At 69.9% G+C, this 56,586-nt stretch carries 52 protein-coding genes (2 of these 52 only partly in view); 31 read left to right on the top strand and 21 right to left on the bottom strand.

Annotation, left to right across the window (positions count from 1 at the left end; genetic code table 11):
• On the top strand, positions 1-745 hold the 3' portion of the coding sequence (locus IPI43_34170; protein ID MBK7779111.1) for an AarF/ABC1/UbiB kinase family protein. 614 nt of this gene lie to the left of the window's left edge; the window shows 745 of its 1,359 coding nt (coding positions 615-1,359); its start codon lies beyond the left edge, outside the window; the stop codon is at positions 743-745.
• 2 nt (positions 746-747) lie between these two features.
• On the opposite strand, the gene IPI43_34165 is transcribed toward IPI43_34170, so the two are convergent.
• On the bottom strand, positions 748-4,443 hold the full coding sequence (locus IPI43_34165) for a ricin-type beta-trefoil lectin domain protein (GenBank protein MBK7779110.1): 3,696 nt from the start codon (positions 4,441-4,443) through the stop codon (positions 748-750).
• A 202-nt stretch (positions 4,444-4,645) separates the two neighbouring features.
• Here IPI43_34165 and IPI43_34160 point away from each other — a divergent pair, with 202 nt between their 5' ends.
• The 7 genes from IPI43_34160 to IPI43_34130 all read left to right on the top strand — a co-directional run bounded on the left by IPI43_34160 (position 4,646) and on the right by IPI43_34130 (position 9,768).
• Positions 4,646-5,428, top strand: coding sequence for a type IV toxin-antitoxin system AbiEi family antitoxin (locus IPI43_34160; protein MBK7779109.1), 783 nt, complete (start codon positions 4,646-4,648; stop codon positions 5,426-5,428).
• Positions 5,425-6,243 (top strand): nucleotidyl transferase AbiEii/AbiGii toxin family protein, encoded by an 819-nt coding sequence (locus IPI43_34155; GenBank protein MBK7779108.1) that lies wholly within the window; start codon positions 5,425-5,427, stop codon positions 6,241-6,243. Before IPI43_34160 ends, IPI43_34155 begins: the two co-directional genes overlap by 4 nt.
• Positions 6,244-6,291: 48 nt before the next feature.
• Complete coding sequence (locus IPI43_34150; GenBank protein MBK7779107.1) at positions 6,292-6,495, top strand: hypothetical protein; 204 nt, start codon at positions 6,292-6,294, stop codon at positions 6,493-6,495.
• A 76-nt stretch (positions 6,496-6,571) separates the two neighbouring features.
• Entirely contained in the window at positions 6,572-7,357 is a 786-nt protein-coding gene (locus IPI43_34145; protein MBK7779106.1) for a sterol desaturase family protein, read from the top strand.
• An 83-nt stretch (positions 7,358-7,440) separates the two neighbouring features.
• Entirely contained in the window at positions 7,441-8,325 is an 885-nt protein-coding gene (locus tag IPI43_34140) for an alpha/beta hydrolase (protein ID MBK7779105.1), read from the top strand.
• A gap of 37 nt (positions 8,326-8,362) precedes the next feature.
• Complete coding sequence (locus IPI43_34135) at positions 8,363-8,779, top strand: acyl-CoA thioesterase (protein ID MBK7779104.1); 417 nt, start codon at positions 8,363-8,365, stop codon at positions 8,777-8,779.
• Between the two features lie 29 nt (positions 8,780-8,808).
• Positions 8,809-9,768 (top strand): hypothetical protein, encoded by a 960-nt coding sequence (locus tag IPI43_34130; protein MBK7779103.1) that lies wholly within the window; start codon positions 8,809-8,811, stop codon positions 9,766-9,768.
• A 42-nt stretch (positions 9,769-9,810) separates the two neighbouring features.
• Here IPI43_34130 and IPI43_34125 read toward each other — a convergent pair whose 3' ends face one another.
• Positions 9,811-10,170, bottom strand: a complete 360-nt coding sequence (locus IPI43_34125) for a DUF1428 domain-containing protein (GenBank protein ID MBK7779102.1) — start codon at positions 10,168-10,170, stop codon at positions 9,811-9,813.
• Between the two features lie 350 nt (positions 10,171-10,520).
• Between IPI43_34125 and IPI43_34120 the strand changes: the two genes are divergently transcribed.
• Entirely contained in the window at positions 10,521-12,746 is a 2,226-nt protein-coding gene (locus tag IPI43_34120; protein ID MBK7779101.1) for a hypothetical protein, read from the top strand.
• Between the two features lie 14 nt (positions 12,747-12,760).
• On the opposite strand, the gene IPI43_34115 is transcribed toward IPI43_34120, so the two are convergent.
• The 4 genes from IPI43_34115 to IPI43_34100 all read right to left on the bottom strand — a co-directional run bounded on the left by IPI43_34115 (position 12,761) and on the right by IPI43_34100 (position 17,230).
• Positions 12,761-13,396 (bottom strand): glutathione S-transferase family protein, encoded by a 636-nt coding sequence (locus tag IPI43_34115; GenBank protein ID MBK7779100.1) that lies wholly within the window; start codon positions 13,394-13,396, stop codon positions 12,761-12,763.
• A 119-nt stretch (positions 13,397-13,515) separates the two neighbouring features.
• Positions 13,516-14,883 carry an aryl-sulfate sulfotransferase gene (locus IPI43_34110; GenBank protein ID MBK7779099.1) on the bottom strand — a complete coding sequence of 456 codons (1,368 nt, stop codon included), beginning with the start codon at positions 14,881-14,883 and terminating at the stop codon, positions 13,516-13,518.
• Positions 14,880-15,683: a hypothetical protein gene (locus tag IPI43_34105; GenBank protein ID MBK7779098.1), complete on the bottom strand. Its 804-nt coding sequence runs from the start codon at positions 15,681-15,683 to the stop codon at positions 14,880-14,882. The genes IPI43_34110 and IPI43_34105 overlap by 4 nt, the downstream gene beginning before the upstream one ends.
• Positions 15,680-17,230: a YHYH protein gene (locus tag IPI43_34100; GenBank protein ID MBK7779097.1), complete on the bottom strand. Its 1,551-nt coding sequence runs from the start codon at positions 17,228-17,230 to the stop codon at positions 15,680-15,682. Before IPI43_34100 ends, IPI43_34105 begins: the two co-directional genes overlap by 4 nt.
• A gap of 278 nt (positions 17,231-17,508) precedes the next feature.
• On the opposite strand from IPI43_34100, the gene IPI43_34095 reads away from it, so the two are divergent.
• Both IPI43_34095 and IPI43_34090 read left to right on the top strand, forming a co-directional pair.
• Positions 17,509-18,183, top strand: coding sequence for a response regulator transcription factor (locus tag IPI43_34095; protein ID MBK7779096.1), 675 nt, complete (start codon positions 17,509-17,511; stop codon positions 18,181-18,183).
• Positions 18,180-19,571, top strand: a complete 1,392-nt coding sequence (locus IPI43_34090) for a HAMP domain-containing protein (protein MBK7779095.1) — start codon at positions 18,180-18,182, stop codon at positions 19,569-19,571. The genes IPI43_34095 and IPI43_34090 overlap by 4 nt, the downstream gene beginning before the upstream one ends.
• Here the strand turns inward: IPI43_34090 and IPI43_34085 are convergent.
• Positions 19,568-19,852, bottom strand: coding sequence for a DUF1294 domain-containing protein (locus IPI43_34085; protein ID MBK7779094.1), 285 nt, complete (start codon positions 19,850-19,852; stop codon positions 19,568-19,570). The two genes, IPI43_34090 and IPI43_34085, sit on opposite strands and share 4 nt — an antisense overlap.
• 58 nt (positions 19,853-19,910) lie before the next feature.
• Here IPI43_34085 and IPI43_34080 point away from each other — a divergent pair, with 58 nt between their 5' ends.
• From IPI43_34080 to IPI43_34065, 4 genes are read left to right on the top strand one after another with little or no spacing between them, the layout of a single operon-like run.
• On the top strand, positions 19,911-20,444 hold the full coding sequence (locus IPI43_34080; GenBank protein MBK7779093.1) for a hemerythrin domain-containing protein: 534 nt from the start codon (positions 19,911-19,913) through the stop codon (positions 20,442-20,444).
• A 40-nt stretch (positions 20,445-20,484) separates the two neighbouring features.
• On the top strand, positions 20,485-20,877 hold the full coding sequence (locus IPI43_34075) for a hypothetical protein (protein ID MBK7779092.1): 393 nt from the start codon (positions 20,485-20,487) through the stop codon (positions 20,875-20,877).
• A gap of 32 nt (positions 20,878-20,909) precedes the next feature.
• Positions 20,910-21,803, top strand: a complete 894-nt coding sequence (locus tag IPI43_34070) for an LLM class flavin-dependent oxidoreductase (protein ID MBK7779091.1) — start codon at positions 20,910-20,912, stop codon at positions 21,801-21,803.
• A gap of 15 nt (positions 21,804-21,818) precedes the next feature.
• On the top strand, positions 21,819-23,027 hold the full coding sequence (locus tag IPI43_34065; protein ID MBK7779090.1) for a GGDEF domain-containing protein: 1,209 nt from the start codon (positions 21,819-21,821) through the stop codon (positions 23,025-23,027).
• Here the strand turns inward: IPI43_34065 and IPI43_34060 are convergent.
• A complete protein-coding gene (locus IPI43_34060; protein ID MBK7779089.1) occupies positions 23,007-25,874 on the bottom strand; it encodes a DUF2029 domain-containing protein in 2,868 nt (955 codons plus the stop codon). The genes IPI43_34065 and IPI43_34060 overlap by 21 nt on opposite strands.
• A complete protein-coding gene (locus IPI43_34055; protein MBK7779088.1) occupies positions 25,871-27,439 on the bottom strand; it encodes a hypothetical protein in 1,569 nt (522 codons plus the stop codon). Before IPI43_34055 ends, IPI43_34060 begins: the two co-directional genes overlap by 4 nt.
• Positions 27,440-27,525: 86 nt before the next feature.
• Between IPI43_34055 and IPI43_34050 the strand changes: the two genes are divergently transcribed.
• A complete protein-coding gene (locus IPI43_34050; GenBank protein ID MBK7779087.1) occupies positions 27,526-28,485 on the top strand; it encodes an ornithine cyclodeaminase family protein in 960 nt (319 codons plus the stop codon).
• 10 nt (positions 28,486-28,495) lie between these two features.
• Here the strand turns inward: IPI43_34050 and IPI43_34045 are convergent, their stop codons facing one another.
• Positions 28,496-29,752 (bottom strand): FAD-dependent monooxygenase, encoded by a 1,257-nt coding sequence (locus IPI43_34045; GenBank protein MBK7779086.1) that lies wholly within the window; start codon positions 29,750-29,752, stop codon positions 28,496-28,498.
• Between the two features lie 208 nt (positions 29,753-29,960).
• Here IPI43_34045 and IPI43_34040 point away from each other — a divergent pair, with 208 nt between their 5' ends.
• The 3 genes from IPI43_34040 (at position 29,961) to IPI43_34030 (ending at position 31,813) form a co-directional block, all read left to right on the top strand.
• Positions 29,961-30,605 (top strand): 2OG-Fe(II) oxygenase, encoded by a 645-nt coding sequence (locus IPI43_34040; GenBank protein MBK7779085.1) that lies wholly within the window; start codon positions 29,961-29,963, stop codon positions 30,603-30,605.
• A gap of 69 nt (positions 30,606-30,674) precedes the next feature.
• Positions 30,675-31,253: a hypothetical protein gene (locus IPI43_34035; GenBank protein MBK7779084.1), complete on the top strand. Its 579-nt coding sequence runs from the start codon at positions 30,675-30,677 to the stop codon at positions 31,251-31,253.
• Positions 31,250-31,813, top strand: a complete 564-nt coding sequence (locus IPI43_34030) for a hypothetical protein (GenBank protein MBK7779083.1) — start codon at positions 31,250-31,252, stop codon at positions 31,811-31,813. The genes IPI43_34035 and IPI43_34030 overlap by 4 nt, the downstream gene beginning before the upstream one ends.
• Before the next feature lie 13 nt (positions 31,814-31,826).
• Here IPI43_34030 and IPI43_34025 read toward each other — a convergent pair whose 3' ends face one another.
• Positions 31,827-32,303, bottom strand: a complete 477-nt coding sequence (locus IPI43_34025; GenBank protein MBK7779082.1) for a hypothetical protein — start codon at positions 32,301-32,303, stop codon at positions 31,827-31,829.
• A gap of 107 nt (positions 32,304-32,410) precedes the next feature.
• Between IPI43_34025 and IPI43_34020 the strand changes: the two genes are divergently transcribed.
• Both IPI43_34020 and IPI43_34015 read left to right on the top strand, forming a co-directional pair.
• Positions 32,411-34,171 carry an SDR family oxidoreductase gene (locus tag IPI43_34020; GenBank protein ID MBK7779081.1) on the top strand — a complete coding sequence of 587 codons (1,761 nt, stop codon included), beginning with the start codon at positions 32,411-32,413 and terminating at the stop codon, positions 34,169-34,171.
• A gap of 25 nt (positions 34,172-34,196) precedes the next feature.
• Positions 34,197-35,183 carry a metal-dependent hydrolase gene (locus IPI43_34015; GenBank protein ID MBK7779080.1) on the top strand — a complete coding sequence of 329 codons (987 nt, stop codon included), beginning with the start codon at positions 34,197-34,199 and terminating at the stop codon, positions 35,181-35,183.
• Positions 35,184-35,224: 41 nt separating this feature from the next.
• Here IPI43_34015 and IPI43_34010 read toward each other — a convergent pair whose 3' ends face one another.
• Both IPI43_34010 and IPI43_34005 read right to left on the bottom strand, forming a co-directional pair.
• Positions 35,225-36,325, bottom strand: coding sequence for an NAD-dependent epimerase/dehydratase family protein (locus IPI43_34010; protein ID MBK7779079.1), 1,101 nt, complete (start codon positions 36,323-36,325; stop codon positions 35,225-35,227).
• Positions 36,326-36,555: 230 nt separating this feature from the next.
• Positions 36,556-36,996 carry a transcriptional repressor gene (locus IPI43_34005; protein MBK7779078.1) on the bottom strand — a complete coding sequence of 147 codons (441 nt, stop codon included), beginning with the start codon at positions 36,994-36,996 and terminating at the stop codon, positions 36,556-36,558.
• 84 nt (positions 36,997-37,080) lie between these two features.
• On the opposite strand from IPI43_34005, the gene IPI43_34000 reads away from it, so the two are divergent.
• The 4 genes from IPI43_34000 (at position 37,081) to IPI43_33985 (ending at position 43,786) form a co-directional block, all read left to right on the top strand.
• Positions 37,081-38,172, top strand: a complete 1,092-nt coding sequence (locus tag IPI43_34000) for a DNA adenine methylase (GenBank protein ID MBK7779077.1) — start codon at positions 37,081-37,083, stop codon at positions 38,170-38,172.
• 9 nt (positions 38,173-38,181) lie between these two features.
• Positions 38,182-39,633 (top strand): hypothetical protein, encoded by a 1,452-nt coding sequence (locus IPI43_33995; GenBank protein ID MBK7779076.1) that lies wholly within the window; start codon positions 38,182-38,184, stop codon positions 39,631-39,633.
• A gap of 103 nt (positions 39,634-39,736) precedes the next feature.
• Positions 39,737-40,762, top strand: coding sequence for a TerC family protein (locus IPI43_33990; GenBank protein ID MBK7779075.1), 1,026 nt, complete (start codon positions 39,737-39,739; stop codon positions 40,760-40,762).
• A gap of 96 nt (positions 40,763-40,858) precedes the next feature.
• Positions 40,859-43,786 carry a 2-oxoglutarate dehydrogenase E1 component gene (locus tag IPI43_33985; GenBank protein MBK7779074.1) on the top strand — a complete coding sequence of 976 codons (2,928 nt, stop codon included), beginning with the start codon at positions 40,859-40,861 and terminating at the stop codon, positions 43,784-43,786.
• Between the two features lie 128 nt (positions 43,787-43,914).
• Here IPI43_33985 and IPI43_33980 read toward each other — a convergent pair whose 3' ends face one another.
• From IPI43_33980 to IPI43_33970, 3 genes are read right to left on the bottom strand one after another with little or no spacing between them, the layout of a single operon-like run.
• Entirely contained in the window at positions 43,915-44,085 is a 171-nt protein-coding gene (locus tag IPI43_33980; protein ID MBK7779073.1) for a hypothetical protein, read from the bottom strand.
• The gene (locus IPI43_33975) at positions 44,078-45,148 is read right to left on the bottom strand and encodes a PAS domain-containing protein (protein MBK7779072.1); all 1,071 of its coding nucleotides are present in this window, start codon (positions 45,146-45,148) and stop codon (positions 44,078-44,080) included. Before IPI43_33975 ends, IPI43_33980 begins: the two co-directional genes overlap by 8 nt.
• Positions 45,145-46,191 (bottom strand): serine/threonine protein kinase, encoded by a 1,047-nt coding sequence (locus IPI43_33970; GenBank protein MBK7779071.1) that lies wholly within the window; start codon positions 46,189-46,191, stop codon positions 45,145-45,147. Before IPI43_33970 ends, IPI43_33975 begins: the two co-directional genes overlap by 4 nt.
• A 173-nt stretch (positions 46,192-46,364) precedes the next feature.
• Here IPI43_33970 and IPI43_33965 point away from each other — a divergent pair, with 173 nt between their 5' ends.
• Positions 46,365-48,644: a hypothetical protein gene (locus tag IPI43_33965; GenBank protein MBK7779070.1), complete on the top strand. Its 2,280-nt coding sequence runs from the start codon at positions 46,365-46,367 to the stop codon at positions 48,642-48,644.
• A gap of 22 nt (positions 48,645-48,666) precedes the next feature.
• On the opposite strand, the gene IPI43_33960 is transcribed toward IPI43_33965, so the two are convergent.
• The 3 genes from IPI43_33960 to IPI43_33950 form a co-directional block, all read right to left on the bottom strand.
• A complete protein-coding gene (locus IPI43_33960; protein ID MBK7779069.1) occupies positions 48,667-49,347 on the bottom strand; it encodes a hypothetical protein in 681 nt (226 codons plus the stop codon).
• A 114-nt stretch (positions 49,348-49,461) separates the two neighbouring features.
• The gene (locus IPI43_33955; GenBank protein MBK7779068.1) at positions 49,462-49,890 is read right to left on the bottom strand and encodes a hypothetical protein; all 429 of its coding nucleotides are present in this window, start codon (positions 49,888-49,890) and stop codon (positions 49,462-49,464) included.
• A 69-nt stretch (positions 49,891-49,959) separates the two neighbouring features.
• On the bottom strand, positions 49,960-51,084 hold the full coding sequence (locus IPI43_33950; GenBank protein ID MBK7779067.1) for a class I SAM-dependent methyltransferase: 1,125 nt from the start codon (positions 51,082-51,084) through the stop codon (positions 49,960-49,962).
• Between the two features lie 79 nt (positions 51,085-51,163).
• Here IPI43_33950 and IPI43_33945 point away from each other — a divergent pair, with 79 nt between their 5' ends.
• The 3 genes from IPI43_33945 (at position 51,164) to IPI43_33935 (ending at position 54,148) form a co-directional block, all read left to right on the top strand.
• Complete coding sequence (locus IPI43_33945) at positions 51,164-52,813, top strand: long-chain fatty acid--CoA ligase (GenBank protein MBK7779066.1); 1,650 nt, start codon at positions 51,164-51,166, stop codon at positions 52,811-52,813.
• 87 nt (positions 52,814-52,900) lie between these two features.
• Entirely contained in the window at positions 52,901-53,488 is a 588-nt protein-coding gene (locus tag IPI43_33940; GenBank protein MBK7779065.1) for a hypothetical protein, read from the top strand.
• Positions 53,489-53,812: 324 nt separating this feature from the next.
• A complete protein-coding gene (locus IPI43_33935; GenBank protein ID MBK7779064.1) occupies positions 53,813-54,148 on the top strand; it encodes a hypothetical protein in 336 nt (111 codons plus the stop codon).
• Here the strand turns inward: IPI43_33935 and IPI43_33930 are convergent.
• The gene (locus IPI43_33930) at positions 54,145-54,546 is read right to left on the bottom strand and encodes a nuclear transport factor 2 family protein (protein MBK7779063.1); all 402 of its coding nucleotides are present in this window, start codon (positions 54,544-54,546) and stop codon (positions 54,145-54,147) included. The two genes, IPI43_33935 and IPI43_33930, sit on opposite strands and share 4 nt — an antisense overlap.
• A gap of 28 nt (positions 54,547-54,574) precedes the next feature.
• Here IPI43_33930 and IPI43_33925 point away from each other — a divergent pair, with 28 nt between their 5' ends.
• Entirely contained in the window at positions 54,575-55,168 is a 594-nt protein-coding gene (locus tag IPI43_33925; protein MBK7779062.1) for a GNAT family N-acetyltransferase, read from the top strand.
• Between the two features lie 6 nt (positions 55,169-55,174).
• Here the strand turns inward: IPI43_33925 and IPI43_33920 are convergent, their stop codons facing one another.
• Complete coding sequence (locus tag IPI43_33920) at positions 55,175-55,576, bottom strand: SDR family oxidoreductase (protein MBK7779061.1); 402 nt, start codon at positions 55,574-55,576, stop codon at positions 55,175-55,177.
• Positions 55,577-55,647: 71 nt separating this feature from the next.
• Here IPI43_33920 and IPI43_33915 point away from each other — a divergent pair, with 71 nt between their 5' ends.
• Positions 55,648-56,586, top strand: the 5' portion of a protein-coding gene (locus IPI43_33915) for a VWA domain-containing protein (protein MBK7779060.1). It continues 450 nt past the right edge of the window; the window shows 939 of its 1,389 coding nt (coding positions 1-939); its start codon is at positions 55,648-55,650; the stop codon falls past the right edge of the window.

The raw sequence follows: 56,586 nt of genomic DNA, 5'->3' as shown, positions 1-56,586 counted from the left end.
CGAAGAGTGCGACTACGTGCTCGAGGCGCGGCATCAGCAGCTGTTCGAGGGGCTGCTCTCCACGCAAGAGGGCTGCTCGGTGCCGGCCATCGTGCCCAGTCGCTCCGCGCGGCGGGTGCTGACCACGCGCCTGGTGGACGGCATGCGCTTTCAGCCCTTCGTGGACACGGCCTCGCAGGCGGCGCGGGATCGCGCGGGCGAGCGCATCTTCCGAGTGGCCTTCGACAGCCTGTTTCGGCACGGCGTCTACAACGGCGACCCGCACCCCGGGAACTACCTCTTCGGCGACGAGGGGCAGGTCACGTTCCTCGACTTCGGCTGCGTGCGCTACTACCAGGTGGACTTCATCGACGCGTGGAAGCGCGTGGCGATGGCCGCGCAGGACGGCGACTTCGACACCTTCAAGAAGCGCTTTCCCGACCTGGGCATGACCCCCAAGCCCAAGAAGATGGACTGGGAGGCGCAGTGGGACGCCATGCTGCAGCTGTACACGCCCATGCGCACACGCGGGCCCTTCTTCACGTTCACACACGCATACGTGGAGGAGAGCTACGGCAAGCTGGTGTTCGACAACCCCAACAAGCTCAAGATGGCCATGCCCGCCGAGTGGCTGCTGCTGAATCGGCTGCAGTGGGGGCTGTTCGCGGTGCTCTCGCACCTCGGGTCCACGGCGCCCTGGCCAGACATCTTCCGGGCCGCGCTGGAGGCGCCCACACGGCCCGTGCACCTGGCGGACAACCCGTAGCGTCAGCGCGTGGGGGGCAGCGCCCAGATCTGGCCGCTGTAGTTTCCGCACGGCGCCAGTTGGAGCTGGTTGTTGATGCCGTCGTTGATCACGTCGAGGCAGCGGCCCGTGCCGCCCAGGTCGTTGCTCAGGCGGAAGTTGCCGCCGCCTGCGTCCACGGCATGCCAGCGCTGCCCGGGCCGGTCACCGCAGGGCGCAAAGGTGAGCCGGTTGCTGCCGTCCACCACGTCGAGGCAGCGCTCGGTGCCACCGTTGCGTGCGGTCAGACGCACCGCCCCCGAGGCGTCCAGCAGGCCCACCCAGACCTGCCCGGGCGAGCCATTGCACGCGGTGAGCACCACGTTGATGGGGCCGCCGGGGGAGTACTCGAGACACACGTCCGGGCCGCGCCACGCGTTGGTCATGCGCATCACACGCCACTCGGTGGTGGGCTGCGTGACGGGCACCGGCGCCGGCATGGGCGTGGGCGCGGGCGCGGGCGTGGGCGTGGGCGGTGGTTGTTGCGGCTGCTGTGGCGCGGGGCGAGGCGGCCGCGGGGGCACGGGTTCCGCGCCGCCCGGCAAGAGCCAGGACTGTCCGCTGTAGCTCCCGCAGGGCGCCATGCGCACGCGGTCGTTGGTGCCGTCGTTGACCACGTCGAGGCAGCTGGACGGCCCGCGCAGGTCGTTGGTCAGGCGGGTGTAGGCACCTACCGAGCTCGTGTGGAAGCGTTGGCCGGGACGGCTGCTGCAGGGCGCGAGCGTCATGAGGCTGGCCCCGCCGCTGCCTTCGTCCACGTCCAGGCAGATGCCCGCGCCAAAGCGCACGGTGGTTAGCTGAATGGCCGCGCCACCCGCGGGCACCGTGACCCACTGCTGCGCATCGTCCCCCGTGCACGTCACCAGGCGCAGGGCCAGCTGTCCGGGGCTGGGCTCCTGGGCCTCGAGGCACACGTTGTCCCCGCGCCAGGCGTTGGTCATGCGGAAGCGCGGGCCGGGCGCCGGGGCCGTCACGGGAGTGGGCGTGGGTTGCGGCACGGGCGTCGGGCGGGTGGGCAGCTGCGGCACCGGCTGGGGCTGCGGCACCGGCTGAGGCGCCGGGGTGGGGCGCGGCTGCTGCGGTGTGGGCGCGGGGGCCGCGGCGCCGGTCATCAGCCACGCCTGGCCACTGAAGTTCCCGCACGGCGACAAGCGCAGGCGGTTGTTGACGCCATCATTGGCCACGTCCACGCAGCTCGAGGGGCCGCGCAGCTCCGTGGTCAGCTGGCTGTAGCCGCCGCTCACCGCGCTGGTGAGGAAGCGCTGCCCGGGCCGGCTGCCGCACGGCGAGAGCGTCAGCTGGCCGTTGGCGCCGCTGCTGTCGTCCACGTCGAGGCACATGCCTGCGCCAAAGCGCACGGTGGTCAGCTGCACGGCGGCGCCACCCGCGGGCACGCTCACCCACTGCTGTGCGTCGGCCCCCGTGCACGCCACCAGCCGCACGGCCCGCTGTCCGGGGCTGGGCTCCTGCGCTTCGAGGCACACGTCGGCGCCGCGCCACGCGTTGGTCATGCGGAAGCGCGGACCGGGCGCGGGCGCTGTCACGGGCGTGGGGCTGGGCCGCTGCGGCGTGGGCGTGGGCTGCTGCGGCGTGGGTGTGGGCTGCTGCGGCGTGGGCCGGGGCGGCGTGGGCGTGGGCCGCGGCTGCTGCGGGCCGGGCGCGGGCGCAGGCCCGATGGGCACGGGCCGTGGCGCCGCCGTGGTGCGAGCGGGGCTCGTCGTCGCCGGCTCGAGCGAAGGCTCGGGCGCCGGCGCGGGCGAGTCGTAGTCGGGGTCCACGGCGGTGCGCCCCGCGATGGGCACCTGCACGCTGAAGCCGCTCGGCGACACCGTGACGTTGCTGAACGAGCTCGAGTCGTTGACCGCCGGGATGGTGCTGGCCGGCACCGTGCAGGTGCGTGGGGTGCAGTTGCGCTCGGTGCACACCTCGGGACCACAGACCCGTTCGCACAGCCGCTGCTGAGTGATCGGATCGCGCGGCGTGCACACCCTCTCGCAAGGCCGGCTGCACCCGCCACCCGTGCAGACGGGCTCCACACAGCCCGACTCGGCGATGCGGATCTCGGGCGTGTTGATGGACGAGCTTCCGCTGGCCAGCACCGAGGGCGACGTGGACAGCGTGCCCGCCGCCGAGCCGCTGACCAGGATGCCGTAGGCACGGCCCGCGATGGTGACGCGCAGGTCCTGCCGGAACGCCACGGGCGGCAGCGGCAGGCTCACGCTGTTCACGAGCCCCGCCAGCTGGGAGGCACGGTAGGTCTCGTCCAGCCGGAAGCGCACGCCCGACAAGGTCACGTTGCCGGCCACGCGCACGCTCGCGTCGTTGCGGCTCACGGTGAGCTCGATCAGGCCCGCACCGAGCGTCTGCCCGAACAGGCGCACCCCCGCCGTGTTGGTCATGCGCAGCCGCGGGTTGGGCCCCGTCGTGATGGTGCCCACCATGGCGTAGTCGGCCCCGAAGATGTGCAGGTTGCCGCGCGCGCTCACCCGGCCTCCGTCCAGGAAGCCGATCTTGAAGTCGCCGAGCGAGAGCCCCGCCACGCGCGCCGACTCGGCGCGGAACTGGATCACGGGGCTGCGCGCGTAAGGCACGTAGGCGTGGAACGCGTAGCCCCCGGTGCCCACGTCGAAGTCCTCGAGCGGCGTCCCCGCGAACACGTTGGCCGGGACGTTGCCGGCCTTGATGAGCGTGTGCTCCGCGCTGGCGTAGGCCGAAGCCTGCGCGAGCGGGATGGACGCGCTGAACGGTGGATACTGGTCCAGGTTGAGCGTGAGGCTCGCGTCCAGCCGCCCGCGCGTGTCGTTCAGGCGCCGCGGGTTCAGCTGCAATCCCATCTGCGCCCAGCCCGAGATGGGGATGGACGGCGAGCCCAGCTGCACCGTGCCGCCCACCAGCAGCGACGGCGAGAGCGTGCCCGGCAGCGTCCGCTCGCCGGGGAACTCGTAGAGCACGTCGATGGGCGGGAGCGAGGACGCGCGGGCGCCGTTCTGCACCAGCACGTAGCCGTCGCCGACCGTCCCATACGTGATGGGCGCGGTGAATCCGCCACCCAGATAGAAGACGAAGTTCTCGGGCGCCGACGGACGGATGCCAATCAAGAGCGTGTTCCCCGCCATCAGTTCCTGGCTGATCTGCAGGTTGCCGCCGGGGGCCACCACCGCGAACTCGGTCCCGTACGAGATGTAGATGTAGAACCAGCCGTCGTCCTTGCCGATGCGCGTGTCGCCCACCGGGAAGCCCGCCGGCGAGCCGTTGCGCTCGTAGCCGTCGAACGCCGGGCTCGAGCCGAGGCCCACTGCCAGGTCGCCGTGCGGGCCCGCGAACTCCCAGCCGGCCAGCGGCCCGAAGCCCTGCACGCCGGCCGAGCCCATGAAGCGGAAGCCGGTGGGCGTGACCGTGATCTCGGCCTCGCCCAGCTGGATCACCATGGGCGCCGCGCCGGGCGGCGCGATGGTGAGCGTGGGCTCGCCCCGCACGCTGATGCCGCCCCCTGGCGGGGTCTCCATGATGGGCGACGACAGGCACACCACGCCGTTCAGCGCGCACGTGCGCCGGCCACCCCCGGGGGCGTCCGTGGGTGCGCTGAAGAGATCCGCCTCGGCTCGGTTCGGGGCGCCCAGCGCCAAGGCGGCGAGGGCCAGACACCAGGCGAGCGACCACGAGCGGGACATGTGCGACATGGGGCCCAAGACTCTCACGTGTGGTCGATATTCAACAATGGAGACGGAAAGTGCCGAGGTCGTGACGCTGGCTGGTGAGACGATTCGAATCCAATGGAGCGAAATTGGTGACTTTCGACGAGCATTGTCGTCAGCCTGCGCTTGTGCTACGATTATTATCAAAAGTAACAACAATCATTTCTCTGGACGATAATCGTAGCCAATGCGCGCGGAGCAGTACATCGACAACCTGGTGGCCCGTGGTCTCCACCACTTCACGACCACGGCAGCTCTAGAGGCCCTCGGAGGGTCCGAGGTTGCGGTCCGTGCTCAGCTTCGGCGCCTCAAGCAACGAGGACGCATCGCGAGCCCCATGCGCTCGTTCCATGTGGTCGTGCCACCCGAGTATCGCCGCCTGGGGTGCCTCCCCGCGGAGCATTTCATCGATCAGCTCATGGGGGAACTGGGCGTGCCGTACTACGTCGCTCTGCTCTCGGCGGCGGCGCAGTATGGGGCAGCCCATCAACGCCCGCAGTCCCTCCAAGTCATGGTGCCCACGAGCCGGCCTGCGGTGGAGTGCGGCGAGGTACGGATCACGTTCATCGGTCGCAGCGACCTAGAGGACATGCCGGTGACACGCGTAAACACACCGCGCGGCTATCTGCGGTACGCCACACCCGAACTGACGGCCCTCGAGCTGGTGGGCTACCCCCATCACGCGGGTGGCCTGAGCAACGTGGCTACCGTCCTGGCTGAGCTTACAGAATCCTTGAACGGGCCCAAGCTGCTGGAGGTCGCAAAGCTGTGCCCGGTCGGCTGGTGCCAGCGTCTTGGGTACCTGCTGGAGCTCGTTGGCGCCAACGAGCTGGCTGTGGAGCTTCTTCCATTCGTCGAGCAGAACGCGCTCAGCTACATTCCTCTCCGGCGTGCGGTGGATGTGGCGGGGGCGAAGCGAAGTGCCCGGTGGAAGGTCATCGTCAACGTCGAAGTGGAGCCTGACGAGTGATCCCGAGAGACTTCATCACCGCATGGCGCGAGCAGGCGCCGTGGCTACAGGACGCGCAGGTCGAGCAAGACCTCGTCATCACGCGAGCACTCGTCGACATGTTCACACTCGAAGAGATCGCAGAGCGCCTGGCCTTCCGTGGCGGCACGGCGCTGTACAAGCTCCACTTGCACCCGGCAGCTCGCTATTCGGAAGACATCGACCTCGTGCAGGTCAAGGCAGAGCCCATCGGCGAGACGCTCGATGCCGTTCGCCGTGTCCTCGACCCGTGGCTCGGGACGCCGCAGCGCACTCTGAAGGAGGGTCGCGTCAAGCTCGCATACCGCTTCCAGTCCGAAGGCGTTCCAGCCCTCCGAATGCGACTGAAGGTGGAGATCAACTCGCGTGAACACTTCACCGAGCTCGGCCTCATCCGCACGCCTGTCGTGGTGGACAACCCCTGGTTCAAGGGGGCGGCGAGCGTGACGACCTTCAAGCTCGATGAGCTGCTGGGCACGAAGCTCCGCGCACTCTACCAACGCAAGAAGGGGAGGGACCTCTTCGATCTGTGGTGCGCCCTTCAGCGCGGCGGCGTCGACCCCGCGGTGGTGCTCCAGTGCTTCCATCGCTACATGGCCGAGGGCGGGCATGCAGTCAGCCGCGCGCAGTTCGAAGCCAACCTCCACGAGAAGGCGAGTGACCACGACTTCCGCGACGATATCGTTCCGCTCCTGCGTCCCGGCGTCTCGTGGGACTTCGACAGCGCGTTCGCGGTAGTGTCCAGGAGCATCGTCGAGCTGTTGCCGGGCGCGCCCTGGAAGGGAGACGGAGTCTAGTGGTGGAATTCTCGATTCGGCAGCTGATCGTCGAGGGACTCGTGGTTCGTGACACCCGGAAACGTCCCGAGCCCCGCCGCGGTGCTCGAACATCTGCGCGCCGAGCAGATACCGTTCGTGATCGAGCGCGATGTGTTGGACCGTCGCGTGGTGCGCATCGACGGCGGCGCTTGCTTGGCGTTCGGCTCCGACGAGGACTGCGAGGACAGCCCAGAATCGTGGTTCGCGATCGAGGTCAAGCGTCCCGGATGAGGCGGTCACATGTGGTCCCGCCGCGTAGGCCGCGTGACTCGCTGCATGGAGCCGCGCGGGCTACCCTCCTGGTCTGATGGACGCGTGGCTCGCCGCCTACCAGGACCCGATGTTCCTCCGCTTCGCGGTGCTCACCAACGTGATCAGCATGGTCGCGTTCCTCCTGTTCGCGGTCCCCATGAGTGTCCTGGCCGCGCGTGACCCGTCTTGGGCGCGGCGCTATCGCCTTCAGTCGCGTCGCCCCCGTGCGCAGGACCTAGTGGGGCCCTCGGTGCGCTCCTTCCTGGTCAACAACGCGTGGCTCGCGCTGCTGACGGTCGCGTCGTGGCCGTTGATCCGCCAGTTCGGCATCCACGCGGGGCCGCTGCCGCCAGCGTGGGTGGTCGTCGCCCAGGTGCTCTTCTTCATCTACCTGGACGACTTCCTCTACTACGGGGTGCATCGGCTCATGCACCACGGCTGGCTCTGGAAGCGCGTCCACTCGGTGCACCACCGCATCCACACCCCGTGGGCCATCACCGGCCACTACATGCACCCCATCGAGTACCTGACCACCGCGTCGCTCATGCTGGTGGGCCCGCTGCTGCTGGGCGCGCACGTGCTGCCGCTGTGGATCTGGGTGGTCATCCGGCAGTGGGAGGCGGCCGAGGGTCACGCCGGCTACGACTTCCCGTTCAGCCCCACGCACCTGCTGCCCGGGTCCCACGGGGCTGCGCATCACGACTTCCACCACGCCAAGGTGAAGGGCAACTACGCGGGCTTCATGGCGCACGTGGACCGGTGGTTCGGCACCTATGCGCGCGGCTACCTCGAGGGTCGGGCAGAGCGAGCGCGACGGGCGGGCACGCAGACCGACGCCTGACTGGCTGCAGCGTGTGGGGCGGGAAAGACACCGAGGGTGCGCGGAGCTTCCGCCGGCCGCCCCGTCCCTGCTAGGGTGGCCGGATGCCAGTCGCACAGAGCAACGGAATCGAGATCGACTACGAGGTCCACGGTGAGGGCGAGCCGCTGGTGCTCATCATGGGCTTCAGCGCGCAGCGCATCGTGTGGCCGCGCGAGCTCGTGGACCAGCTGGTGCGCGACGGGTTCCAGGTGGTGACGCTCGACAACCGCGACGTGGGCAAGTCCACCAAGCTCAAGCACCTGGGCGTGCCCGACGTGCAGAAGGCGCTCATGCGCTCCGTGCTGGGAAGGCCGCTGCCGGGGCCGTATCGCATCGCCGACATGGCCCTCGACGTGGTGGGCCTGCTGGACGCGCTGGGCATCGAGCGGGCACACGTGGCGGGCGCGTCCATGGGCGGCATGATCGCGCAGGAGCTGGCCATCAGCCACGCCGACCGCTTGCTGACCATGACGTCCATCATGTCCACGCCGGGGGGGCGCCGGTACACGCTGGGCAAGCCCGCCGCCATCCGCAAGCTGGTGGACAAGCCCGCCAAGACGCGTGAGGAGCACCTCGGGAAGTTCGTGGAGACCTTCCGTGTGCTGGGCGGGCCGGGCTACCCCTTCGACGAAGCGCGCATGCGTACGCTGGCCGGTGAGGTGTGGGACCGTGGCCTGCACCCGGCCGGCGCGGCGCGGCAGTTCGGGGCGATCCTGGACGCGTCCTCCGACAGGCGCGCGCGTCTGCCGCGGGTGCGCGTGCCCAGCCTGGTGATGCACGGCACCCACGACCCGCTCATCCCCGAGCGCGCGGGGAAAGCCACGGCCAGGCTCATCCCGGGCGCGCGCTACGTGCCGATTGAAGGCATGGGCCACAACTTCCCGGCGGCCGCCATGCCGCTCATCGCAGGCGCCATCCAGTCGCACGTGCTCGCCAGCCGCCGCTGAGCGCTGCCGCCGCGCCCCGGTGGTGCTACTCACCTGGATGAGCGACTCCCCCAAGCCCGCTGTCGTGCTCGAGCCCGTCGAGGACGTCATCCAGGTCCGCTTCTCCGACACCGACGCCATGGGGCACATCAGCTCCGGGTCCTACGCGGCGTTCGCCGAGGTGGGCCGCGAGAGCTTCTTCAAGCAGATCCCGGGGCCGCGCTCCGAGATCCCCTGGTTCGTGCTGGCGCACCTGGGCATGGACTACCCATCGGAGGGCCGCTTCGGGCAGCGCGTCACGCTCACCACGCGCGTGGTGAAGCTGGGCGAGAAGAGCATGACCCTCGAGCAGCAGGTGTTCGCGGACGGCAAGCTGTGCTGTCAGCTGAAGGTCGTGATGGTGGGCTTCGACCCGAAGACGCGCGCGTCGGCGCCCATCCCCACGTACTGGCGCGTGCCCGAGGCGCAGGGCTAGACTATCCGACAAACAGCAGGGAGGGCACCATGGAGGGAGGCGCAAGGAGTGGGACCGGAGGCGGTTGTGGACGTCGCTCCCTGGGGGTTGTGTTTGGTGTCCTATGGCTCTCGGCATGCGCTCAGGAACCCCCGAACAGGTCTCGCTTCCTCGGCGAGAGCTTCCTGCTCGCTGCCGACGAAGCGGGCGCGATCCCGTACGACGACGACTATCACCACCGCAGTCTCGATCTCACCGTTGCCGTCCTGACCGGAGATATCGAGCCACGCTTCGGGTATCGCGCCGTTGCCAACCCCTTCGGGGCCATCACGATCGAAGTGGTGCATCTGACCGCCGCCCCCGCCGGTCATCGTGCCACGCTCGAGCTTCGCTTCCGCGATGAGCCTCTCGACCACGCCGAGCTCGAATTCGCGCGCGAGGGGGTCGCAGGCTTGCGAAGCGCTCCTCCCTTCGAAGGGCTCACGGGCTCCCAGGATCCCCTCGGAGCCGTGTGCCTACTCGAGCGCGTGCCCACCCTTGCCATTCTGACCCGGCGCGCCGCCGACGGCCGCTCGCTCGACGCGGTGTTTCCGCCGGACGCCGAAGTCCGTGCAGATGGCATCTTCGTCTCGGGGGGCGCGACGCCCGACCAGGGGGGCATCAATTTCATCACGTTCAACTCACCCGCCGCAGGGATGTACCAGCTCGAAGTCACCTCACAGGCGGCGGACCGTACCTGGATGGCCGACGTCCGCGTGGTCGGTGAGGACGAGCTGGTGACCCTGGAGGTCCAGACTCCCACGGAGGACGGCATCACGGCCAACACGCTCATTACCGTGTTGCGCACCGCCGATGGGTGCCCCGTTCTCGGCGCGGATCTCACGGTCGAGGTAGATGGCGTCCAGACGTCCTGGCCAAGCGGCTGGAATCCCTCCAACGGCTCGAACGCGGTCGAAGGCACGGAGGTGCGCGTCGCGTGGGGCGACCTCACGGCGAGCGCGGTCTACTGAGACGTTGTCCGTCGTGCCCCGGCTTCCCCTTCCGAGGGCGAGCTACTTCTTCAGCTCGAACAGCGGCACGAAGCCCCCGAAGATCATGCGCTTGCCGTCGAACGGCATGGGGTTGAGCTCGGGTGACATGCGCGGGTCCTCGAACATCTTCTTCATGCCCGCGTCGCGCGTGGCCTTGTCGGGCCACTCGATCCACGAGAAGACCACCGTCTCGTCCTCCTTCGCCCCCACCGCGCGATAGAAGTCCGTGACCTGGCCGTGGGGGACGTCATCGCCCCAACACTCGAGCACCCGCAGCGCGCCGAACTCGATGAAGAGGCTGTCGCCCTCCGTGGCGTGGTCCAGGAACTTCTGCTTGTTGGCGGTGGGGACCGCGATCACGAATCCATCGATGTAGGACATGGGGTTCTCCTTGGTGGGCGCCCGCGCGGCGCGTTGGCGGGGACGACGAACGAGGGAGACGGGAGCCGACATCCCAGCCAAAGAAAGTACCGACGACTGGCCGGTCGATCGAGCACGAACGGCGTCGACCCCCAACTTGAAGGTGGTAGCCTCAGTGCTCTCGCGGAGGGTCCATGCACGCCCACAGAGTCAGGAGAGGTCCAAGCCTCCACCAAGCCGAGGCTCGTTCGCTCGCGAGTGGGGTCCGCGCGCGGCGCTCCACGGCGGCGCTCCTGGCGGCGCTCGCGCTGTGCGTGCCTTCGTGCAGTGAGTCGCACGAAGCGCCCCCGGGGCTGTCTTTCCGAGGGCGCGTGCTGGCGGCTGTTCACGCCGGCGACTCTTGGTACGTGGGCGGCGAGTTCACTGGCGTACAGACGAACCCCGCCGCATCGCTGGTGGTGCTCGATGCGTCAGGCTTCGAGGCGGACGACTGTCGCGTGGGGGCGGGCTTCAACGGGCCCGTCTTTGCCATCGCGGTGACCGACGACGCGGCCTATGTGGGCGGAGACTTCACGGAGTACCGTGGCCAGCGCATCCGGTCACTGGCCAAGCTGGACGCGCGGACGTGTGCGCTCGACACGCGGTTCAGTCCGCCGCCGGGGCCCCCCGGCTTCGAGGGGCACGTCCGTGAGCTCGCGGTGTTCGGGGGGGCTCTCTACGTCGGACGGTTCCCGGCCTTCAACGAGGCGATGCTCACCAAGCTGGACCTCACGACCGGCGAGTCCGACGCGGCGTTCGCGGCCGAGGTGGCTGCCGTGACCGACGACGCAGGAGGGGTGTCGACGCTCGCGGCTGCGGGGACTTCGCTGTACGTCGGCGGATGGTTCGACCTAACCACCTCGGATGGAGGGCGGGTCCACAACTTCGCACGTTTCGATCCGGCCACCGGAGCCCTCCAGACCCCACGCGTGCTGCCCGTCGACGGCTTCGACGACGGAGTCAGCGCATTGGCGATCGCGGGCGACTCGATCTACGTGGGCGGCAGGTTTCGCACCTATCGAGGCGAACCGACGCCAAACCGGAATTTCGCACGACTCGACCTCGACACGGGCGACATCCACACAGCCTTTTCGCTCGGCGTTCCAGAGTCAGGGAGCGTCACGGCATTGGCGGTTTCGGGAGAATTCCTCTTCGTCGGTGGTTCGTTCTTCGGCGGGTCGTTTCCTGGGCTGGTGAAGATCGGGCTGGAAGACGGGGCGCCTGCGTCCACCTTCAGGCCAGCTCTCTCGGCGGAACTCACCGACCGGGGTGTCTGGTCGATCGCCGTGCGAGAGGGGGTGGTCTACGTGGTCGGTTCGTTCGAGACGCTCGACCGGGCCATCCACGGCTTCGCTGCGTTGAACGAAGAGACGGGCGAGACCGTGAGCACGCTGACGCCTCCGGGCCACAACCTCGGTGGCTTCGACGGAGACGTCTGGGCCGTGTCGGCGACACGGGAGCGCGTCTGGGTCGGGGGTTCTTTCTACGGCTACGGTGGCCGCCGCGCGAGCTCCATCACCAGGCTCGACGACACCACCTTCGAGGTCGAGGGGCGCTTCCGCGGCTTCGACGGACCCGTCCACAGCCTCGTCGTGGCGGAGGACGCCCTCTACGTGGGAGGCAACTTCACCGCATACGGGGGTGTACCCGACTCCGCCCATGGCCTCGCCAAGTTGGACCTCGTCACGGGGGAGCTCGACACGAGCTTCAGCCCGCCGGGGCCTCGCGCAAACGGCGTGGACGGCAACGTCTACACCCTGCTCGTGGCGGGCGACTCGCTGCTCGTGGGAGGCGACTTCATCGCCTACCGTGGCGATCCCGCCCGCACTCTGGTCAAGGTCTCACGCACCACGGGCGAGCGTGACTTGGCGTTCAGCCCAACCGACGTGCCCGTCGGCTTCGGAGGCGCTGGAAGGACGGTCAACGCCCTGGCTCGCTCGGGGAACTCCTTGTTCGTGGCAGGCGCCTTCGAGACGTACATGGGACCGTCCGGCGTGTCGTCGTTCCGCTCGGGGCTCGTCAAGCTCGACATCGTGAGTGGCGAGCTCGACGCCCTGTTTGCCCCTGCGACACAGTCGTCGCCCAGCTCCGGGTTCTTCGGCGGGAGCGTGCGAACCCTGGTGGCGACGGACACCGCGCTCTACGCAGGCGGCGACTTTTTCGCGTACGAAGGAGCGAACGTCGGTCACATCGTGAGGCTGGACCTGCGTAGCGGCGCGCTCGACACCACCTTCAGCCCGCCGGACATGGCCGGCATCTTGTGGGGGGTGTCGAGCCTGGCCGTCGCCGACGGCGCGCTCTATGCCGCCGGCACCTTTCGTTGGTATCGCGGCGTCCGAACCCCTGCGGCAGGCCTCGCGAGGCTCGACCCCACGAGCGGCGCGCTGGACCCCTCGTTCGCGTCCTCGGCGCGCCATCTCGACGTGTGGACATCGTTCCACTTGGTCGTGCCAGACGGCGACGCCCTGCTTGTGGGTGGCGACGTGGGCTACTACGACGGCGTGGAGTGGGTGTCGCGTGCGTTCTTCGTGGACGCGGCCACTGGCGCGCGGCTGTGACCTCTCCCGCCCCGTCAGCCCCCGAGCTTGTGCTCTGCCACGATGGCGTTGTTCTTGGCGGCTGCCGCGATGGACGCTGGCCGCGCGTCGAGACGGGCCGCGTAGGCCGCGAACGATGGCCGCGCCTCCATCATGTTGAAGCGCAGCATGTAGCGCACGGTGCCGCCGAAGATGACGTCCGCCATGCTGAAGCGCTCGCCCAGCAGCCACGGTCCGCTGCCGATGGCCTCCTCCACCGAGGCCAGCATGTTCTCGTAAGTGCCCCAGCCGGCCTGGCCGGGCTTGTAGTCCCACTTGGACATGTGCGCATAACAACCGGGCTCGATGACCGACGGCGCGAACAGGCTCCAGCGCAGGTAGGTGCCGCGCGCGGCCTCGTCTACCTTCGGGGCGAGCACGCCGTACGAGTAGCGGTCCGCCAGGTACAGCCCGATGGCCGCGCTCTCGGTGACGGTGGCGTCGCCGTCCACCAGGGTGGGCAGCTTGCCCATGGGGTTCTTCTGGTGGAACTCGGCCGAGTGCTGCGCGCCGGCGAGCACGTCGACGTACTCGAGCACGTAGGGGATGCCCAGCTCTTCGAGCATCCACACGACGTTGGCCGCGCGGCTGAAGGGGTGGTGATAGAGGACGACGGGGTTCGTGTTGGTCATGCGGTCGATGCTAGTGCGCGGCTCTGAGCCTCGGTAGAGCAGAACCGACCAAGCTGACAGACTCCTGACAGGAACCGTCATCGGTCAGCGGTGACGAGGGCGCGAACGTGCCCCTTGGGTCAAGGCACCAGTGGACCACGAGAGACCAGCATGCGGTCCAGGAGCGCGGGGTGGTCCGGCGCGATTCGGCGCGCTCGAAAGACGAACGCGGCCGCGGGCGAGGTACCGAACGGCGGCACGTCGTAGGACCACACGGTCTGTCCTGCAGGCGTCACCTCGAACAGGTGTCCCGCTGGCCCGTCGCAGATCAGCGTGTTGCCGTTGGGCAGCCGCTGCGCCGACGAGAGGTTCTGGGCGTAGAAGTCCGTGACCGGGTCGGAGCGGTAGTCCCATGAGACATCGGGAGGCCCGAACTGCTCACCCTCCAGCACGAAGCGGCTGTCACCGTCGAGGGGCAGCAGCAGCTCGTCCACGCTGGAGAAGGCGCCCGCCGGGCGACGCAGGCCGTTGTCGAACACGAGCATCGAGAGCGTGCCGCCGCTCCGCACGAAGGTGGCGTCGTGCTGGCCGTAGAGCCGCTGGTCGGCAATAGTGCCGCCGCCATAGTTGGCTGGATTCCCCCAGCGATACAGCAGGTCGCCGCCGTACCCGTGCGCGCCTCCGCTCGACGTCGCGGCCTCCTCGGTGGTGGTGCCGTGGTCGAGCACGAGCACCTCGCCGAGGCCGTGGCTGCTGAGCAGGATCACGTCGAGGGCCTCGTCGTACGCCACCGAGTTGAAGTGTAGGAAGTCGGGACCCTGACCGCCCGCGGCGATGTCGATGCGGCGCGTTCCGTCACCGAAGTGATCAGAAGCGCGCCACTGCCAGACGATGCTCGTGGTGTCGGGGCCTGCCGGCGCGAGCTCGAGCACCACCTCGGACCAGAGCCCGGCGACGTCCACGCGCTCATCCGGACGGCCAGCGGCGAGCGCGTCGGCTTCTGGCATCCACTCCCACGCGATCGCGAGGACATGACCGTTCGGCAGCGGCTCGATGTCGTGGTGGAGCCGCGTCGTATCGCCGACTCGCTCGTAGGTCCAGAGGACCTCGCCGGTGAACGCGATGCGTGTGATGCGCCCTCCGGCGCCTCCGGCGTCGAAGCGGTTGGTGTCCCCTGCGGCGAGTGGGTTCTCGGTGCGCAAGAGCGAGCCGTCGTCCAACAGCTCGACCCCCAGCGCGGGGCGCGCGGCGCCGGGCCAGCTGTGCACGACATCGCCGGCGAGGTCGAGGAGGTAGCTCGCGGTGGACGCCATCGGAGCGAACAACGTGTAACCGGGCGAGGGCGTGGCGGTGCCCTGGTCGGTGGACGCAACGTCCTCCGGCCACGTGTCGGCCGCCGCGTCCAGCGCTGCCGTGGTGCCGGGCGCGTCGCCGCATGCGGCCCCGGCGAGCGCGGCCACGGCGGTGACCCAGCGCGCGAACGAACCGAGCGTTGGGCGAGGGGTCATGGGAAGCGCGCCCCCACGGTGCCGGACGCGATGGCGTTGCGCAGGAGCTCGTAGGCCAGCTCGCGCTCCGAGAGTTCGTCGGGGTTCACGCCGTCGAACAGCTTCACCCCCGCGTAGGTCGCGACGACGTCGGTCACGTCTGGCAGCCCAGCACCCAGCTCGTCGTGCGCGAGCGTGTCGTTCGACCCCACGGGCAGGTCCACGTCCACGTCGAACGCCGTCGGGGCGCTCGCGCCGGGCAGCCGGTAGGTGCCCGTCGCGCGCAGGCTCTGCTGCCGCAGGTCCGGGCTGACGCCCTCCTGGATCACGGTCGCGCGCTGGTACAGCTCGCAGTACTGGCTACCCAGCGTGGTGGTGCCGCCGCCGAACTCGACCAGCCGGCCCGCGAGCGCGTCGAGCGCCATGGGCTGCTCCACCAGCGTGCCGTCGCTAACCCACACGTGATCGGCGGAGGCGCGCGCCGGGAGCACCACGTGCCGGAGCCACGCCACCGCAGCGGACTCGTCGTCGGGCTCGCAGGGCACCAGCTCGAGCGCGCCGAGGCCCACCCAGAGCCCGGTGAGCAACACCTCGACGCCCTCGTCCGACACGAAGCGGTAGCCCGCCGCCGCGGGGTCCCACGTGGCGCCTTCCCAGCTCCAGCCCACGAGGTAGCGCACGCGTCCGCCATCACCGACCAACGTCACCGGCGTGCTGGCGTGCTGGTGGGCCTCTTCGTCGTGCACGCACGAGATGCCCAGCAGCGCGGCGAGCGCGACTCCGAACCGCCAACGGCGTGTCCCCACGCGTAGTTGGCTCACGGACAGTCCGCCGCGCAGTTCTGAGCGGTCTCGGGTCCGCCGCAGATGTCGTCACCGCAGCACATGGTCTGCCCCACGGTGCACATCGGCAGGCCGTTCATGTTCATCCCTCCGTCGCCCAGGTCCGCCACGTAGTCATCGGCGGCGCCCCGCAGGCAGCCGGTCAGGTACGGGAACGTCAGCGTCGCGTAGTATGCGTAGCCATCGGGGCCCTCGAAGCCGTTGCAGCGGTCCAGGTAGACGTAGTCCTCGCCTGCCGGCAGCTTCTCGTCGCGGCGCACGTACTGATGCGTGCACCACGCGTAGTCCACCAGCACGCAGCGGCGGCCCACCTCGGTGTTGGTGCCCACGCTGGTCGGCACCACCGTGACCGAGCACGAGAAGTTGCAGTCGGCGCCCGTGCAGCAGTCGTCGTCGGTGGTGCAGGAGCTGCCCTCCACGCCCAGCGCCGCGGCCTCGCCTGCGTCGGCGCCCCACACGCCGAGGCCGTTGTAGGCCCAGCCGCTCCGCGCACGCCGCACCTCGGTGCAGGCGCCCGCGTCGTCGCGCGCCACGCAGACACACGAGCCCATGATGGGGTAGCCGTCCGGCGACCAACCGACGACGCCAGATGGCTCGCTGCAGGCGTCGGTCATGGACGCCGCGAGGTCCCAGCCCGCCGTGGCGCCAGCGTACGAGTTGGCTGGCGCGCCGCTGCTGTCACGCTCGAAGCAGGCGTCGATGGCCGCGTGGTAGTGCATGGCGTTGGCCGTGTGGCCGCCGCAGAAGTCGAGCGCGGCGCCGTTGCCGTAGTCGTCGCTGGTGTCGTTCGGGTAGTTGTATCCCGGGTTTCCGAAGGGATCGGGCACGCCCGCCTCGTTGGGTCCGAACACGGGCGAGCCGCTGATCACGAAGCCCGTGGTGTTCAGGCACGGGATCTGCTGATAGACGTGCGTCACGCCGTCCTCGGTGTCCGAGATGAGCGTGGCCGCGCCTCGCGCGCACAGCCCGCTGGGCTCGTTCTGCGTCGCGACGGTGGGGGCGGTGAGGTATTGGGTGTACGCCGTGGCGCAGCCGTTGATGCTGGCCGCGTCCGTGGCGCCCGCGTTGCTGGCGAACGGCGCGGGTGTGAGCGGGACGCGGTAGATGAACGCGTTCTCCACCAAGGCGTTCGGAGTGGTGGCCACGAAGTCGTAGTGGGGCAGGGCGTTGCTCGCCACGTAGGCCGCGTCGTCATCGCACAGGACGGCGATGCACGGCGTCATGGCCGTGCCCTCGTTGTCGATCGTGATGCCGTCGAGGTTCATCAGCGAGTCTGCGACGGCCGCACCGCCGCTCACCGTGCTGCAGTCGCGCAGCGCGCCACTCAGCGTGTAGGCCTCGCCCACGCGAGTCAGCAGCTCCGTGCACGCCGTGCTGGTCGGGATGCCTTCGTCCAGCGCGCCGCCTTGGTCCAGGGTGCCGCCGTCCAGGTCGGTCATTCCGTCGCCAGCGCCGCCGCAAGCTCCCAGCAGCGCGGCCAACGCCACCAGAGGGGAGATGCGAGCCGAAGTCGTGATTCTGTTCAAGGGCAGTCTCCGAGTGAGCCGGATCGCGCAGCCCCGGCTAGTCCGAGTCCTCACGAGTCCGGTCGATACACCACAGCATGAGCGGCGCGCTCTCCCGAGGCTGTGGTGGGCGTGTCGCGCTTTTGTATCGGTTTGTACGCGCCTGCGGCTCCCTTCACGGCACCGATACACTTCGTGACAACTCCTCGGTGGCTAGCGGGAGAGATTGACGGCACGCTGCAAGCGCTCGTCGTGCCGCGACGACGCCCTCCACGATGTCCTCCACGCCCCCCGCGCCCATGCACATCCTCGTCGTCGAAGACGACGCGCCGCTGGCCCGCATGATGGCTGCGGCTCTCGAGCGCGACGGGTTCCGCGTGGACTGCGAGGGGCGAGGAGACACGGCGGTCGAGCGCATCCCTGCGCTCTCGCCCGACCTCGTGGTGCTCGACCTGATGCTCCCGGGCCTCGATGGCTTCGGTGTGCTGCGGGCGCTGCGCCCCCAGTGGAAGGGGCTGGTACTCATGCTCACGGCACGCGGCGACGACTTCGACCAGGTCACGGGCCTCGAGCTGGGTGCCGACGACTACGTGGTGAAGCCCGTGGTCCCCCAGGTGCTGCTCGCGCGAGTGCGAGCGCTGCTGCGCCGAGAGCGCCAAGGGGGCGGAACAGACCGGCGCTTCGGTGCGCTGCGGCTGCAGCCCAGCGCACGAGAGGCCGCTGGCCCCGGTGGACCCATCCCGCTGACCAGCGCCGAGTACGACCTGCTGCTGTTCTTTGCCGACAACGCCGGGCGCGTCGTCGATCGGGACGAGCTCTTCCTCGCGCTGCGAGGCGTGGCGTACGACGGCCTCGACCGCTCCCTCGACCTGCGCGTGTCCAAGCTGCGCAGCAAGCTGCGCGAGCACCTGGGCGGCGACGCCATGATTCGCACCGTGCACGGGCGCGGTTACCTCTTCGCGGTGCGCTCGTGAGGGCGCTGTTCCTGCGCATCTACCTCACGGTGGGCGTGGCAGCGCTGGCCACGGCGCTGGGCATGATCACCATCGCCTCCCTCCCGCGCTTCCTGCGCGAGCGTGAGGGGCGTCATGAACCCCCTGGCCACCTGGCCCAGCCGGGCATCGAGGGACGGCCGGACCGCGGAGGCCCTGGGGGGGTAGGTCCTCGGCATGGGCATCGTCCGCGAAGACCTCATTGGCGCCGTCTTTCAGCGGACGACGCCACGGTGTTCGTGGCGGAGGCCGCCCGACGCCTGCGCGCCGGAGAACCCCCACACCGTGTGTTCGAAGAGGCGCGTCCGTGGGTGGGCGACAACCTGCATCTGCGCCCGCGCGACCGCCTCCGCCTGGACCCCGAAGAGCTGGCCACGCTCGAGCAGGGCGGCGTGGTGGTCCATGGCCCGCCGCATCGGCGCGAGGCTCTGGCGCTCGTTCCGCTGCGCGACTCCGTGGTGGTGGGGCTGCTGCCGCTCGGCGAACCCACGCCCATCGGCGGTCACATCCTCGGGACCATCTTGCTGATGGCCTTTGCTGCCTTCGGGCTCGGTCTGGCGCTCTGGCCGCTGCGCCGGCAGCTGCTGCGCCTCTCCGACACGGCGGAGCGCTTCATCGCCGGCGACCTCGGTGCACGCGTGGAGGTCAGTGGCGAGGACGCGATGCAGGACATCGCCAAGGCGTTCAACGGGATGGCCGCGCGCTCGCAGGAGCTCCTGGCGCGCCATCGCGAGCTGCTGCAGTCGGTCTCGCACGAGATGCGCACTCCCGTGGCGCGCATGCTCTTCACGCTGGACCTGCTCGAGAACGAGCCCGACGCGAAGTCGCGCGCCAGCATCCTCGCGGAGATGCGCTCCACCACCACCGAGATGAGCAAGCTGACCGAGGAGCTGCTCGAGTTCTACCGCCTCGAGCCGGGGACGCCCGCGCTGCACATGAAGCCGGTGGACCTGGCGGAGCTCGTGGACGACGTGGCTTCGCGCTGGGAGGGAGCCCAAGTCGTCCGGCCGAACGCGCCCGCGATGGTGAGGGGCGACGAGCGCCTGCTCTTCCGGGCCATCGACAACCTGGCCAGCAACGCGGTGCGTTATGCCGGCGCTCCAACGCTCCGGCTGGAAGTGGATCCGAGTGCACCAGGGTGGATTGTCCACGTGGACGACACGGGCGAAGGCATCCCATCTGAGTGTCGCGAGCGCGTCTTCGAGCCCTTCGTGCGTCTCGAGGGCAGCCGCAGCCGCACCACCGGCGGCTCGGGTCTGGGCCTCTCCATCGTGCAGCGCATCACGCAGCTACACGGCGGGACCGTCCGTATCGATCAGAGCCCGGCGGGAGGCTGCCGGGTGTCCATGCGCCTCCCCGCAGGCAGCTAGCGCAGAAACACCCAGGCGCCCAGCGCGCCCGCTTGGGCCAGCAGCAAGAGCGGCACCCCGATGCGGAAGCGTGGCTTCTGCGTCTTGTGGCGCACGGCGCGCATCGCCAAGAGCGCCCCCGGGGCACCGAAGCAGGCTGCGAGCCCCAGCAGCGTGCGCTCCGAGACCCGCCGCGCGCCACGCCGGGCGAGCCCCTTGTCGAGCACGAACACTGCCGCCACCAGCGCGTTGTACGCGAGCAGCGCGATCAGGAGCGCACGGCCGATGTCAGTCGAGAGCATCGCGGCCAGGCCTAGCACGTGTAATGGAACCACACGCGCCGGCGACGCCAGCGGGACCATGCCTGCCGCCGAACCTGCCAGGTCCATCCCTCGCCACGAGTGGTCTGCTCACCCGAACTACCCAGGCAACCTCTTGCTGCTGGGCTCTCACTCGAACTTCCGCACCATCAACCGCCAGCTGGTGGTGCAGGCCGAGTCCATGGATCACGGCGCCGATCTCGGCTGGCTGGCGCGCCGCCATGACCTCTGGATCCAGGCGATGCGCAGCCACGAGGCTTACGAGGAGCAGAAGCTGTACCCCTACCTCGAAGCGCGCTGGGGCGTGTCGTTCCTGGACGCACGCACGGGCCACGAAGCGCTGCACGAGGTGGACGTGCGCGTGCGCGCGGCCTTCGAAGCCCATGACGCGAGCGAAGCCGCCGACGCGCTGCGGCGCCATGAAGAGCTGCTCACCGCGCACCTCGAGCTCGAAGAAGACCTGGTCATCCCCTTGCTCCTCGAGCTCCCCCGCGCCGAGTTCCTGCACTTCACCCACTCTTCCATCCGCGTCCTCCTGCACGAGCTCGCGAACCAGGCGCTCCCTTCCTCGTGACTGGTCACGTCCGGGCGCTGCTGCGTGGTATTCCTCCCCCGTGCACGAGCTCACCATCCAAACCTTTTGGGGCACGCCGCTGGCCCTGCTCCCCTCCGCCATCCTGCTCCACTGGCTCGTCCAGCTCCGCGTGAGCGCCGTGCTCTCCAGCCCCCGCGCGGGCACGACGTCCGGCTCTCTCGAGCGCGCCCGGCTGCTCCGCAAGGCCACCTTGGCTTGCGGCTTCGCCATCGCGGGCAGCGGCTTCGCGGCGCTCACCAGCGGCGTCTGCGTGGTCTTCCGCGTGGCCGGCCTGCTTCCGCTCCTGGCCATGCAGACGGTCGCGCTGCTCGCGATGATCTTCACCGCCGCCGCCCTCACGGTGGAGAGCAGCGCCGCGCTCCGCGAGCTCACGGAGCCCCTCGCGGCGGACCGCAGCGACGATCCTGCGTGAGTGCGCGCGCCGCGCTGTGGTAGGACGCACCGATGCACATCGGAATGAACCTCCCCGTCATGGCGCCCGGGCTCGACCGCGAGCCGTTCCTCGCGTGGTGCCGGGCCATCGACCAGGGCCCCTTCCACACGCTTGCCGCGGGTGAGCGCGTCGCGTTCTACAACCCCGACATCATCGCGGCGCTGGGCGCGGCCGCGGCGGTCACGGAGCGTGTGAAGATCGCGCTCACCGTGATGGTGTCGCCCATGCACGACCCGGTGCGCATGGCCAAGCAGGTGGCCACGCTGGACGTGCTCTCTGCCGGCCGTGTGGTGCTGGGAGTCGGCGTGGGCGGGCGGGAAGAGGACTACAAGGCCGTGGGCGCCACGTTCGACAAGCGCCGGCTCACGCGCATGGAGCAGGGCGTCGCGCGCATGCGGCAGGTGTGGGCCCAAGAGACCATCGTGCCGGGGGCTTTCCCCGTGGGCCCCGTGCCCGTGCAGGCCGGCGGGCCGCCCATCCTCGCGGGCAGCTTGATGGCCAAGAGCATCGACCGCGCGGCGCGCTGGGCGGACGGACTCAGCACGTTCGACTTCGGACCCACCGCCCCGGTGGTGAGCTTCCAGATGAAGACGGCGCGCGAGGCCTGGGCACGCGAGGGCCGCGAGACCAAGCCGTACTTCCAAGTGGCCTGCTGGTACGCGCTCGGCGCCGACAGCGACGCGGGCGGCGCGCAGATCGTGGACTACCTCAGCCGCTACCTGCGTTTCCTCGGGCCCAACGCCCACACGCAGATGGCCCCCATGGTGCGCGCGCGCTCGCCGGAGGCGCTGCGCACCATCATCCGCGAGCTCACCGACCTGGGCGTGGACGAACTCCTACTCGTCCCTACATCGGTCGCGCTCGATCAGGTGGAGCGCGTGGCCGAACTAATCGCCACCAGTTGAGGTAGTCTCGGGGGCGTGGAAGCCTCGGGTTCGCCCCCCCGTCCGACGCCCTCACGGAGACACCGTGGGCTGCGCGCGTTCGGCAACCCCCTCGAGTGGAGCGACATCCAGAAGACCATCCTGATCTTCTTTCCGCCCATTCCCTTCACGCTGTTCTACATCTGGCGCATCCGCGGCCTGCTCGCGGACCCCACGCTCGAGCCCTACATCTCGCGCCCCGCGCTGTCCGTCACGCAGCAGTTCCTCTACGCCATCGTGGGCTCGTTCGTGGTCATGCTGCTCGGCTGGCTGCTGTTGCGGCGCCGCGAGGGCAAGCACGACCTCTTCGTGCGCGTGGTGATCCACTCGTGGTTCATCGCCATCGCCCTCGGGTCCTACGCCGTGGGGCCGTTCTCCACGCCGGTGCTGCTGGGCTTCATGGCGGGTGGGATGGCGGTGTTCCTCTTGTTCGACGCGCGGCGTGCGTCGCAGGGGGCCTTCGTGGGCCTCGTGGTCATCGTGGGCACGTGTCTGCTGGAGCGCGCCGGCGTGCTCGGCTACGGGCCGGTGTTCTCGCACGTGGTGTTCTCGGGGCAGCGCCCGCCCGACGTGTGGGTCTACCTGAACCTCGCCTTCACCATCGTGTTGATGGCCTTCGTGCTGGGCGGCATCGGGCTCGCCATGTCCATCGCCCGCGCGCGGCAGGCCGAGCTCAACGAGCTGCTGGCCACCGACCTGCTCACGGGCCTGGCCAACCGCCGCAAGCTGGACCGCACGCTCGAGCGCGAGCTCGTGCGCGCCCGCCGCTTCGAGGCGCCGCTGTCCGTGGTGATGATCGACCTCGACCACTTCAAGCGCGTGAACGACACCCACGGCCACCCGGCGGGCGATGCCGTGCTGTCGGCGGTGGGCCGCACGGTGCTGGCCGAGCTGCGCGAGGTGGACGCCGCCGGGCGGTATGGCGGCGAGGAGCTGCTGCTGGTGCTGCCGGGCACCAACCTCGAAGGTGCCCAGAGCGCGGCCGAGCGGGTGCGCACCGCCATCGCCAACCTGGTGGTGACCCATGACGACAAGCTGCTGCGCGTCACCGCCAGCGCGGGCTGTGCCACCCTCGACCCGCAGAAGCCGCGCAGCGCTGCCGAGCTGGTGCAGGCCGCCGACGCCGCGCTCTACGCGGCCAAAGAGGCCGGGCGCGACTGCGTGGTGCTCGAGTCGGGCGACGGTTCAGCGCGGGCCACCGCGTAGCCAGAGCGACGTGCGATAGCGCAGGCTCGCGAGGCGCAGGGCCAGCGTCACGCGCTCGCCGCGACGCGACGAGGTGTCGACGCGTACGGTGCTGCGGCCTTGGTCGTCGCGCGCCGCGGCCAGCTCGGCGAGCGCGACCTCGTGGGCCACCTCGTCGTTCAGCAGCACTTGCAGCGTGCCCACCTTCGCGCTGCTGATGTCGAAGCGCACCCGGAATTCCAGGCGCTCGCCCAGCGTCACGTCGTCGAAGGCGATGGTGCGCGCCTTTCCGCGCGCGTCCGTGCCCAGGTGCAGGTCCGGCCTTCCGTCGGGGCCGAAGCGCGCCGGCGACGCCGTGGCCAAGCCCGTGAGCGTGACGCCGCGCTCGTAGCTGGCGCACTCCCAGCCCTGGTACTCCCAGGCCAGGAAGTCGCAGGGCACGTCGGCACCACGCTGGCCCACGGCCAAGGTCACGCGTGCGTGGCGCACCGCGTCTGGGTTGGCCACGTCGAACACGTCACTCGCCAGCGCGCGCCGCCCCACGCCCACCAGCAGCAGCGTGAGCAGCAGGACGCCGCCCGCCAGCGCGGGCGCGAGCCCCACCCGCCCGGGCAGCCGTGCCACCAGCCGGTGCGCCGCGGTGTCCAGCAGCGAGCCCAGCACGGCGAGCGCGCGGCCGAGGGGCAGCACCAGCACGAAGCACGCGAACAGCGGCAGCTGCGCGTCGTCGGCGATGACGCCCGGCACCGCCAGCGAGAGCAGCACCAGGCCGAGCGCGATGGCCAGGTCACGGCGCCCGACGGCGATCAGCCCGAGCCCCGGGAGCGCCAGCAGCAACAGCGGCGCGAAGGCGCGCACCGGGTCGGGGTCCCCGCCGAACGCGGCGTTCAGCAGCGTCACCAGGGACTGCGTGGGCGCAACGGCGTACGCCCCGTCGAGGCCCATGACCGCCACGCGGTCTGCCGCCGTGGCCAGCGGGCGCCCCCAGTACAGGAGGTTGAGCAGCACCAGCGCCAACACCGGCGTCAGCCCGCGCAGCGCGAGGCGCGTCCACAGCGTGCGTTGCGCTTCGGGCGTGGTGGCGAGCGCGCGCCACACGCGCAGCGGCCGCCACAGCAGCACCAGCACCGCGGGCACGATGAGTAGCGGCGCGTCACCGAGCGCGGTGGCCACGCACGCGAGCGTCATGGCCAGCGCCACGCGGCCGCGCTCGGCGGCCAGCAGCGCGCCCACCAACGCGGTGGCGCTCATCAGCGCGGGGCCTCCGTCCAGCACGCGCTCGCGCATGCCGGGCAGCCACAGCACCAGCACCACGCCCGCGGCCAGCACCGTGGGAGGGCGCGGCGAGAGGGTGACCAACAGCCACGCCAGCAACGCGGCGAGCGCCACGTGCAGCGCCAGGAGCCCCGCCGGACCGAAGAGCGCGAAGGGCGCCGCCAGCACGGTGGCCAGCGGCGACACGCGCGCCACCAACGCCCCCGAGCGATCGCGCGAGACTTGCGAGCGGGCGTCCTCGAACAGCGGCAGCCCCTCGGGGGCGAGCGGCGTGCCCACGGCCGAGAGCGTGCCGTGCGTGGCCAGCTGCTGCGCCGCGATGGCGTAGGTGGACCGCTCGAGGCGCGCGGTGGGCTGGGTGGTGGTCGCGAGCGCAGCCACCAGCACGGCCACCACCGCGAGCGCGGCGAGGCTTCTGTCGCGCGCCGGCGCATGGCGGAAGAGCGCCTCCCGCTCGGCGCCGAGGCCACGAACCACGAGGGCGCGCAGGCCGCGCACCAGCCCCGCGAAGGAGGCCGCCAGCGGCGGGACCAGCAGGCCGAGCGCTGGCCACAGAAAGCGGTCGCCCTCCCAGTCGTACTTGGCGAACACCAGCACCGCGAAGCCCAGGGCCAGCACGGACCCCACCACGTAGCGCGGCGCGCGGCGCGCCAGCAACAGCCAGCCGGGCAGCGCCAACGTGAACAGCGCGAAGAGCCGCGCGATGCCGTAGTTGCCCAGGAACAAGCGCCGGAGGCCGTCGACCAGGGGGAACGAGAACGCGTCCACGTGGTCGGCGATGCCCGGCTGGCCATCCACCACCACGAGCGTGCGGTTGTAGCCCGCCCAGTGCGGCCGGCCGAACAGCCACGTGTTGAGCGCCGCATAGGCCAGCAGCACCACGGTGCCCGCGGCGAGCGCACGGAAGAGCCCGCGCCGGTCGAGCGAGGCCTGCGGCGAGAGCGCCATCAGCAGGAACGCGGGCACCCACATCAGGCAGGTGGGCTTGAGCGTGACGATCAGCGCCAGCAGCACGCCTGCCAGCACGCCGCGCCCCACGTGGATGGCCAGCACGCCGCCCAGGAAGAGCGCCAGCAGCAGCGTGTCCACGTGGTAGTCGTAGGCGTAGCTCAGGATGCTGGTGCCGAGCGGCAGGGCCAGCGCGGCGATGGCGGCGGCGGCCTCGTCCTGCTCGTCCACGTAACGACGCGCGATGCCGAACGCGCAGCCGCCGATGACGAAGAACGTGAGCAGGTTGAAGAGCAGCTGCCCGGGCAGGCCGAGGGCGAAGAAGAACGGCGCCGAGAGCACCGGCAGCAGCAGCGGGTGCTTGGGCAGGTGCTCCCCGTTGCGGCCGAGCGCGATGTTGCTCCAGCCCGCGTCCAGGTTGTAGTTCCAGCCCAGGGTCCCGCTGTACCAGCTGCGCGCGTAGGGCTGCTCGAGCGACAGCGACTCGGTCAGCGTGGCGGCGGTGTTGGTGTAGAAGCGGCCGTCGCGCAGGATGAAGGTGTGCGGCACATAGGATGCCCACGCGAAGGCGCACGCCCCCACCAGCGCCAGCAGCCCCAGCGTGATGCCCACGTGCCGCTTCGGGTCCCAGCCAGCTGCGCTCACGGCGGAGCCTCCGAGGGGACCGGTAGCCCCGGTTCCAAGTAGCGGCGCCGATAGACGCGCCACGGGCCATCATGGAAGATCTCTTCGAACGCACGGCCGCGGGCGATGCGGCCCGGGCCCCCGCGCGTCAGCACGTAGTGGTAGAAGGCGAGGTCGGTCTCCGGGTCCACGCGCTCGGGCATCCACTCCCAGCGTGGTCCCACCCGCGGCGGGCGGTTGTCCTCGCGGAACACCACCGGGCTCTGTGGGAAGTCGTCGAACGTGAACATGACGGCGCCGCCGCGTCGCGCTTGCACCCACGCCACGCTGTGGATGAACGGCGAGAAGCCCACGTGGCGCGAGCCACGGTCCCAGATGAGCCCGGCGGTGCGGCTGCCCTCGGGGATGGCGGCGATGGCCTCGTCGAGGGCGCCCACCTCCTCGGTCTCGAAGGCCACGAACGCGTCGGTGACCGTCTGGGCCGAGCGCAGCGTGAGCAGCGCCGCCACCGCCAGCAGCAGCCCGCCGCCCACCCCCCGCGCGCGCGGCAGCAGCGGGATGGCGAAGATCAGCGCCAGCAGCGGGAAGCGCGCGTTGATGGGCCAGATCCAGTCATAGGACGTGGGCGCCACGAAGTACGCCAGCACGGCCAGCGGTGACAGCAGCCCCACCACCCGCAGCATGCGCCCGCGGCGACGGCCTTCGGGGCTGGTGTCTTCCTGGTCGCGCCCCGCGCCAGTCGCCAGGAACAGCAGCAGCAACACCATGTAGGCGATCAGGACCTCTATGTCCGCGTCGCCGTGCAGCACGTCGGTCAGCCACATGGGCGCTTCGCGCAGCGCGTCCCCCGGGGCGGCGAAGTGGGGCTGCGGGCCCGCATCGGCCCCGTCGCCGCCCATGGCCGTGGCGCTCAGCGTGGCCTGCCCGGCGGGGCTCACGCGGGTCCAGAGCAGCGCCGCCAGGCCAGCCGGCACGAGCGCCAGCCAGCGACGCAGCGTCTCGCGCAGGCCATCGCCCACCAGCATGAGCGCGGCGCCCAGCCCCAGGAACGCGAACGGCACCACATGGGTGTAGAAGGTGAGCGTGCTGACCACGGCCAGCCCCACCGCTCGGCGCGGCGTGAACTCTTGCCGCAGGCGCGCCGCCAGCGCGAGCCCGAAGAGCGCCAGCGGAATGGCCGAGATGAAGTTCAGGAAGCCCAAGATGAGATGCGCGTTCCAGGTGAGCGGGAGCGTCAGCACGCACAGCCGCTCGTCGCGCCCGAGCGCACGCAGCAGCGCGCGCATGGCGTACGGCGTGCCCACGATGGCGGCGGCCAGCACCAGCCGGTTGGCCAGCTCGACGGGCAGCACCGTCCCCAGCACGCGCACCACGCCGTAGTAGGCCAGGTACTGCGTGCGCAGCAGGTCCACCTCGAAGAACTCCTGGAAGCGCAGCCCAGGGGAACCGTAGTCCACCAGCACGCGCATGGCGGCCAGGTGTTGGGGCAAGTCCTGAATGGGCGGGTGCTCCACCACGAACAGCGGCACCGCGCACGCGAGGGCGAGCAGCGCGAGGAGGACTTCCGGGACGAGGCGACGCGTCACGGCCGCGACAGTAGCAGGGCTCGGGCAGAGCGCTCGGGCCAACTCGACACGCACGGCCGTGTGCATTGCGGTTATGCTCGCGCCCGATGGCGACCCTGCTCCTGACCCAGTCCCAAGTTCGCAGCGTGCTCACGATGGACATGGTGGTCCCTGCCGTGGAGCGCGCCTTCGCCGCTCACGGTCGTGGTGAGGCGCGTATGCCGCCCAAGGTGTACCTGGACATCCCCGAGCACGCGGGCGACTTCCGCGCCATGCCGGGTGCGCTCGGTGACGCGGCCGGCGTGAAGTGGGTCAGCGTCTACGCCGAGAACCCCTCGCGGCACGGCCTCCCCAGCGTCATGGGCCTCTACATCCTGAACCACCCGGACACCGCGCTGCCTGCTGCCGTGCTCGACGCCACCCTACTCACCGCGCTGCGCACGGGCGCCGCCGCCGCCGTCGCGTCCAAGATGCTCTACCGCGACGAGCCCAAGTCGGTGGGCTTCATCGGCTGTGGCGTGCAGGCGCAGGCCATCCTCGACGCGCACCGCTTCGTGTTCGGGCCAGGCTTCGCGGTGAAGGCCGCCGACATCCGGCGCGACGCGGCCGAGCGCTTCGCCCACGAGAACGAGGGCGAGGCCGTGTCGCTCGAGGACGCGGCGCGCTGCGACATCGTCTGCACCGCCACACCCACGCGCATCCCCGTGCTGCGTCGCAAGTGGCTCGAGGGCCGCACGCACATCAACGCCATGGGCGCGGACGCGGCGGGCAAGCAGGAGCTCGAGACCGCCATCCTGCTGGACGCGAAGATCTACGTGGACGACATCGAGCAGGCGCACCACAGCGGCGAGGTCAACGTGCCCATCTCGCGCGGACAGCTGGACCCGAAGGCTGCCCGCGAGACGCTGGGGGCCATCGTGGCGGGGCGGCGCGCCGCTCCCAAGAACGCCGAGCTCACGGTCTTCGATTCCACCGGGCTCGCCATCCAGGACGCCGCCATCGCGCGCGTGGCCTTCGAGCAGGCGCGCAGCCGCGGCATCGGCCAGCAGATCGTGTTCCGCTCGTAGCTCGCGGCGCTCAGTCGACCGAAGCAGGCAGCGCGATGGGCGCGTTGCTGGGCACCCCGCGGCGCAGCACCTGGCCCGCGTATCCCAGCAGCAGGCGCGGCAGGGTCCTCGCCAGGCGCCCGTACTGCTCCTCGCCGCTCGCCGCCAGGCGCAGGAGCGTGTCGTTCTCGAAGAGCACCCGCAGCCAGCGGTTGGGGTTCTTTCCGTAGAGCAGGTTCGCCAGCTTGGCCTGGAACCACAGGTTGCGGCCCGCGAGAGACCACTGGAAGCCGCGCTCGTAGCCGCGGATCTCGCGCGTGCCGCCGTCGAGGGCCTGCTTGAGCCGCGCGGCCCCATACGCCGCGCTCTCGAGCGCCGGCGCGATCCCCTCGCCCAGCAGCGGGTCGATGCCCCAGGCCTCGCCCACCAGGATGGCGCCAGGGACGTGCGCGCGCGTGCTCGGCGCGTAGTAGTGCTCGGGCCAGCCGGAGAGCTTGTCGTCCAGCAGCCGGAAGCCGTTGCGCTCGGCGTACGCCATGGTCCAGCGCTTCAGCTCGGCTCCAGGCGTCACGCCGCGGCCGTCCATGATGCCCAGCTTGAAGAGCCCCGGCAGAACGCTCACGGCGCTCGTCCCACCTTCCGCCGTGCTGGGCTTCGGGTACGGAAAGATCCACGCATAGCCCGGGATGCCGTCCAGGATGGGGTCGAAGTCGAAGTACAGGATGCCTGGATCATGCGGGCTGCTGACCGGCTCGAAGACCGCCTCGATCAAGCGCCCCACGATGCCGGGGCGCAGGCCGAGCGCGCGCCCGGTGACGCCACGCGCGCCGTCGGCGCCCACCAACCAGCCGACGTCGAGCGCGGTGTCGCCGCCCGCCGCGCCCGTGTGCAGCCGGAATCCGTCGCCCTGCGCCTCCACCTCGCGCACCCGCTCGCCTTCGATGACCCGCACGCCGCGCGCCTTGCACTCCCCCAGCAGCAGGTTGTCCAGCCGGCCCCGGTCATAGAGCCACTGCGGCCCGCGCTCCACCACGTTCACGGCCCCGAGCGCGCAGCGGAACTCGAGCCCACGCGTCTCACCGCCCCCGAGGGGCTGCCCACCCAGAAGCCCCTGCACCAGCTCCGTGCCGCGATGAGTCAGGCCCCCGCCGCACAGCTTCGGCCGCGGGAAGTGCGCTTGGTCCACGATGGTGATGTCCGCAGGGTCCACCCCCAGGTTGGTCAGGTAGAGCGCGAAGGAGCTCCCACCGGGACCTCCGCCGATGACACCGATGCGAGAGCGCGACATGCGGCCGGACTATTCCACAGGCCCCGCACATCTCAAGACTCCGTGGTCGCGGGGGGCGTGCGCTCTGGCCCACCCCGCGTGGCCGGCGCATGCTCTGCCCGTGCTGCTCCAAGGCCCCGGCTTCTTCTTCGAGCCCGCGCTCTTCGCGGGGCACGTGGCTCGCCACGCCGCCCGCTTCACGAGCGCCGCGCCGTTCGCGCACGCGGTGATGGACGACTTCCTGCCCGCGCCGCTGGCCGACGCGCTGGCGGCCGCGTTCCCCGCGCCCTCGCACCCTCACTGGAAGCGCGTGGACCACGCGGAGCAGGCGGGCCGCCTCGGGCACCTGCAGCGCGCCGACTTCGAGGGCGTGGACCCGCTGGTGCGCCACACGCTCGACCAGCTCAACGGCGCGGTCTTTCTGCGGTTTCTGGAGCAGCTCAGCGGCCTGCGCGGACTGATTGGCGACCCCTCGTTCCGCGCGGCGGGTGCGCACCTCACGCTGCCGGGAGGGCACCTGGATCTCCACGCGGACTTCAACCGCGACCGCTTCCGAGGGCTCTCGCGCGCGCTCACGGTGCTGCTCTACCTGAACCCCGGCTGGCAGGACGGGTGGGGCGGCGCGCTCGAGCTCTGGCCCGCGGACCGCTCGGCGTGTGCGCAGCGCATCGCCCCCCTGCACAACCGCTGCGTGGTCATGCTGCACTCGGACGATGGGTACCACGGGCACCCCCAGCCGCTCGGGTGCCCGCCCGAGCGCGCGCGGAAGAGCCTGGTGGCCTACTACTACCAGAGCGACGAGACGCGACGCGCCGCGGACCCGAGCTACACGCCCGCGCCCGCCCACGGGGCGCTGTGGGTGCGCCCGCGCTAGCCGCCCGCGGATGAACCCGGCCGCCTCGGGGCGTGACCTGCCGCGCCATCCCGGATAGCCTCGCACCCCATGGCGTTTCGCGACGAGACCGAGGCCCTGCGGCAGCGCGTGCGCACCCTGCAAGAGTCGCTCGATGCGCTGCGCCGTGAGCGCGACCAGCTGCTCGAGGCCACCCGCGTGCTCGATCAAGGCGTGGAGGCGCGCGCCGCCGAGCTCACCACGGGCTCACCCAGGCTCGCCGTGTTCGCGGGGGCAGCGCTGGTGGTCTTGGTCGGCGCGGGCATTGCCAGCGGCGCCAGCAGCTCCGACTCCCGCACCTACTACGGTCGGGTGGTCGGCACCTCGGGGGAGGCCGGCCTCCGCTCGGGCGCGCGCTGCACCGTGTTCGTCTCGGACGCCGAGTCGGAACACTACGACGCGAAGATCAGCGTGCTGTGCGATGGCCGCGTGATCTACGGCGGCGGCTCGCTCGGCTACGTGGGCTGCACGGAGCGCGAGGGCGCCATCGCGCGCTGCGAGGACGAGAGCTTCAGCGACGACGGCGGCGACCCGAAGATGACCTTCGACCGCGCGGCCCTGACCGTCCGCATCGAGGACAGCGCGCCCGCGTGGGCCGTGGACATCGCCTTCGGAGGAGCCCTGCCATGAGCGAGGTGGAGCGCCTGCGTGAGCGCGTCGAGACCCTCGAAGCCGACTTGCGCGAAGCGACCGTGGACCTCGACGCGGCCAAGGCGGCGCACGCGGCCGCGCAGAAGGATCTCGACACCCGCGCGAACGCGCTGCTGGTGAAGCGCAAGATCCGTCGGTCCATGCTGCTCGCGGTGGTGCTGGGTGGGCTGCCCACGCTGGGCGTCATCGCCTACACCGTCCTGCGCTACGTGGAGCCCGAGCGGCTGACGCTCGAGGTGCGCGGTGTGGAGGGTCCGGCTCCTGCCATCCTCGGCGAGGCGTGCACGCTGCAGTTCCAGCCGGCCTTCTTCCCCTACAACACGCTGCTGAAGCTGAGCTGCGGAGGCCAACGCATCTATGGCTTCGACAGCTTTGGCCAGCTCACCTGCGAGGTGAGCGAGCAGCGCGTGACCACCTGCCTCGACGACGATGACATCGCCCACGGAGGCGACCCCCGTGTTCGCTTGGACCGCAGCGTGGGCCGCATGACCGTGGACGATGGCGCGAACTGGCGCATCGAGCTCGGCTTCACGGAGTGAAGCCTGCGGCGGGTCACCCCACCACGGGCGGCGTTAGACGCACCGACTCGAGGGCCCGCGCGATGGCGCGCGAGTCCACCATGGCGTCCACGCAGGCCACCGCGAACGGCGCGGCGTCACCGACCTTGTCGAAGTAACGCACCGGAAAAGACACGTGTGACGCCAGGGTGAGGGAGCGCAGCCCGGCGCGCAGCAGCGAGAACCACATGCCGTCGCCCTCGAGCACGACCGCGCTGCACGCCGTGAGGTGCTTGTACTGCTCGGCCTGCTCGCGCAGTACGGCGCGAAACTCTTCGCCCGGCAGCGGCCCGACCGCGTCCTTGTCCACCACCACCAACAGCGCGATGCGGTCGTGCGTGCGTGTGATGGCCCGCATCCACGCCTCGCGCTCGCGCAGCGCCTCGATGGGCGGGACCTGCACGTAGTACGTGACGAGGATGTTCTCGAGGCCGAAGAAGTGGTGGGTCGGCCCTTGGCTGACGGTCAGCATGCGCCCGGAGCATAGCCGTCCCGGCGCGCCGCGTGGCCCAGATTGTCGTGAGGATGGCCCGAGATGGCGCTACTGCGCGCGCCTGCGAAACACCATACTGATCAGTCATGACGCCTTCTCGCTTCGTGACGTCCGGCGACGTGCAGCTCGCGCTCTACACCTGGGGCGAGCCTGCAGGCCGGCCCACGCTGCTCCTGGTCCACGGCTACCCCGACAGCGCGCACGTCTGGCAGGCGGTCGCCGAGCAGCTGTCCGTGGACCACTACGTGGTGGCCTACGACGTGCGCGGGGCCGGGAACTCCACCCGCCCGGAGCGCACGGCAGACTACGCGCTGCCCCTGCTGGTGCGGGACATGGAGGCCGTGCTGGACGCCGTCGCGCCCCACCAGAAGGTGCACCTGGTGGCACACGACTGGGGCTCGATCCAGTCGTGGGAGGTCGTTTGTGACGAGCGGCTGGAGCAGCGCTTCGCGTCGTTCACCAGCATGTCGGGCCCTTGCCTCGACCACGTGGGGCACTGGCTGCGCGATCGCCTCCGCGCGGGCTCGCGGCACGACCTGGGCCTGCTCGCGTCCCAGGTGAGCCACAGCTGGTACATCGGCATGTTCCAGCTCCCGGGCTTGGCTCCCACCATCTTCCGTGTGGCGGGCGACGCGTTCCAGCGCCGGCTGGCCGCCCGCGAGGGCCTCACCGCTGCGCCGCCGAGCCCCACCTTTGCGCTCGACGGGCGCTATGGCGTGAACCTCTACCGCGCCAACGTGACCGAGCGCCTGCGGCAGCCTGCGGTGCGCCGCACGGGCCTGCCGGTGCACCTGCTGTGCTCGCGGGAAGACCACTACATGGTGCCCGAGATCTGGGACTCGCTCACCGAGTGGGCCCCCAACGTGTACCGCAGCGAGGTGGACAGCACCCACTGGCTCCAGCTGGTGCAGCCCGCCGAGGTGGTGCGCCACGTGCGCGCCTTCGTTCGCCATGTGGACGGCCAGGGCCAGTCACCGCTCTCCATGGAGCGCGCGCGCCGCTATGCCCACGGCGGGCGCGCCCCCACGGGCTCACAGCGCGGCAAGCTGGTGCTGGTCACCGGGGCCGGCTCCGGCTTCGGCCGCGAGACGGCGCTGCTGTTCGCCCGCGAGGGTGCCGACATCGTGGCGGTCGACCTGCACGCCGACACGGCCAAAGAGACGGCGCGGCGCTGCCAGCAGCTAGGGCGCTCGGCCTGGTCGCGCCAGGTGGACGTGGGTGACCCGGCGGCCATGCACGCCCTGGCCGAGTGGGTGCACCAGCAGCTGGGCGCGCCCGACGTGGTGGTCAACAACGCGGGTATCGGCCTGGCGGGCTCCTTCTTCGACACCACGGACGCGGACTGGGACCGCCTGCTGCGCGTGAACCTGGGCGGGGTCATCCTGGGCTCGCGCCTGTTCGGGCAGCAGATGAAGGACGCGAAGAAGCCCGGCCACATCGTGAACGTGGCGTCCATGGCGGCGTACACGCCCTCGCGCACCGTGGCGGCCTACGCCACCACCAAAGCCGCCGTGCGCATGCTGAGCGATTGCCTGCGCGCGGAGCTCGCCGACGACGGCGTGCACGTGAGCACCATCTGCCCCGGCTTCTCCATCACCAACATCACGCAGACCACGCGCTTCGTGGGTCGGACGGCCGCGCAAGAGGTCGAGCAGCAGCAGAAGGCCACGCGCCTCTACCAGCGCCGCAACCTGCTCCCCGCCACCATCGCGCAGGCCATCTTGGATGCTGTCGAGCACCGGCGCGACGACGTGCCCGTGGGCTCCGAGGCCCATGGCGCGCGCTGGCTGGCGCGCCTCTCTCCCGCGCTCCTGCGGCGCCTCGCGCGCGTGGACCTTGGTGCCTGATCCCGCTCTCCACCCGGAACGCCCCATGACCGTTGCCACCAGCTCGTCCCGTGTCGCTGCGACCGCCCCAGCGGCTGCTCCCGCCTCTCGCGCCACCCGAAGCGCGCCGCCCGCCTCTCGCACCGAGGGGCAGCTGGTGGTGCGCCGCGTGCGCTTCGACTTCCGCGACACGCCGCTCGAGTGGATCCCGGGGCAGCCCTTCGCCAGCCACTTCATCAACGAGATCAACCTGCTCCTGCCGGCGGGCGAGCGCTGGTTCTGCAAGGTGTTCAACACCGCGCTCCCGCTGGTCACGGACCCGAAGCTGGCCGAGGACGTGCGCCTCTTCATCCGGCAGGAGGCCATGCACGCGCAGGCCCACAGCAAGGCCATCGTCGAGTACCTGAACGCGCACGGTATCGAGACGCAGAGCAACCTCGACCAGGAAGACTGGCTGTTCGCCACGCTGCTGAGCGAGCAGCCGCTCGGCCTCACGGTGCCGGCCCGCGCCGAGCGCCAGTGGCTGCTCTTCCGCCTGGGCATCATCGCGGCCATCGAGCACATGACGTGCGTCCTCGGGAACTACGCGCTCCGCAACCACGCGTGGGACGAAGTCGGCGCGGACCCCACGCTGCTCGATCTGCTGCGCTGGCACGGCGCCGAAGAGGTGGAGCACCGCAGCGTGGCCTTCGACCTGTACCGGCACCTCGGCGGTGGCTACCTATCGCGCTACTACCTGGCCAGCATCGTGATGCCCGCCATCTTCGGCCTGTGGGCGCACGGCGCCGCGCACCTCATGAGCCAAGACCCACGCTTTGCCAGCAAGCGGCCGAGCGCGCTGCGCCCCTGGATCTGGCTCGAGTGGGAGCGCACCGCGCGCAGGGGCATGCTGCCTTCGCTCTTCACGCTCGCGCGCCAGGAGCTGCCGTTCTTCAGCCCGTGGTACGACCCGCGCCGCGAGGGCAGCACGGCCGAGGCGCTGGCCTACCTCGCGCGCTCACCCGCCGCGCGCGCCAGCGGCGCCGTGGTCTGAGACTCCCGTCGTCGCCTGCCCTCGGTATGGTGGCCTCCGAGTCACCGTCTCCGCTTCATCTCGGCGAGCACCTCGCGGCAGTAGGGAACGCATGCGGCCAGCTCCTCGCGCCAAGCGTAGATGGGCTCGTAGCCGAAGTCCCGCTGCGCCTCCGCCAGATTGCCGCTGTGGGATAGGGCGGCCTTCATGCAGTGCAAGCGGGTGACCTGCGGCTCCGGCGCCAGGCGGTAGCGGTGCAGCACCTCCCACGCATAGCCCAGCGCGTACATGGGGCGGTAGGGCAGGCGCCGCGTGGGAACGCGGTAGCCGAGGCCCTCGATGATCGGCCGGAAGAACTCGAGCGGGTTCGTGGGCTCGCCGTCGGTGATGTAGTACGCGTGGCCGGCCACCTTCGAGCCCGGGTGAAGGTGACGTGCCGCGAGCAGCTCGCCGTGCACCAGGTTCCCCACGAACGTGTTGTCGGCCATGGCGCTGCCGTCGCCGATGTCGGCCAGCAGCAGCCCTCGTGCACACTTCTCGATCACTTGCGGCAGGTAGAAGGGGTCGCCCACGCCGTAGATACCCCCAGGGCGCAGCGCGCAGGTGGCCAACACGGAAGCGCCCCCGCTCGCCCCCGCCTTGCCATGGTGTGCACGCCCGTTGGCGGCCAGCACCAGCCGCTCGGCGCGCGTCTTGGTGGCGGAGTAGAGGTCGGCGTGTCGCGCGGGGTAGGGAGTGGCGCTCGTGGCGTTCTCCACGGGCGCTCCCAGCACCACGTTGTTGGTGCTGGTGTAGATCAGCCGCTTCACACCGGCGGCCAAGCACGCCTCGATCACGTTCGCCGTCCCGCCCACGTTCAGGTCCACGCTTCGGCGCCGCCGCGCGGGGCTGGCCACGCCCACGAAGTCCACCACCGCCGCCGTGTGGAACACCGTGTCCACGCCCTCACACGCGCGGAGCACGTCGGCCGGCACCCGCAGGTCACCACGCTGATGCGTGAAGCGCTCGTGCCGGATGTCGGGCTCGCGCAGGTCCAAGCTGCGCACCGTGTGTCCCTCGGCGAGCAGCGCGCGAACGATGTGCCCTGCGAGGAACCCCGCCCCTCCCGTCACCAGGCACCCGCCCAGGTCTGCGTCCATCGGCAAGCGCGGTTCAGTGGTCATGGGCGGCCGTTGTACTCGCTCGGTCGAGTGAAGGGAACTCGGCGCCGGGCGCCAAAGCCGCACCAGAACGTTGTCGTTGTCGTTGTCGTGAGCGTTGTCGGCGACGGCGACGGCGACGGCGACGAACCACGAGGGGGTCGCCCCGGTTTTCGTCGCCGTCGCCGTCGCCGTCGAGGCCCACGCCCACGATGACGACAACGCCCACGACAACGTCCACGTGGAAGGCGCTTCTAGCTGGCGCAGCCGTCGCAGCGACCGCGCACGTGCACCTCCACCTGAGCAGCGCGCATCGCGGCTGGCAGCGCGCTCAAGCGCCGGTCGATGCGCACGGCCCCCTCGGGCAGGCAGGCCACGTTGCCGCACTCCATACACACGAAGTGCGGGTGCACGTCGTCGTGGCCGTCCACGCTCACCGTCGCTTCGAAGCGCCAGATGTGGTCGCCCACGTCGCTGCGCCTTGCGAGGTTGGCCCGCGTCAGGTCCACCAGGTTGCGGTACACCGTGGCGCGGTCGAAGTCGGAGCTCCCGATCGCAGCGCACACATCGGCGTGCGAGACCGGCCCGCTCGCGCTCGCCAAGGCCCGCAGCACCGCCACGCGCGCACCCGTCGCCCGCAGCCCTGCACCGCGAATGCTGGCGCGCAGGGCGTGGTCGTCGACGGGCAGTGGCATTTGCCCATGTTGTTGCACGAACATTGCATTTGCAACTGCCCCGGCCCCTTGGCAGGCTGCTCCTCCCCACTCGGCCGCATCCCTTTGATCAAGTACATCGGCTCCAAGCGGCTGCTCGTGCCGCGCATCGTCTCCGTTGTCACCGCCCTCGGCGGAGGCCGCGTCATGGACGTCTTCAGCGGCACCTCACGGGTGGGCCGAGCACTCAAGGCGCAGGGCATGCAGGTCATCGCCAACGACCAGCTGGCCTACGCTGCCACGCTGGGCCGCTGCTATGTGCAGGCCGACGCCACCGAGGTGCGGGGCGAGGTGGAGCGCGTGCTCGCCGAGCTTCGCCAGGTGGCCCCCCGCCCCGGCTACTTCACCGAGACGTTCTGCGAGAAGGCGCGCTTCTTCCACCCGAAGAACGGCGCGCGCGTGGACGCCATGCGAGACCGCATCGCAGCCCTGAGTCTCGCCCCCGACATCGAAGCGGTTTGCCTCGTGTCGCTCATGGAGGCCGCGGACCGCGTGGACTCCACCACGGGCGTTCAGATGGCGTATCTGAAGCAGTGGGCGGCGCGCGCCAACAACGACCTCGAGCTGCGCATGCCCGACATCCTCCCCGGCCGCGGTGAGGCCCTGCAGATGGACGCCATCGACGCCGTGCGCGCCCGCGAGGTGGACGTGGCCTACCTGGACCCGCCCTACAACCAGCACCGCTACCTGGGCAACTATCACATCTGGGAGACGCTGGTGCGCTGGGACGCCCCGGAGACATACGGCATCGCACAGAAGCGCGTGGACTGCCGCGAGCGCCACACCCCCTTCAACTCGCGCAAGCAGATCCACGACGCGCTCGCTGCTCTCATCCGTGACGCGCGCGCCCGGCACCTGGTGGTGTCCTTCAGCAACGAGGGCTTCGTGACCATGGACGAGCTCGCTGGGCTGCTGGCGGAGCGTGGCCACGTGGGCGTCGTGGCCACCCAGATGAAGCGCTACGTGGGCGCCACCATCGGTCAACACAACCCGCAGGGAGAGCGTGTCGGGACCATCAGCCACCTCCACAACAAGGAGTTCTTGTTCGTGGCCAGCCCCGATCAGAGCGCGCTGACAGCCGCCATGGATGCACTCGGGGCAGAAGAATACAGCAATTCTGGATCAGTCCAGTTGCAATTACCTCTGGCTTCGCGCTAGCTCAGCACTGTGGATCAAGGCCCTGACCTCATTCGTGACCTCCTGATCCTGGAGGGTCGTGCGGCGACCGGCCAGCTCGAGGTGGCCAGCGAGGGCGTGCACACGCTGCTCTACTTCGTGGAGGGGCAGCTGGTCTATGCCGAGGGCGGCACGCTGAGCGACACGCTCGGACGCGTGCTGACGCGCGAGGGCACGCTGACGCGCGAGCAGTACGTCGAGGTGCTGCAGCAGATGACCGACGCGCTGGTCGAGCACGAAGAGATGCGCTTCGGCGAGGTGGCCATTCGCCTCGGGTACTTGTCCCCCCAGCAGGTCACCGAGGGCCTCGTGCGGCAGGTGCGGAGCCGCCTGCTGGGCAGCCTCCAGCACGAGCGCTCCGCCCGCTACTTCGACGAGGGCAGCTCCTACACTGGGCGTGTCCCGCGCTTCCCCGTGGAGATTGGGCCTGCCATCTTGGCCGGACTGCACGCGTTCTACGACGAGGAGCGCCTGTACCCGCTGCTGATGCTCTCCCTCGAGCGCCGCTGGCGCCTACGCAACCCTGCCGACCTGGGGAGCGCGCGCTTCGCGTTCACGCGCGACGACCTGCAGGTGGTGCGTCGGCTCAAGGAGCCCACGCGGCTCGCCGACCTGCTGGGGGAGCCGCCGACCGCGGCGTCCATGCGTGTGGCGCTGCTGCTGTGGCTCGCAGGGCTGGTGGAAGACGTCGAGCCACGAACGGTGGAGGCCGATCGACCCCTCAGCGAGCGCCCGCCCCTCGAGCGCCCGCTCGAAGAGGACCTCGTCGATCGGACCCTCCCTTCGCTGCGGCCCCCGGCCTTCGCGGCTCCGGAGCCGGAGGTGGCCCCCATCGAGCGGGCGTCCTCGGAGCCCCTGACCCCCAGCTCGAAGGCCATCGCTACCGAGCTAGCCAGCGCGCGCGCCCGTGTGCTCAAGGGGCTCGCGGGCGCCTCGGGCGGGGCGCGGCCTGCGGCCCCTTCGCGGGCGGGAGCGGTCGACGCCATCGCGGCGCTGCGAGAGCGGCAGAAGGTCGCGGCCCCCGCAGCACCGCGCCCGTCCACGGGAGACCCACGGGTCGAGGCCGAGACGTACTTTCAGCGCGGCCGCGTGGACCTCGAGCAGGGGCGCACGGCCGCCGCGCGACAGCAGTTCGAGACGGCCTATGCAGGGCACCCCTCGGACGAGTACGGCCTCTACGTGGCCTGGGCGCGCTTCCTCACCGCCGACTCTGCGAGCGTGGCCGAGCAGCGCGAGAGCGTCGAGATCCGCATGATGGACTGCTTGCGCGCGGACCGGCGCATGGCGTTCGCACACTACATCGCAGGCCGCCTCGCCCTCATCGACGAGGAGTTCGAAGCCGCCGAGAAGTCGTTCAAGCGCGCCATCTCGTTCGACGGAAACCTCACGGACGCCGCGCGCAGCCTGCGTCTCGTGCAGCAGCGCCTCGGCGCCAAGAAGTAGCCCCCCCCCCGCCGGGGCGCTCGAAGGCATGAAACGTCTTCGGGCGTGTTGCCGGTTTGGCTGATATCCTCCGCCCCTTCCGGCCCTGCCCGAACCACACCCCATGATCTACGTCTGGTCAGCATTCTTCGTTCTCGTCGTGGCGCTCTTGGCGCTCGACCTCGGCGTCCTGAACCGCAAGGACCACGTCATCGGGTTCAAGGAGGCGTCGCGCTGGACCGCGCTGTGGATCACCATCGGCGTCAGCTTCGGCGGCATCGTCTACCTCATCTACGACCAACACTGGTTCGGCATCCAGCTCGCCCAACACGACCCCAGCGTCCCAGACGGTGTCGAGGCGCTCACGCTCTACCTCACGGGCTACGTGCTCGAGAAGTCGCTCAGCATCGACAACATCTTCGTCATCGCGATGGTGTTCGACCGCTTCGGGGTGGCGCGCCAATACCGCCACCGCGTGCTCTTCTGGGGCATCGTCGGTGCCCTCGTCATGCGCGCCATCATGATCTTCGGCGGCATCTGGCTCATCGAGCAGTTCGACTGGATCTTCTACTTCTTCGGCGCCTGGCTCATCTGGCAGGGCATCTCCAGTGTGCGCGGCGACGACGACGACGTGGACCCCGAGAAGACCCTCATCTTCCGCATGGCCAGCCGGGTCATGCCGCTGCGCGGTGGGCCGCACAATGGCCACTTCACCACGCGCGAGGGCGGCAAGTTCGCGTTCACCACGCTGGCGCTCACGCTCGTGGTCGTCGAGTGGACCGACGTGGCGTTCGCGCTCGACTCGGTGCCCGCCGTGCTGGCCGTCACCACCGAGCCGTTCATCGTGTTCACCTCGAACATCTTCGCCATCCTCGGGCTGCGCGCGCTCTTCTTCATGCTCGAGGGCATGCTGGCCGAGTTCGAAGTGCTGGCCTATGCGCTGGCCGCCATCCTGGTGTTCATCGGCCTCAAGATGATCCTGCACAACTGGGTGCACGTCCCGAACCTGCTCTCGCTGGGCATCATCGTGGGCATCCTGGTCCTGGCCGTGGTGGGTGAGCGCGTGCGACGCGGACGTCAGCCCGCAGAGCCTCCGTCAGAAGCGCCAGCCGACCCCACGGCCGAGGCCGACGCTCCGCACGAGTCGTAGTCCCCGTGCCGCCGCGCCAACGCGGTGGCCCCAACCCCCATGCTGCTGATACGCTCCTGCGGGCCCCGTCCGTAGGGGCCGAGAACAAGGCGAGCGATGTCCGATTTTGGAGTCAACCAAGGCCTCGTCGAGGAGATGTTCCTCGCGTGGATGAGCAATCCCACCGCCGTCGAGCCGGCGTGGCGCGAGTACTTCGACCGGCTCCCGCAGGCGGACTGGCCGCAGCTGACCAGCGCCGGCACCCTGGCCGCGCCCCCCGAGCTGGTGCCCGCCGCACCGTCGCGGATGGCCAGCAACGGGGAGCAGCGGCTGCCGCGTGAGGGGGCCTTGCCAGGCGCCGCCTCGCCCTCCGTCTTCTTCCCGCCGGACTCCGAGAACGTGCCGTTCGAGCACGTGCCGGGGCGCCCGTCCTTCCCGCCCACCAGCGAGATGCTGGCCGCCACGCACCTGCAGGCGCGCCTCTCCGCGCTCATCAACGCCTACCGCGTGCGTGGCCACCTCTACGCCAAGATGGACCCGCTGGGCCTCGGCGACCTGCCGCCCACCGAGCTGGCGCTCGAGCGCTATGGCCTCGACACCATCGACCCCGCCACCGTTTTCTCCACGGACGACCTGACGGGGCCGCCCACGGCCACGCTGGGCGAGATCGTGGAGCGCCTGCGCGAGACGTACACGCGCACCATCGGCGTGGAGTACACGTTCCTCGAGGACAAAGAGGCGCGTGACTGGCTCCAGGACCAGATGGAGTCCACCAACAACCACACGCAGCTGGATGTGAAGGACCAGGTCCACATCCTCACGAAGCTGACGGACGCCGAGATCTTCGAGCAGTTCCTGCACACGAAGTACATCGGCGCCAAGCGCTTCTCGCTCGAGGGTGGTGAGAGCGTCATCCCACTGCTGGACCTGCTCATCGAGCGTGGGGCCGACCACGGGGTGGACGAGATCGTCATCGGCATGGCCCACCGCGGCCGCCTGAACGTGATGGTCAACATCCTCGAGATGGACGTGCGCGACATCTTCGCCGGCTTCGAGGACAAGGACCCGCGCAGCAACATGGGTCGCGGCGACGTGAAGTACCACATGGGCTTCTCCACCGACCGCAAGACCGCGAGCGGGCGCGAGCTGCACATGACGCTGGCGTTCAACCCGAGCCACCTCGAGTGGGTGAACCCGGTGGTGGAGGGGCGCGTGCGCGCCAAGCAGGACCGCAAGGGCGACAAGACCCGCGCGCGCGTGCTGCCGCTGCTCATCCATGGAGACAGCGCCTTCATCGGACAGGGCGTGGTGGCCGAGACGCTCAACCTCAGCGAGATCGGCGGGTACCGCACAGGCGGCACCGTGCACGTCATCATCAACAACCAGGTGGGCTTCACCACCAACCCCGAAGACGCCCGCTCCACACGCTACTGCACGGACATCACGCGCATGCTGCGCTGCCCCGTGTTCCACGTGAACGGCGAAGACCCGGAGGCCGTGGCGCAGGTGGCGCACCTGGCGGCCGAGTACCGCCAGCGCTTCGGGCGCGACGTGGTGGTGGACCTCTACTGCTACCGCAAGTACGGGCACAACGAGGGCGACGAGCCGCGCTTCACGCAGCCGCTCATGTACGCCGCCATCGACCAGAAGCGCACCGTGCGTCAGGTCTACATCGAGAAGCTGGTGGAGCTCGGCAAGATCTCCCGGCAGCAGGCCGAGGACATCGAGAACCGCCGGCGCGCGTTCCTGGACACCGCGCTCGAAGAGGCGCGCCGCGGCAGCTTCGCGCTCAAGCCCTCGGCCATGCTGGGCGTGTGGGGTGAATACATCGGTGGCCGCGACGCCGACACGCCGCGCGCCAACACGGGCTACCCGCGCGAGAAGCTGGTGGAGCTCATCGACAAGCTCACCACGCTGCCCGAGGGCTTCACGCCGCACCCGCGCTTGCAGCGCTTCGTGCTCGACAAGCAGCGCGAGATCATGAAGACGGGCGTCGAGGTGGACTGGGGCACCGCCGAGAATCTCGCGCTCGCCACGCTGCTGGTGGAGGGCACCCCCTGCCGCCTCACCGGTCAAGACGTGCGCCGCGGCACGTTCAGCCACCGCCACGCCGTCATCTTCGACTCGGTCACCGGCACCCGCTACACGCGCCTCGGGCACCTCACCAAGGACCAGGCGCGGCTCGAGATCGTGGACAGCCCGCTCAGCGAGGCCGGCGTGGTGGGCTTCGAGTGGGGCTACTCGCTCGACACGCCCGAAGCGCTGGTCATGTGGGAGGCCCAGTTCGGCGACTTCGTAAACACCGCGCAGGTCATCATCGACCAGTTCATCTCGTCGTCCGAGGACAAGTGGCACCGCTTGAGCGGCCTCGTCATGGCGCTGCCGCACGGCTTCGAGGGCCAAGGCCCCGAGCACAGCAGCGCGCGCCTCGAGCGCTTCCTCATGCTGTGCGCCGAGGACAACATGCAGGTGGTCAACCTGACCACGCCCGCGCAGATCTTCCACGTGCTGCGCCGTCAGGTGCTGCGCAAGTGGCGCAAGCCGCTCATCATCATGACGCCCAAGAGCCTGCTGCGTCACAAGCGCGCAGTGAGCACGCTGGACGAGCTGGCCACCGGCAAGTTCGAGCGCCTGCTGCTGGACAGCAAGACCACCGTCGACGGTGCGCCCAAGGACCCCGCGCAGGTGAAGCGCGTGGTGCTGTGCAGCGGCAAGGTGTACTTCGACCTGGAAGAGGAGCGCGAGCTGAAGAAGGCCGACCACGTGGCCATCGTGCGCATGGAGCAGCTCTACCCTCTCGACCCCGCCGAGATCCGCGCGGCCCTCTCGCCTTACGCCGACGGAACGGACCTGGTGTGGGTGCAGGAAGAGCCCTGGAACATGGGCGCCTGGTACTTCATCCGCGCGCGCATGCCCGAGATCGTGGAGAACCGCCTGCCGCTGCGCTGCATCGCGCGGCCCGAGAGCGCCAGCCCGGCCACGGGGTCGAGCGGGGCGCACAAGATCGAGCAGCGCATGCTGATCGACGAGGTCTTCGCGGGCTGAGCCTGCGCTGGCTTGAAACAAGGCAATTGGGCACCCCGGGTTGAAACACTTCCGTCCGGGGTGCCAATGTGCCTTGAAATAAGGGACTCCTGACAACTCGAGGTTGGGATGGCCCGGCCTCCATGACCTCAGGGAAGCTCGTCGTCCTCGAACAGCAGGTCGAACGCCTCTCCCGCGGGGAGCGCGGTGAGGTCCAGCACCTCGGTGTCGTCCACGAAGGCCTCGAAGAACTCGCCGGCGCTGCGCTCGGCGTCTTGCGCCGCGAGGCCCGTCACCACGGCGTGGCTCGGCTCAGCCACGGAGGCTCTCGCGCTTCAGGCTGCGCACCACCGTGCCCACGTCGGTCAGGCCCGCCTGGATGGCGCTCTCGAGGGCGCTGCGGCGGCTGTCGGGCACCACCACGAAGGTGCAGCTCGCGTCGCCGCGCGCCTTGCAGGTGACCTCGCGCGCCACCACGCGGCGGCTGGCGATGTGGGTGAACACCGCGCCGAGCATCCCGGACACCATGTGGCAGCGCATGGTCTTGCTGCGGGCCGCTGCCTCGGCCACCGCCGAGCGGTCGAGGTGGGCCACGAAGGCCGACTGTGGCGTGTACGAGAAGTCGATGCGCAGGGCGCCCCAGCCCTGCCGCGCCATGCCGCGCGAGAGCATCTCCATGGCGGTGCGGAGCGGCACCTCGCGGATGGACAGCTGGAACGCCTCGAGCGCTTCCGTCTCGAGATCCACCGCGACGGACCGGCCCCACTGGGTGCCCCACGCGGTGCAGAAGAGCGGCCAGCCCTCCGGCGCCACCTGGTCGCAGGTGGTGCGCAGCGCCGACAAGAACGACCAGGGCACCTCCAGCACGCGACGGTCCACGTCGTCGCGCCGCACGCCCTCGGCTTGCTCGTTGGGTGCCAGCTCGCGCTGGAGCGGAGCGGCAAACCCCTCGGGCAGGTCGCGGCGCGCCTCGAAGAACTTGCGCCGGTTCACGAACAGGTAGAACCGGTCGCCGGAGGGCGCCCGCACGATCTCGATGCCCACCTCTTGGGCCCCGAATTTGAAGTCGAAGAGGTAGTCGAAGCGGAGCACGTCTTGCCCCCCGCTCGCCCTCGCGAACTCGCGGAAGCGGCCCTCGAACCCCGGGCCGGCCGTGCACGGGGCCACGCGCGCGAAGAAGTTCTTGCCCACCACCTGATTGCGGTCGAGCCGGGCCAGCCGAGCCTCGGCCAGGTTGTAGCGCAGGATGGTGCCCTCCTCGTCCAGGCAGATGATGCCGAAGGGGAGCTCGTCCAGCTCGGCCTCGGAGCGCTCGTCCACGGTGAAGGGATCGAACGGGAGCAGCGTGGCCGCAGAGGATGAGGGAGGGACGAGGTCGATCACGAGGGCTTCTTCTCCAGCACTGAAAAGATGGCGCGGTCGAGGGTGGCACCGGCGGGGCGTGCCTCGCTCTCCGCACGAGGAGGCGGGGGTGCGAGCGTGGGCACGAGCGTGGACGGACGGACCGCTGCTGCAGTCACCAAGCTGTGGCGCGCGTAGTCCTCGGTGACCCCGCGCTTGGCGAGCCAGGCGGTCAGCGCGCGCTCCACCTCTTCCACCGAGGCGAAGCGCTCGTCTCGATCGCGGCGCAGGCAGTCCGTGAGGATGGACCACAGGCCGCCATCGAGGCCGCGCGCGCGCGTGGGGAACGGCACGTGGGCCTCCATCACGGCGTCGAAGATCTGGAGCAGGGTCTCTCCGGTGAAGGGCACGGCGCCGGCGACGAGCTGATAGAGGGTGATGCCCACCGCCCAGACGTCGGCGCGCGCGTCGATGTCCTCGCGGCACTCGATCTGCTCGGGGGCCATGTACTCGGGCGTGCCCAGCAGCATGCCCGCCGTGGTGAGCTTGCTGGCGGCCAGCTGTGTGGACACGTGCGCCACACCGAAGTCGATGAGCTTGGGCTGCACGGTGCCGTCGCTGAGGCGCGCCAGAAAGATGTTGTCGGGCTTCAGGTCGCGGTGCACCACGCCCTGCGCGTGCGCCACGGCCAACCCCGAGAGCACCGGGATCATGAGCTGCACGGCGCGCACGGCATCGAGCGGACCACCGTCTTCCAGGAGGGTGCCGGCGTCTTCGCCCTCGAGCAGCTCCATGACCAGGAACGGGTCGTTGGTGGCGGTGGTGCCGGCGTCGAACACGCGGATGATGGCGCGGTGCTGCAGCCGGGCGGCCACGCGCGCCTCACGGAGCAGCCGGGCCGCTCCGGCGGGGTTCCTCGCCGCGCTGCGCAGCAGCTTCACGGCCACGGGTTGCTCGAGCGCCAGGTTCACCGCGCGCCACAGCTCCCCCATGCCTCCCACGGCGAGCTGGCGCTCGAGCTGGTAGCGCTCGAGCAGGACATCGCCTGGTTGGTACTTGTGGACGCTAGGGGAGTGCTGGCCCATCGGGGGGATGAATCACGCTGCGGGGGCGTTCAGCTTACCTGTCCGCCCCTGCGGCGCAATGGGCCGTTCGCCCCGGCGCAGCGCTCAGTTGCGGCTATTCCAGGGAAGCAATTCGCGCACCGTCTGCGTAGTATTTCGGAATGGTGCAAGGGCAGCGTCTCAGTCATCTCCTCGTGCTCGCTGTCTTCGTCTCGGGGTGCGGCGGCACGCCTTCGATGGACGACGCTGGATCCGATGCATCTGTCGACGCGCCCGACACGAGCACCTTGGACAGCGGCGACTGCGACGACCCGGACCGCGACGGGGACGGCATCGACAGCGTGGCCTGCGGTGGGTCCGACTGTGATGACGACAACGAGAACCGCTTCCCGGGCAATGCCGAGGTCTGTGACGTGGACGACCTCGACGAGGACTGCGATCCGTCCACCCTCGGCGGCACCGACGTGGACGGCGACGGTTTCGTGGCGGCCGCATGCTGCAACCAGGCCGCGAACGGTGACCTTGTGTGCGGCGACGACTGCAATGACCTGCGCATCGACATCAACCCGAGCGCCACCGAGGCGTGCGACCAGACCGACAACAACTGCGACGGTCGCACGGACGAGGGCTACGACCCATCCACGTGCTGGCCGCCGTGCGACCCCGGCACGCTCCAGACCGCACCAGCCACCGCCATCTCCGGCCCCACCTGCGAAGCGTGCGAGCCCGGCGCCTATTGCCCCGGTGGCCCTGCCCCGCGGCAGCCCTGCGTCACCACCGACTGGGACCACGACGCTGACGCGGGCACGGTGTGCGTGTCTCGCTCGAGCTGCGTCGCGGGGGAGTCCGTCATGAACGAGGGCGACGCCACCCACGACCGCACGTGCGTCATGTGCGCGAACGGCACCTACAGCACCACGCCGAACGCCACCGTCTGCACGAGTTGGGGTGTGACCTGTGCCGCCGGCCAGTACGTCAGCGCTCTTCCGAGCGCGACGCGCGACCGCGGCTGTCAGATGTGCGAGCCGGGACACTTCAGCGCCACCCTCAACGCGGCAAGCTGTACGGCTTGGGGTGACTGCGCGGCGGGCACCTCGGCGACCACTCCGAGTCCTTCGCTCGACCGCGTGTGCACCGCTTGTGCTGCGGGGACGTTCACCGCCAACCCCAACACCACGTCATGCAGCGCGTTTGCCGAATGCGCAGCTGGGGAGCTGGAGGCCACCGCGCCCAGCAGCGTGCAGAATCGTGTGTGCGCCACCTTGGCTTCGGTGATGACCTGGACCCGACAGTTCGGCACCACCGAGTCCGACACGGCCAAGGGTGTGGCAGCGGTTGGCACCGACGCGATCGTCGTGGTGGGTGAAACGCAGGGAGCGCTGCCTGGGCAGGTTTCCGCCGGACTCACCGACGCCTTCGTTCGCAGCTATGACGCGGCTGGCAGCATCGTCTGGACGGAGCAGTTCGGGTCCAGCGCGGACGACCGAGTAGCGGGCGTCGCCTCCGATGGAGCGGGGCACATCATCGTGGCGGGGATGGCGGGAGAAGCCCTCCCAGGACAGACATCCGAGGGCAGCGCCGACGCCTTCATCCGCAAGTACGACACGGACGGCAGCGTCCTCTGGACCCGGCAGTTCGGCACGAGCGGGTTCGACAGCATCGCAACCTTGGCCGTCGACGAAGACGACAACATCATCGTGGCCGGCCGGACAGGGGGAGCCTTCCCGACCTACTCACTCGTGGGATTCAACGACATCTTCATCGCGAAGTACGACTCGAGCGGCACCCGCCTCTGGGTGCTGCAGTTCGGGGTGGGCTCCGGAGCGCTCTATCCCTACGCGCTGGGCGCGGACGCCAGTGGCGACGTGTTCGTTGCGGGCCGGGCCGAGGACGCCACGCTCCCGGGGCAGACCTCGTCCGGCGGCAACGACGCGTTCGTGAGGAAGTACGATTCGGACGGCAACATCCTCTGGACACGGCAGTTCGGTACGAGCGGTTACGACGACGTACTCGCGCTCGCCTTCAACGCGAACGATGACGTCATCCTCGCGGGCTCGACGAACAGCGCCTTCCCCGGATACACGGCGCTCGGCAGCTTCGACCTCATCCTGCGCGCGTACGATACCGACGGTGGCGTACTCTGGACCCGGCAGTTCGGCACGAGCGGGAACGACGACGTCGCCGCGGTGCTCATCCGCAGCGACGGTCAGATCTATCTCCCTGGAAGGGTCTCCAATGGCGTCGTGAGCGGACACATGGCGGTGGGCCAGCACGACATCGTCGTGACGCGGCACAGCGCCAGCGGCCAGCTCATCGGGGCCCGTCAGTTCGGTACGGCTCAATCCGACTACACCACGAGCGGCGCGCTGGTGGGCGGTGACCTGCTCGTCGCAGGCGAGACGTTCGGTGTTCTGCCCGACCAGGCCGCGGCAGGAAGCGGCGACGCTTACGTCATCCGCAGGCCCACGTGGTGAACGACTCGCGGGCCTCGACGGATCACTCGACGAACAGGATGGAACCGTTCACGCCGTAGTAGTCGTAGATCGAGCCGGGCTCCAGGCCCCGGACGCAGACTCCGACCTGACGCGCCCCGGTTCCGGCTTGCCCCGCAGGGACGATGCCCGAGATGACGATGTTCTCGCGCTCGTCATCGTAGAACGTGCTCATCACGAGCGGCGCGTTGCCGAGCATCACCATGGCAGGAGGGGCGCTCCCGTTCTTGGTGCAGATCGAGAGTTCGAACTCCCCACCCCTGTCGCTGGCGAATCCGACGGTCGCCGAGACCGTGGCGACACTGGATCCACCGAACACGAGCGTCGCCGTGTTGCCCAAGAAAGCCGGAGCTCCGTTGGTGGGTGTGAACCCACGCGTCGGAAGCGGAGAGGCTTGGTGCGCGAGCGAGAACACAGCGCCGGAACCTGGCGGGCCCTCGGGCCCTTGGGCACCTGGCGCTCCTGCAGGACCCGCTGGCCCGACGGGGCCTTGCGGACCGATCATCCCGTCGATTCCGTCGACGCCTGCCGGCCCCTCCACACCAGCGGGACCGGCGGGACCAGCCACGCCGGGAGGTCCCTGGGGACCGACAGGCCCTTGGGGACCCGGTGGTCCGGCCACCCCGCCCGAGTCACCGCACACCATCAACGAGACGAAACCGAGAACCCCCATCAGCGACTTCATCGCGCGACGCTAGGCCCCGATGAGCGCAGGGTCAAGTGGTGGCGATGAACCTCCCGGTCCGACAACACCGCTCGCGCTGTGTCGCGCCGTCTCAGTGCCTCGCTGGGGTCAGGCTCAGCTGGCGTGCTTGGTGATTAGCCGCGCGAGCGCCGGAATGGCCGACTCCACGTTGCTCTTCGCCATCCCGCGCAGGCTGCCATAAGCCTTCTTGACCACGCCGTTGGTGCTGCGCTCCGCCTTCTTGTCCGTGATGGACAGCATGGCATCGGCCGCGCGGCCCGCGTTGCTGCTGAAGTGGGCCACCACGTCCTTACCGGCGCTGACCGCCTCCTGGTGCATGGGCTCGAGCGCGCCCGCGAACTCGGGCAGCAGGTCGTTCACCACGTTGCGGATGAACCCGGGCTTGATGCCGCTGACGGTCTTGTAGCCCGCCTTGATGAACAGGTTCTTGGTCTTCACCTCGGCGTCGATCAGCGCGAGGCAGTCTTCGACGATGGTGGGCTTCTTCGAGGGATCGTTGAGGGCGTCGACGAGGCTTGGCATGGCGCAGAGGGTAGGGCCGCCCGCCCGCTGTGCAAGCCGCGCCGGGCCTTTCGTGCCCGGAGCGCTGCGCTACTTCGTGGCTTTCAGCACCACGAACTTGGGAGTGGCCGCCACCTGCTGCACCGAGCGGAACAGCCGGCTCAGCTTCGCGTGGTAGCCCAGGTGTCGGTTGCCCACGATCCACAGCTCGCCGCCGCGCACCAGCGCTGCGCGGGCCTGTTGGAACATGCGCCAGGCGAGCAAGTCGCCCACCACCTGTTGCTGGTGGAAGGGGGGGTTGCACAGCACCAGCTCCAGCGAACCCGGTGCCTGGCCAGCCAACCCATCGTCGACGCGCAGGGTCACCGGGCGGTCGCCGAGCGCCGCTTGCCAGTTCTCTCTCGCGGACTGCACCGCCATGTAGGACTCGTCCACGAGCGTCAGCTGCGCCTGCGGGTTGGCGAGGGCACAGGCGATGCCGAGCACGCCGTTTCCGCAGCCGAGGTCGGCCACGCGCCGCTCGCCCAGGCCCTCTGGCAGGTGCGGGAGGAACGCCCGCGTGCCGATGTCGAGGCCCTCGCGACAGAACACGTTGGCGTGGTTGAGGAGCGTGATCGGCGGCTGCTCCATGCGGTAGCGGCTCGGGTAGGGCGAGGTCGGGACAGGCTTGCTCTCGGGAGTGGCCCACAGCAGGCGAGACTTCTTGACCGCCAGCGAGGCCTGCACCGGCCCGATGTAGCGCTCGAGCAGCTCTCCGGCAGCGCGCGGGAGGTGCTTGATCATGCCCGCCGCGATGACCTGGGCGCCGGGAGCCAGCTCACCGTGCAAGCGGATCAGCTGCTCCTCCAGCAGGGCCAGGGTCTTGGGAACACGAATGAACACCCAGTCGAACGGCCCTCGCGCCACCTCATGGGCGGGAATGAAGCGCACGCTGTCCTCGCGCTGGCCGTTGAGCGCCAGGTTCCGCAGCAGGGCCATGTGGCCCAGGTGCGAGTCCCCGCTGCTGGTCACGTGGCAGTGGGCCGCAAGGCTGGTGCCGAGGGCGCCGAAGCTGTCGTTCAGCACCAACACGTGGGCATCGACGCTCAACCCCAGCGCATGCACGTGGCCGAGGAGATGCTCGTCGGCGGCGTCGAAGGCCTGCAGAGTCTCGTTGGGGATCTCGGGCTGGCGGAGCAGCTCGACCCGGGCGAAGGGCGTTTGGAGGATGGGCATGGGGCGTCGCGGCGAGCCGGGGGACGAGTAGCACAACGGCGTCGCGTCTTCGCGGGGCCTTGGTTTATCCTCCCGCGCTATGACCTTCAGCACCATGCAAGAGCGGCCGCTGCTCATCTCCGGGATCTTCGAGCACGGGCGCCGGATCTACGGCGAGAGCCGCGTCATCACCATGTCTCCCGGGGGCCGCCACGAGGCCACCTTTGCCGAGGTGGGCCGTCGCACGGCAGCGCTCGCGCACGCGCTCGGCAAGCTGGGCGTGGGCCGTGAGGACCGCGTGGGCACGTTCTGCTGGAACGACCAGGCGCACCTCGAGGCGTACTTCGCCATCTCGGGCATGGGGGCGGTGCTGCACACGCTCAACATCCGCCTGTTCCCCGACCAGCTCAGCTACGTGATCACGCACGCCGAGGACAAGGTCATCCTCATCAACGACACGCTGCTGCCGTTGCTCGCCAAGGTGGTGCACGAGCTCGACACGGTTCAGCACATCGTGGTCATCGGAAAGGGCGATGCGTCCTGCCTGAGCGCCGCGCCCAACGCGCAGCTGCACCGCTACGAGGACCTCATCGCCATGAGCCTCGATGAGGGCGACTACGCCTGGCCGGATCTCGACGAGCGCGCCCCCGCGGCCATGGCCTACACCAGCGGCACCACCGGCAACCCGAAGGGCGTGGTCTACAGCCACCGCTCCACCTACTTGCACGCGCTGGGCCTCGCCAGCGGCGCCACGGCGGGCCTCAGCGAGCGCGACATGGTGCTGCCGGTGGTGCCTATGTTCCACGCCAACGCGTGGGGCATCCCCTATGCCGCGTGGATGGTGGGAGCCGACTTCCTCATGCCCGGCCCGCTGCTGCAACCCGAGCCGCTGGTGGCCATGATCGAGAAGGAGCGCCCCACGTTCGCGGGCGCGGTGCCCAGCATCTGGACGGGCATGCTCCACCACTGCGAGGGCAAGCCCGTGGACCTCAGCTCGCTGCGTCTGGTGCTGTGTGGCGGCAGCGCCGTGCCCGAGTCGCTGATGCGCGGCTTCCAGGAGAAGCACGGCGTGACCATCATCCAGGCGTGGGGCATGACCGAGACCAGCCCGCTCGGCGCCGTGTCTTATGCGCCCAAGCAGGCCACTCCGGACCAGCAGTGGACCTACCGCAACCGCACCGGGCGTGTGTCCGCGTGTGTGGAGATGCGCATCGTGGCCGACGACGGCAGCATCCTTCCGTGGGATGGCTCGTCCGTGGGCGAGATCCAGGTGCGCGGCCCGTGGGTCACCGCCAGCTACTACGGCGTGGAAGATGGCGTGGGCGAGCCCAGCAAGTTCCAGGACGGCTGGCTGCGCACCGGCGACGTGGGCTACGTGGACCCGCGCGGCTACTGCCAGATCACCGACCGCGCCAAGGACGTGATCAAGTCAGGCGGTGAGTGGATCAGCTCCGTGGAGCTCGAGAACGCCATCATGGCGCACCCCAGCGTGCTCGAGGCCGCCGTGGTGGGCGTGCCCGACGCGAAGTGGGAAGAGCGCCCGCTCGCCTGCGTGGTGCCGAAGCCCGGGGCGACGCTCACCGACCAGGCCATCCACGACTTCCTCGGCGACAAGGTGGCCAAGTGGTGGCTGCCCGAGCGGTATGCGTTCATCGCGGAAGTGCCCAAGACGAGCGTGGGCAAGTTCGACAAGAAGGTGCTGCGCCAGCAGTACGCGGACGGGAAGCTGACGGTCATCACGCGGGAGTGACGAGTGGCAGGGGATGTGACACCGAGGCTCGCGTGCCTCTTCCTGCTGTGCGCAACCGTGGCTTCGTGCGCCGGACGAAGCCATGTGGTGGCATCCGACAACGGGTCGAGCGCCGGTCCGTCATCGCTCGTCGACGATGGCGCTGTTCGCGTTCGCGCTGTCGACATGGCAGGCGAGGTGCTTCGCAGTCTATCCGGCTATCAGGGCCACCCGTGGGAGTCGCTGCGGTCCATGTCACATCCGGTCCACGGGCTGACCATCTGGATCGACGAGGGCGCGACGCCCCGGCCGAGCATCACCGTCTTTCAGGACAGGGACACGGTCGATGCACGGCATGGATTCTGGACGACCGGGGAGTTCGTCGACGCTTGGCCCTCGCACGCGCGACGGCTCCTCGAGTGGGGAATCCCGCGAATGACCTACCCGGACGCCGAAGGTGAGTTGCCGGAGTCCTACGCGGTCGCCTTCCACAACCGCGAGTCGGATTCACGGTTGCTCATGGAGGCCGAGTACCCGGAGTACATCGCCAGGATGCCGGAGCCAGGCGGTCATGCCGCGCGGCCTCCCGACGTGGATCTGCTGATCAGGAACTACGACAGTTTGCGGATGTATTTCACGGTTCACGCGGACCGCCTGTACTTGTCTCATATGGTGCTGCAGATGGGCGCATCGTAGCCTCCACCATGCTTTCCCCTGCACGTGAGGCCAGCGTCGAGTCGGCATTCTCCCTGCTGGTGGCAGCGCTGTTGACGTGTGGCCTCACGGGCTGCGGCGCGTCCTCCACCGCACCGCAGGGCGCCGTTCGGCGAGGGGCCGAGGCCCGACCGGAGGTGACCGAGGCCACAGCAGGGACCGACTGGGTCTGGGTGGCTGCGCCTGTGTGGACGGCCGATGCGGACCCCATCCCAACTCGTGATGCTGGGCGCGGGTGGAACACGACGGATCCGACGCCTAGGGCATCCCATCGCCACTAGCCAATGTGGCGCCAACATCTTGACGTTGGCTGCTGCCCCGCCGCTGGTGGTCTGGACCGACTGCGCGCTCGGCACCGACGACCGATTCCTGCGCGCCGTCCGGCTCGCGGGCAACCCGTGGAGGGAGGAGCGCCTGCTCGCGCAGCTGCAGCGCCTGGTGGACGCCGGCAACTCGGTGCTGGTGGTGGAGCACGACATGTCGCTGGTGGCGGCCTGCGACTGGGTGGTGGACCTCGGCCCCGGTGCCGGTGACGAAGGTGGGCGCTTGGTCGCTCGCGATCCGCCGCAGGTGGCGGCGCGGCAGAGGGGCAGCCGCACCGCGCCCTGGCTGGCGAAGGAGCTCGGTGTATCGCACGCCTAGCGCGTCACTTGGGCCAGCCAGTCGGGCAGATTGTAGTAGTTGCTCACGCGCGCGATGCGACCGCCCACGACCTCGAAGAACGCGCCCGCCGGGAGCGTGTAGGTCTGCCCGGTGGCTTCGGGCAGGCCCTCGTCGGTGGCGAGGTACTCGCCGTGCACCACGAACTCGGCCGCCGCGCGGGTGCCGTCGGGGGACTGCATCACCACGATGTCTGCCAGTTGCTCGCGATAGCAGCGGTTCATCTTCAGCATGAAGGCCGCGAACGCCGCCTTCCCCACCTGGCGCGGCCCCTGGTTGATGTCGTGCACCACGTCGTCGGCCAGCAGCGCCAAGAAGGCAGGCATGTCGTGGGCGTTGAACGCGGCGTAGTACGCCGTGACGAGCGCGGTGGTGGTCATGCGACGCATGATAGATTCAGCCCCTCGCATGGTCATCGAATTGCTGCATGGGCGCGACATCGAGCCGCACATCGACGAGGTGGCGCGGCTCCGCATCGCGGTGTTCCGCGACTTCCCCTACTTGTACGACGGCACCGTGGAGTACGAGGCCGACTACCTGTCCACCTACGTGCGAAGCGCGGACAGCTTGTGCGTGCTGGTGCGCGACGGAGACCAGGTGGTGGGCGCCTCCACCGCGCTTCCGTTGGCCGACGAGACCGAGGCTTTCCAGCGGCCGTTCCTCGACGCGGGCTGGGACGTGGAGCGCATCTTCTACTACGCCGAGTCCGTGCTGCTCCCCGCGTACCGTGGCACTGGCCTCGGCGTGCGCTTCTTCGAGGAGCGCGAGGCGCACGCACGTCGCCTCGGGCGCTTCGGTTGGTGCGCCTTCTGCGCGGTGCAGCGGCCCGTCGACCACCCTCGCAGACCGGCCGACTACCAGCCCCTCGACGCCTTCTGGGCGCGGCGTGGCTACCGTCACCACCCGGAGCTGCACACCGAGTACCGCTGGCGCGACCTCGACGAGGACAGCGAGTCGGCGAAGCCGATGTCGTTCTGGATCAAGCCGCTCGCGGAGGAGTGATCGCCGTCAGTCCAGCACCAGCCTGCTCATGTTCACCACCACCCCCGAGATGGCGGCCGCGCCATCGGAGGCCAGGAACACGAGGGTGGCGGCCAGATCATCCAGCGTGGACAGGCGCTTCAGCACGGTGCCGGTCGCGGCGCCCTCCAGCATTTGCTCCACCGTGAGTCCCTGTAGCCGCGCCTCGGTGGCGAACACCCCCGCCGCGTGCGAGCCCCGCAGCAGCGTCTGCGGAATGGCGTGCGAGCGAACGCACACGCTACGCACGCCGCTTCCGCCGAGCTCGCCGGCCAGGTGCCGCGAAAACGCCTCGACCCTGTGCGGCGCCACCGCCTTGGCGATGATGAAGCTGCTGCGGATGTAGGTGTCCACCGGCAGCACGAACTCGGTGAGCCGGGGTCTGTGCACCGCATGGCACAGCTCGGCACACTTTCCTCTGGCATACGGTGTGCTCTGGCTTCCGAGCAGGAGCCCTGAACATGAACCCGACCGCCATGACCGCTCGAGCCCTGTGGGCCTCGATCATGCTGCCCTGCCTCGCCCTTGGATGCGCCTACAGCGATGGTGGGGTGGGCGACCCGTACGTGGGCGTGACCCCGGGCGGCGTTCAGGACATCGGCTATGCCCGAGAGATGGTTCGGCGCGGTCAGCTGCCCGACGCGACCGCGATCACCGCTGAGGGCCTCTTCAGCGAACATGACCTGCCCGTGGAGGGTGAGCCCTGCGCGAGCCTGCTCTGCCTCCGACCCGCGTTCGCGGTCGTCCCATCGCTCGACGGTGCCAGCACGGAGTACTGGCTGCAGGTCGGTCTGGCCTCGGGGCTCAGCCACCTCGAGCGCCCACCGATGGACCTCACCATCCTCATCGACAAGTCGGCGAGCATGGCAGGCGACATGGCGGAGACGAACCAGGCTGCGATCAACATGCTGAGGCACCTCGGCGTGGAGGACGCCGTATCCGTCCTGACCTTCGACCAGCAGGTCCGCGAGGTCCACCCGCATGGCCCCATCGAGGACCTTGCGGCGCTCGAGCGGGACGTCGCGGCCATCCAGGCGGACGGGGGGTGGGACATGGACCCTGCGTTGGAGCGAGCCGTGGCGGTCCAACGGGCCGCGGTCGGCGATGCCCCACGACTCCGCCGCGTCGTCGTGCTCAGCTGCGGGTACCCCGACGCACAGGCTGGCTCGGGGTTCTCGGCGCTGCTCGAGCGCGCCGCGGCCGACCGGATCGGGTTCACCTTCGTGGGGATCCTCCTCGGGTACAACGCGGACCTCGCAGACGCGCTCGGTCGCACCGGCGGGGGCAGCTACCACTACGTGCAGGATCTCGAGTCGACCGCCGCGCTGTTCGAGGAGGGCTTCGATCTTCGTGTGACGCCGCTCGCCTACGACTTGAACGTGGAGCTCAGCCACACTGGC

The organism is Sandaracinaceae bacterium, from assembly GCA_016706685.1.
Classification (GTDB): Bacteria; Myxococcota_A; Polyangia; order Polyangiales; family Houyiibacteriaceae; genus JADJJE01.
Note: the sequence above shows the minus strand (reverse complement) of the source record. Positions and strands in the feature narration are given on the sequence as shown.

Coding starts and splice junctions, on each gene's coding strand:
- IPI43_33945 (MBK7779066.1), top strand. CDS start 51,164: ATGACCTTCAGCACCATGCAAGAGCGGCCGCTGCTCATCTCCGGGATC.
- IPI43_34085 (MBK7779094.1), bottom strand. CDS start 19,852: ATGCTCTCGACTGACATCGGCCGTGCGCTCCTGATCGCGCTGCTCGCG.
- IPI43_34015 (MBK7779080.1), top strand. CDS start 34,197: ATGACCGTTGCCACCAGCTCGTCCCGTGTCGCTGCGACCGCCCCAGCG.
- IPI43_34160 (MBK7779109.1), top strand. CDS start 4,646: ATGCGCGCGGAGCAGTACATCGACAACCTGGTGGCCCGTGGTCTCCAC.
- IPI43_34165 (MBK7779110.1), bottom strand. CDS start 4,443: ATGTCGCACATGTCCCGCTCGTGGTCGCTCGCCTGGTGTCTGGCCCTC.
- IPI43_34115 (MBK7779100.1), bottom strand. CDS start 13,396: ATGACCAACACGAACCCCGTCGTCCTCTATCACCACCCCTTCAGCCGC.
- IPI43_34010 (MBK7779079.1), bottom strand. CDS start 36,325: ATGACCACTGAACCGCGCTTGCCGATGGACGCAGACCTGGGCGGGTGC.
- IPI43_33925 (MBK7779062.1), top strand. CDS start 54,575: ATGGTCATCGAATTGCTGCATGGGCGCGACATCGAGCCGCACATCGAC.
- IPI43_33970 (MBK7779071.1), bottom strand. CDS start 46,191: ATGGGCCAGCACTCCCCTAGCGTCCACAAGTACCAACCAGGCGATGTC.
- IPI43_34045 (MBK7779086.1), bottom strand. CDS start 29,752: ATGTCGCGCTCTCGCATCGGTGTCATCGGCGGAGGTCCCGGTGGGAGC.
- IPI43_33960 (MBK7779069.1), bottom strand. CDS start 49,347: ATGAAGTCGCTGATGGGGGTTCTCGGTTTCGTCTCGTTGATGGTGTGC.
- IPI43_34020 (MBK7779081.1), top strand. CDS start 32,411: ATGACGCCTTCTCGCTTCGTGACGTCCGGCGACGTGCAGCTCGCGCTC.
- IPI43_34140 (MBK7779105.1), top strand. CDS start 7,441: ATGCCAGTCGCACAGAGCAACGGAATCGAGATCGACTACGAGGTCCAC.
- IPI43_34095 (MBK7779096.1), top strand. CDS start 17,509: ATGCACATCCTCGTCGTCGAAGACGACGCGCCGCTGGCCCGCATGATG.
- IPI43_34110 (MBK7779099.1), bottom strand. CDS start 14,883: ATGACCCCTCGCCCAACGCTCGGTTCGTTCGCGCGCTGGGTCACCGCC.
- IPI43_34030 (MBK7779083.1), top strand. CDS start 31,250: ATGAGCGAGGTGGAGCGCCTGCGTGAGCGCGTCGAGACCCTCGAAGCC.
- IPI43_33930 (MBK7779063.1), bottom strand. CDS start 54,546: ATGACCACCACCGCGCTCGTCACGGCGTACTACGCCGCGTTCAACGCC.
- IPI43_33955 (MBK7779068.1), bottom strand. CDS start 49,890: ATGCCAAGCCTCGTCGACGCCCTCAACGATCCCTCGAAGAAGCCCACC.
- IPI43_34080 (MBK7779093.1), top strand. CDS start 19,911: ATGCCTGCCGCCGAACCTGCCAGGTCCATCCCTCGCCACGAGTGGTCT.
- IPI43_33950 (MBK7779067.1), bottom strand. CDS start 51,084: ATGCCCATCCTCCAAACGCCCTTCGCCCGGGTCGAGCTGCTCCGCCAG.
- IPI43_33985 (MBK7779074.1), top strand. CDS start 40,859: ATGTCCGATTTTGGAGTCAACCAAGGCCTCGTCGAGGAGATGTTCCTC.
- IPI43_34070 (MBK7779091.1), top strand. CDS start 20,910: ATGCACATCGGAATGAACCTCCCCGTCATGGCGCCCGGGCTCGACCGC.
- IPI43_34135 (MBK7779104.1), top strand. CDS start 8,363: ATGAGCGACTCCCCCAAGCCCGCTGTCGTGCTCGAGCCCGTCGAGGAC.
- IPI43_34040 (MBK7779085.1), top strand. CDS start 29,961: ATGGACGACTTCCTGCCCGCGCCGCTGGCCGACGCGCTGGCGGCCGCG.
- IPI43_34025 (MBK7779082.1), bottom strand. CDS start 32,303: ATGCTGACCGTCAGCCAAGGGCCGACCCACCACTTCTTCGGCCTCGAG.
- IPI43_34035 (MBK7779084.1), top strand. CDS start 30,675: ATGGCGTTTCGCGACGAGACCGAGGCCCTGCGGCAGCGCGTGCGCACC.
- IPI43_34145 (MBK7779106.1), top strand. CDS start 6,572: ATGGACGCGTGGCTCGCCGCCTACCAGGACCCGATGTTCCTCCGCTTC.
- IPI43_34130 (MBK7779103.1), top strand. CDS start 8,809: ATGGAGGGAGGCGCAAGGAGTGGGACCGGAGGCGGTTGTGGACGTCGC.
- IPI43_34125 (MBK7779102.1), bottom strand. CDS start 10,170: ATGTCCTACATCGATGGATTCGTGATCGCGGTCCCCACCGCCAACAAG.
- IPI43_33990 (MBK7779075.1), top strand. CDS start 39,737: ATGATCTACGTCTGGTCAGCATTCTTCGTTCTCGTCGTGGCGCTCTTG.
- IPI43_34050 (MBK7779087.1), top strand. CDS start 27,526: ATGGCGACCCTGCTCCTGACCCAGTCCCAAGTTCGCAGCGTGCTCACG.
- IPI43_34005 (MBK7779078.1), bottom strand. CDS start 36,996: ATGCCACTGCCCGTCGACGACCACGCCCTGCGCGCCAGCATTCGCGGT.